We start from the raw sequence: 50,251 nt of genomic DNA on the forward strand, positions 1-50,251 counted from the left end.
GTGGTGCGGTCGCCACCAGGATCAGGCCGATGCCGTGCTTGCGGTAATCCTTCAGGATATTTTCAAACGCGGCCAACGCGGTCATGTCCAGCATGGGCACGGCGCTCATCTCCACGACCACCACCCGCACGCCCGGATCGAATTTGCGCAGCACATCCAGGGCCTTTTCCGCCGCGCCGAAGAACAGCGGCCCGCGAATCCCGTAGCAGCGCACGTGCTCGGGCATGTCCTGCAGGGCTTGATGGAAATGGCGCGGCAGTTCGGCGCTGTCGGTCAGTTCGCTCATGCGCTTGATGAACAGCCCGGCGGCCAGCAGCAGGCCGACGGCGACGGCCAATACCATGTCGAACAACACCGTCAGGCCCAGGCAGGTCAGTAGCACCAATACGTCGCTGCGCGGGGCGATGCGCAAGGTGTGCAGCACATGCCCGGCTTCGCTCATGTTCCACGCGACCATCACCAGCAGCGCCGCCAGCGCGGCCATGGGCAAGTAGCTGAACAGCGGTGCCAGCAGCACAATCGCTCCCAGCACCACCAGGCTGTGGATGATCGCCGCCAGGGGGGAAAACGCGCCGCTGCGCACGTTGGTGGCACTGCGGGCGATGGCTGCGGTGGCGGTGATGCCGCCGAACAGCGGTGCCACCAGGTTGCCAAGGCCCTGGCCCAGGAGCTCGGCGTTGGGGTCGTGCTTGCTGCCGGTCATGCCGTCCGCGACCACGGCACACAGCAGCGATTCGATTGCGCCGAGCATGGCGATGGCGAAGGCCGGGCCGAGCAGTTGGCGAAACAGGTCGTAGGACAGGTTCAGCGGATGTCCCTGGCCGTCCGGCAGGTTCCACGGCCAGTCGAAGCTGGGCAGGAACGGTGGGATGCCGGGGTGGCGGATACCGTCGACGACATAACTGAAGCGTTCGCCCAACGTCGCGATCGGCCAGCCACCGTGCTCCAGCGCCAGCCCCAGCAGCGCCCCCACCAGCAAGGCGACCAGGTGCCCGGGGATTCGCGGTACCCAGCGCGGCCAGATAATCAGCACCGCCAGGCAGGTGGCGCCGATGAGGCCGTCGCTGAGGTGGGCGCCGGGCAGGGCGACGATCAGCTCGCCCAGTTGCTCGATGTAATGGCGGGCCTGGCCGGCGGTGGTCAGCCCCAGCAGATCCTTGAGTTGCAGGGTGGCGATGACCACGCCGATCCCTGCGGTGAAACCGAGGATGACCGGGTACGGGATATATTGGATCAACCGTCCGGCGCGCATCAGCCCCAGCGTGATCAGGATCAGGCCGGCCAGCATCGTGCACAGTAACAGGCCACCCAGGCCATATTGCTGGGTGATCGGCAGCAGGATGACCACGAACGCCGCCGTCGGCCCGCTCACGTTGAAGCGCGAACCGCCCGTGAGCGCGATCAGCGGCGCGGCCACCAGCACGGTGTACAACCCATGTTGCGGGGGTACGCCGACGGCGATGGCCAGTGCCATGGCGAGGGGAATGGCGATGATGCCGACGGTGAGCCCGGCCACGAGATCGCCGCGCAGGCGCTCCACGGTGTAGCCGGCGCGCCAGGCTTGGCGCCAGGCGGCGAACAAGGGCGGAGCGGAGATAGACATGAGTACTCCTCGTGAGGAACGGGTGCCGACCCCTGTGGCGAGGGAGCTTGCTCCCGCTGGGTGGCGAAGCCGCCCTGGAATATTGCGAGCGCTACGCGCTGGTGCGCCAGCCCGGTCGAACGGGAGCAAGCTTGCTCGCCACAAAAGCGTCTCTGACGGGTGTCAGGGCTGATGGCCACTTGAGTATGCCGCGCCCGCTGCGCGGATGCATTGACCCGGATCGCTTATTTTTACCAGTCGTGCTCATGCTAGAGTGCCCGGCCAAGACCCCCGGAGCTTGTCATGCGTGTATCGATCCGCCGCTGCGCCACTTTGTTGTTGATCTCCAGCCTACCCCTGGCGGCCGTTGCCGCGCCGATGCACAGTCAGTTCCTGCCGCCCGATGACCAGGTGGCGCGCCAGGAGCAGCCTGAACAGCAGCAGTTGCTGCAGGTCACCGAGTATTCGGTGGTGCTGGGCAACCAGCGTCAGTCCAACCAGCAGCCGATACCGGTGACGTCGCCGTTGCTGGTGCGCCTCAAGGGCAAGCCCTTGAACAAGGGCGCGATCATCAACCAGGTGATCCTCAACTTCGACGGCGAAAGCAAAAGCCTGAAGAAGCCGACGTTCGACCAGGCGACCAAGACCCTGACCCTGTCTTATCCACCGGCCCAGTACCGGGTGGTTATCGACCTGTTGCGTAACCACACGGTGTACGTGCAGTTTCTCACTTACGCCAACGGTCATGTCTGGGCAGACCTGCACACCGGCGCCGAACGCTCGCGTTGAGCCCTGGGGGCCGCCGGGGGTACACTGCCTGCCCCGTGAACTGTGCGAGCTGGAGCCGGCAATGCGTAAAGACAAGAAACAAGTGATTGGCGATGAGATTGGTGACGAGCAGATCAAGCTGTTTCTCAATTTCGAACCGATCGATGCCACCTCGCCGTCGCTGCACAAATTGATCAAGGGCTACCGTGGCCTGCGGATCGACGATTTCGAGCGATTCCTGACGTTCTTCGTCGAAGCCGGCTACGACCTCAATGGCAAGGATGAGCGCGGCAACGATTTCGTGGCACTGGTTCGCGACCAGCGTAATGCCGAGGAATACATCGAGCTGGTCAACAAGGCACGTGGCTGATTGATCCTGGGCCTGCTTTGCAGGCCGGCGGGAGCAAGCTCCCTCGCCACGATAGCTTCCCCATGAAAAAACGCCCCGCTCTGGGAAAAGAGCGGGGCGTTTTTTAATGCCGTCGAATCAAGCGTAGTTTTGGGCTTCGTTGCTTTCTTCAACCAGCTCCAGCGCGACGTTGTTCTGCGCGTTGATCTTGCGATACAGCGCAGCGTCGGTTTCCAGCACTGTTTCCCGGGCCGGGAAGATTTCCGCGAGCTTGGCCGCCCACTCGCCCTTGGCCTTGCCTGGGAAGCAGCGTTCGATCAGCTCCAGCATGATCGACACGGTGACCGAAGCGCCTGGCGAAGCACCGAGCAGGGCGGCGAGGGTACCGTCCTTGGCAGCCACCAGTTCGGTGCCGAACTGCAGGATCCCACCTTTCTTCGGGTCTTTCTTGATGATCTGCACCCGTTGGCCGGCCACTTCCAAGCGCCAGTCCTCGGCTTTCGCTTCGGGGTAGAAGCGACGCAGGGAGTCCAGGCGTTGCTCCATGGACTGCATCACTTCGCTGATCAGGTATTTGGTCAGGTCCATGTTGTCCCGGGCCACGGCCAGCATCGGGCCGATGTTGCCGGCGCGTACCGACAGCGGCAGGTCCATGATCGAACCGTGCTTGAGGAACTTGGTGGTGAAGCCGGCGTATGGCCCGAACAGCAGGGATTTCTTGCCATCGACCACGCGGGTATCCAGATGCGGCACCGACATCGGTGGCGAACCCACTGCGGCCTGGCTGTAGACCTTGGCCTGGTGATGCTTGACCACTTCCGGGTTGTCGCAACGCAGCCACTGGCCGCTGACTGGGAAGCCGCCGAAGCCCTTGCTTTCCTCGATGCCCGAGGCTTGCAGCAGTGGCAACGCCGCGCCGCCGGCGCCCAGGAACACGAACTTGGCGTCGACGTCACGGCTGGCGCCGGAGTTGACGTCCTTGATGGTCACGGTCCAGCCATCACCCTTGCGCTTGAGGCCGGTGACGCGCTTGCAGTATTTGACCTGGGCGTCGGGGGCGCTGGTCAAGTGCTGGAGCAACTGGTTGGTCAATGCGCCGAAGTTGACGTCGGTGCCGTTCATGACGCGGGTGGCGGCGACGACTTCGTCGGCCGGACGGCCAGGCATCATCAGCGGCATCCACTCGGCCATCTTGGCTTTGTCTTCGGTGTATTCCATGTCGGCGAAAGCGTGATGCCGGTGCAGCAGTTCGAAGCGCTTCTTGAGGAACGAAACGCCTTTCTCGCCTTGCACGAAGCTCAGGTGCGGCACCGGGGCGATGAAGGACTTCGATGAGCCGAACGTGCCTTTCTTGGTCAGGTACGTCCAGAACTGCTTCGACACCTCGAACTGGGTGTTGATGTGCACGGCTTTCTTGATGTCGACACTGCCGTCGGCGGACTGGGGCGTGTAGTTCAGCTCGCACAGTCCGGCGTGACCGGTGCCGGCGTTGTTCCATGGGTTGGAGCTTTCCGCGGCCCCGGAGTCCATCAGCTCGACGACTTCCAGCGAAATCGCGGGGTCGAGTTCCTTGAGCAGTACGGCCAGGGTGGCACTCATGATGCCGGCCCCTACCAGAATTACATCGACTGCTTCGTTATGCGCCATTTAACGCGTCTCCAAAATCTGCAGCACCAAATTGTCGGCATAGCGGCCAGGAGTGGCGGGGCAGGTTGGTTGCGCCCCAGGTTATCCATGGCCAGGATCGCCATGTCCGAATCTTCGTCATTTTTCGCAACTACTGCGGATGCATGCAGCCTGGCCTCAAAAAGTGCTATGAACTCATTTAAGCGCCGGGCAGGCAATTCGACTTATGGCCGAGACATCCGTTCGTGCAACCAAATCCGTAGCGGACAGGCTTCAGGCGCCGGTTCTTGAGCGATATCCGGTCCTATGTCGTTGGGCTGTTTCAGACGCCAATGGTGCTTGTTCAGACGCAAAACTCTTCATTTGCTCGCCACACTCTCGTGAAGTTGTGAAAACCCGTTTTTTCACGCTCTTTTGAAGACGTGAACCTCAAAAAAGGGCTGTCCCAGCCTGGCACTGCGCCCGGTTTGGTTGCCCCCATGTAATACATGACAGGCAAAACGGGCAGACAGCTCAGTGACCGAGCGTAATGACAGCTCTGCAGATTCGTGAAAAGCGGTGTTTTTGCCCGGAAACAGCAAGCGCGCCAGCTTCACTCGATCTGTGTGGGCGGCTCTCTGTGGGCGTTGCGGGGTGCCAATACCAGCGCATCAGCGGTGTTGCGGGGCCCGATCAGGAGACGTCCTTATAATCGGGGGGAGATTGTATCGAAGAAACGCACGGAAATGGTCGTGTTTAATGACTTTTATTAGCTGTCCGGTCAGATGGTCAACAACACTCGATGGCGTGCGCGAGTGCGAAGCGGCTGCACGCGGGCGCTGGCGGGCAGTGGCTGGTGCAACCAGTTGAGGCGGATTTCTTCGATTTCCACCCAACCTTCGCCCATGGGCTGCAGGCTGCATTGCTTGAAGGCCTGGCAGTGACCGTTGCGGTCCAGCAGTGCGAAGGTGCGATGGTGAGGACGCGGGGTGAACAGCGAAATAAGGAAGCGCATGATCGGATACCGGGTCAGGGAGCTTGCGACAAGCCTGACAGCGGGCGATGACATACCGGTGTAAGGCGCGTGACAACGCGGTGACAGGAACCGGCCTTCCGGGCACGTGTCATACATCTCGATAATCATGCTAGTTCGCCGCCATGGCGCGCCGCTATACTGCGGGTATTGTCAGTGCCCGATTCTGGAGAGATAAGCATGTTGCAACGCCTGTTGTTCGGTTTGATCGCTGTGACCACTCTGACGCTCGTCGGCTGTGCCCATAGCCCGCAACAACTTAATCCCGAGCCTCGGCTCAACGCCCAACTGGCGCCTGTGGGTCATGGCCAGCCGGTGGTGGTGCGGGTGGTGGACGGTCGTCCGTCGCCGACCCTCGGCACCCGTGGTGGTCTGTACCCGGAAACCAGCGTGATCACGGTGCAGGGCGCGCAGATCCTGCCCAAGCTGCAAGCCCAGGCTGAAGCCGCGGTACGCCTGCTGGGCTTCACCCCGACGGCCAATGCGCTGAACGCACCGCAGTTGACCGTGACCCTGGCCGAGCTCAAGTACCAGTCGCCGAAGGAAGGCATGTACGTGACCGAAGCCACCATCGGCGCGACGTTCCGCTCCGACGTGCAGAACGCCAGCCGTCGCTACAGCGGCCGCTATGGTGCTTCGCTGGACCAGCGTTTCGGCATGGCGCCCAACCAGGACACCAATACCAAGCTGGTCAGCGACGTATTGAGTGATGCCCTGACTCGCCTGTTCAAGGACCCGACCATTGGTCAGGTGTTGGCTGAGTAAGTAGCAGACCCCTCATATTCCTGTGGGAGCGAGCCTGCTCGCGATAGCGGAGTGTCAGTCACCTCAATGCTGACTGAGCCGCCATCGCGAGCAGGCTCGCTCCCACAGTTTTTTTCGCGGACAAGAAACCCTCACGCCGCCTGGGAATACAGCGCCAGCACGCTGATCCCGGTCAGCAGGTCGGTCTCCGGCAGGTCCTCATGTGGATGGCCGCCCAAGGCGCAATACACCAGCCAATGCCGGTCCTGGACGTTGAAGGACAAACTGTCGACGAGGTTCTGTTGTTCGTCGCTCGGGCTGATGAGATAGAGACGATCCTGGTTTTCGGCGTGGAGCATGACGGGGTCCGTGCGGGTTCGAAGGGCGACAGGGTGGCCTAATCAGATGACGAAACCGTGACGTCAAGAGCAGCCCATAGCTCTGCCTGCCGCAACGAAGCTCTGTGGGAGCAAGGCTTGCCCGCGATAAAGGCGCCTCGGTCCTCGATAAACCGCATCAGCTTCATCGCGGGCAAGCCTTGCTCCCACAGGTCGGAAAAAATAGGGCAGGGGCGCAGGCTTTCGGTAGAATCCGCGCCCTGTTCATAGGTCACGGGCGTGCCCTGTCCATCTTTCGCCTGAGGTTCGTGATGTCGCTGCATCTGTTCTCGTTGTTCGCCACCCACCCCGCCAAACTGATCAACCTGCTTGCCTTGCTGTTTGCCTGCCCGGGTGGTTGGGTGCTAGCTGCCACGCGCCGTCGTGAACAACGGGCACGGGCCTGCCTTGAGGCGCGCAATCGCGAAGGCAATGAACGCTTCGAAGCGCTGCTGGACCTGGCCACTCAGCGGATGAACCGGTTTTTCTACCGGTTTGGCTTTGGCTGCCTGGCGCTGGCGTTGCTGGTGTCGTGGATCAGTACGCAGTTCTGATGAAGTAGCTGTGGCACAAGCAAGAAATGCCAGGCAAAGATGCTTTTGTGGCGAGGGAGCTTGCTCCCGCTGGGCCGGTCCGCGTTCGGGCGCAGCAGCCCCTTTCGAACGGTCAACCCAGATCCCTGGCTTAACCCCAAGCCTGTTTTGCGATTGCTGCGCACTGGTGCGCCAGCCCGGTCGAGCGGGAGCAAGCTCCCTCGCCACAGGAGCTCGTGTCCTCAGAGCTGTCGCTTAAAGCGCCAACCCCGCCTTGACCCGATACTGATTGCGCACCGGCGTCGCATATTGCAGCACCAGGAACGGACGGTGTTCCGCCGGGCAGGCATCCAGCCGGCGTTGCCATTCCTGCTTGGCCTTGGCCAACTCATCGGCACCAAACACCTCGGCCGCCGTCGGCACCTGCAGTTGCGGGTCGGCATCGGTCCATTGGGCGTAAGCCAGGTAATGCACCGGGAACAGGCGATAACCGCCGAGGATCTGCCGGTCCATTTCCTGGGCCAGTTGCTTGGTGTCTTCGAACAGCTCGGTAATCGGCGCGGCGAAGTTCACATGGACGCGACCCTTGTAGCCGGTGATGCCCGTGGCGATGCTCACGTCATCTTCGCCCGGAACCTTGGTGTAGGTGCCGGTGGTGGCGCGGATGTACAGCTCGCGGGCCTTGGCCTGGTCGCAGGGGTCGTATTCGTAGCTGATGGACACCGGCGTCAGGTTCAACGACTGGATGACCTCGCCGAACGGCTCGTCCTTGCGGCTCATGTGGAACATCTTGAGGATCGCCGATTCGGTACGGTCGTCGCCGTCCTTGGCGCGCCCTTCGGCCTGGGCGATCCAGATCGAGGCGCAATCGTTGCGGATCGAATGGTTGATGTACGCCGACAGCAATTGATACGCCGCCATTTTTTCCCGTCGCCCGGTGATGGAGCGGTGCACGATGAAGCTTTTGTTCAGGCGCATCAGGTCGCTGACAAACGGCTTTTGCAACAGGTTGTCGCCAATGGCGATGCGCGGCGTCGGCAGGCCGGCGTGGTACACGGCATAGTTGACGAAGGCCGGGTCCATCACGATGTCACGATGGTTGGCGATGAACAGGTAGGCACTGCCGGACTTGAACTGCTCCACCCCGGTGTAGGTCACGCCGTCGGTGGCGCGCTCGATGGTGTGGTCGACGTAGAACTCCACTTTGTCTTGCAAAGTGGCCACGGAGGTCACACCGGCAAACTCGCGCCGCAATCTTTGCGCTATAAGAGGTTTGAGCATCCAGCCGAACGCGCCGGCCAGGCGCGGGAAGCGGAAGTGGGTGAGGATATCTAGAAACGCCTTGTCGCCGAGCAGCCGGGCCAGCACCGCTGGGACTTCGCTGTCGTCGTAAGGTCGGATGGCATCGAATTCGCCCATCATGCTCTCTTGTAGGAAACGGCTAGGGTAAGTAAAGGTTGGATCAAAAAAACGACAGGGCACCGCCTGGAAAACACACCAGACAACAATAGCCCTGCAAATAGACCGGCGATTATACGCACAAGTCACCTGGGAGACCGCGATGCTGGAAACCGCTCTTTATGATTGTCCGTACTGTGGTGAGGAAATCGAGACGTCCGTTGACTTGTCGGGAGGGGACCAGATCTACATCGAGGATTGTCAGGTCTGCTGCAAGCCGGTGAGGTTCGTGTTGCAGGTCCATGGTGAGGAGTGGCATCTGGAAGTCTTTGGCGAAAACGACTGACGGGGGCGTCCATGCAAAGAATCTACGAGCTGGAAAGCCTCATGGAAGGCGAATTGCTGCAGGGCATGCTCGCCAGTGAGGGGGTCACGGCGTACCTGGTGGGGCGTGACCTGCTGGGCGCCGTCGGCGAATTGCCGATGCAGGGCCTGCTGGGGCTGGCGGTGGATGACGCCCAGGCGCAATACGCCCGAGAGCTGATCGCCGCCTACAATGCCGCGCTGCCGCTGCCGGGCGATGAGCCGGATAACTACAGCGGCACGCTGGTCTGTTAGGCTTTGCACGAATAGTGCCTGATCGCCGCTCGGCGACTTTTCGTACAAACCCAAGGCTGACGGCCGTTCGATCAAGAGTCATGTTGCCCCATGTGTGGACGTTATGCCCTGTTTCGCTGGAACCCCGCCTTTGCGGCCTTGCCCGGTTTTCCCGCCGACCAGAAGGCCCAGTGGAATATCTCGCCCAATGATTCGGTGCTGATGTTGCGCGCCGACGCCGAGGGCCAGCGCGAGCTGGCGCGGGCCCGTTGGGGCCTGACGCCGGCGTGGCTGACTGACCTGTCCCGCACCCCGGCCCATGCCCGGGCGGAGACCGTGGCCGAGCAGCCGATGTTCCGCGAAGCCCTGCGCCTGCGTCGCTGCCTGCTGCCGGCCAACGGTTTCTATGAATGGCGTGGCGGCACGCGCAAGCGTCCCTACTGGCTGACGCCGGCCGAGGGGTCGTCGCTGTTCTTTGCCGCGATCTGGGAAGCGTATCCGGTGCAGGAACAGGTGTGGCTGAGCACTGCGGTCATCACCCAGCCGGCGGCGGGCCAGCGCCGCCCGTTGATCCTGGACGAAGAAGGCCAGCGCCTGTGGCTCGATCCCGAGACACCCCTTCATGCCCTGCAAGGCCTGCTGGCCAGCGAACCGGCGTCACTGCGCGAGCGAGTCCTGGCCAACCTGGTCAATGATCCGAAACTCAATGGGCCGGAGTGCCTGACCCCGGCTTGAGTTCGCGGTGCCTGGGCTGGCCTCATCGCGGGCAAGCCCGCTCTCACATTGGAATGCTCGCGATGGGCCTTTGGATCAGACCCGGAACTGATTGATCAACCGCCGCTGCTGTTCCGCCAGTTTGGTCAGCCCGGCGCTGGCTGCGCTGGATTCGTCGGCGCCGCTGGCCACTTCGTTCGCCACTTGCCCGATGTTGATGACGTTGCGGTTGATGTCATCGGCCACCGCGCTCTGTTCCTCGGCGGCGCTGGCGATCTGGGTGTTCATGTCGTTGATCACCGACACGGCCTGGGTGATTGTCTCCAGGGCCTGGGCTGCTTTCGCGGCGTGCTGCACGCTTTCATCGGTGCGCTGCTGGCTGTCTTCCATCACCCGCACCACATCCCGCGTACCTTGCTGCAATTGCTGGATCATCGACTGGATTTCTTCCGTGGCCTGCTGGGTCTTCTGCGCCAGGTTGCGCACTTCGTCGGCGACCACGGCAAAGCCCCGGCCCTGTTCACCGGCCCGGGCCGCTTCGATGGCCGCATTGAGGGCCAGCAGGTTGGTCTGTTCGGCAATCCCGCGAATGGCAACGAGGATCGCATTGATGTTCTCGCTGTCCTTGGCCAGGGTTTGCACCACGCCCACGGCCCGGCCGATTTCCACGGCCAAGGTGCCGATAGAGGTCGAAGTGTCCTGCACAATCTGCATGCCCTGGCTGGCTGCCTGGTCGGCGTGGCTGGCGGCTTGGGCGGCCTGGGTTGCGTTGCGGGCCACGTCCTGGGCAGTGGCGGTCATTTCGTGCACGGCGGTGGCCACCTGATCGATCTCCACCATCTGTTTATGCACGCCCTGGTTGGTGCGGATCGCGATGTCGGCCGTGTGCTCCGAGGAGTCGCTGACACTCTGCACCGAGGTCACCACTTGGGTGATCATCCCCTGCAATTTGCTCAGGAAGGTGTTGAAACCCCTGGCAATCGCACCCAGTTCATCGGCGCGGTCGCTCACCAGGCGCCGGGTCAGGTCGCCTTCGCCCTGGGCGATGTCATCGAGCATCGCCACCATTTGCTTGAGCGGCCGGGCAATGCCATGGCCCACCAGCCAGATCACCAGCAGACCGATACCGGCAATTACCAGGCCCACCATGGCCATGCCGAAAATGTCGGCCTGGCGCTGTTGGTCCAGGTCCTTTTGCAAGGCTTGCAAGTCGGCCATCACCGCGCTCAGCGGCAATTGCAGCATCAGTGTCCAGCGGGCCTCGGTCTGGCCGATGCCGAACGGCAAGTAGAGGGCGATGTTGCCGTGGGCTTCATCGATGTCGTAGCGCGCCTCGCCGATGCCGAGTCGGGCCACGTCACCCAGCTTGCTGGCGTCGAGTACATCGCTGGCCTTTTCCCCGAGTTTGCCCGGGTCCTTGGTGTACGCCACCAGCCGGTTGTTGCTCGACAGCAAGGCCATCTCCCCGGCGCCGTTGTAGAGCTTGCTGTCGGCCGCCACGAGCATGTCCTGGATGAAATTCACCGACAGGTCGGCGCCGACGATGCCTTGGAACTTGCCATCGATCATGATCGGCTCGATGAACGAGGCGAGCATGGTCATGGTGTCGCCGACGCGATAGGGGGCCGGGTCGATCACGCAGGCTTTCTTGCTGTCCCGGGAGCACAGGTAGTACTCACTGGCGCGGATGCCGGTGGAGAGCCGTTTCTGGTCGGTCACGTCAGCGAGTTTTTCCAGGCCCAGGGTGCCGTCCTGGTTGCGAAACCACCACGGCAGGAAACGCCCGTTGGTTTCCATGCCGAGCACTTGGCTGTTCACGTAGCGGGCGTCGTCATGGTCGACGGCGTTCGGCTCCCAGGCGATGTAGGCGCCGAGGATCTTCGGGTTGCGCACCACGGTTTCGCGCAGCAGGCTGATCAGTTGCTCGCGAGGCACCTTCAACTGCGGGTTGCCGTCCGCGCCGTTCATGCCCATCAAGGCATTGCTGGTGGCCAGGCCGCGGGCGAGCAGCAGCGGCGCCTCCAGTTCCCGTTGGATCTGGCTGGCCTGGGTGCGGGCGAGGGCGTTGAGGCGTTGCTCAATGAGTTGCTCGAACTGCGCCTTGGCCCGCTGCTGCACCATCTCCTGGGTGCGGGCGCCAGCAAACAGCGCGTACAGCACCAGGGCTACCACCACGCTGAGGACGATGGCGCCGGCCAGGGCGGCCACGGAAAACTGGATCGATTTGAATTTCATAGAAGCTCCGGACGCGAAATGACGTCTGGAACCTGTATCGGCGTTTCGCAGGCCCGGCATGAGGCCCGGCTCGTCGGATGACTCTTTTGGCGATGTGAGTGTCGCAAATGGGCTGGGTGGGATCTGTCCGAAAAAACGGTAATCCCTCGTTGTGTATCTGGCGCCGATACAAATCAACGCCTAGGATACGCCGATGTTTCCAGGGAGCTTCTTTTTGTATGAAAAAGACATTGATGGTGAGTGCATTGAGCGCGGCTTTGCTGCTCGCCGGTTGCCAGTCGGTCAACACCACCAGCGGCGGAGCCGTGGGCGTGGAGCGCAAGCAGTACATGTTCAGCATGCTGTCGAGCGCGGAGGTCAACCAGATGTATGCCCAGTCTTATCAGAAGACCGTGGGCGAGGCGAACACCCAGGGTGTGCTGGACAAGAGCAGCAACGATGCCAAGCGCCTCCAGACGATTTCCGATCGACTGATCGCCCAGGCCCCGGTGTTCCGTCCGGATTCGGCGCAATGGAACTGGGAAGTGAACCTGATCAAGAGCGACGAGCTCAACGCCAACTGCGGTCCTGGCGGCAAGATCATTTTTTACACCGGATTGATGGACAAACTGAAGCTCACCGATGCCGAGATCGCCGCGATCGTGGGCCACGAAATCGCCCACGCCTTGCGTGAGCATGGCCGTGAAGCCATGTCCAAGGCCTATGGCATCGAAATGGCCAAGCAGGGCGCTGGCGCCTTGTTCGGCCTGGGCCAGGACAGCCTGGCGCTGGCCGACACCGTGGCCAACTACGGCATGACCTTGCCCAACAGCCGTGAAAACGAGAACGAAGCCGACCTGATCGGCCTCGAACTGGCCGCTCGTGCGGGCTACGACCCGAACGCCGCGATCACCCTGTGGAACAAGATGGCCAAGGCATCGGAAGGCGCACCACCGGAATTCATGAGCACCCACCCTTCATCGAGCAGTCGCATCGCTTCGTTGCAGGCGGCGATTCCGAAGGTGATGCCGCTGTATCAGCAGGCGCGCAAGTAAGGCTCGTTGTGGGAGCAAAGCTTGCTCGCGACAAGGGCGACGCCGATGTCAATCAGACCGCGTCATCGTTTATCGCGAGCAAGCTATGCTCCCACAGTTATCCCGGCTAAGGGTGTGGCACAGCCTCAAACCCAGCCACTGCTCTGCATCGCCTTGTACACCGCGACAACCGCCAGGACGAAAAACGCCGAGGCGGCCAGGCGGCGGATCAAGGTCAGGGGCAGTTTTTCGGCGGCGAAATTGCCCGCCAGTACCACCGGCACGTTGGCAATCAACATGCCCACCGTGGTGCCCAGGATCACCAACCACAACTGCGAGTACTGCGCGGCGAGCATCACCGTAGCGATCTGCGTCTTGTCGCCGATTTCCGCCAGGAAGAACGCAATCAGCGTGGTCAGGAACGGACCGAATCGGCGAGCCGTGGTGGTTTCTTCATCGTCCAGCTTGTCCGGGACCAGGGTCCACAGCGCCGTGGCGGCGAAACTTGCCGCGAGGATCCAGTGCAAGACCCCGTCCGAAAACAGATTGCCGACCCAGGCGCCCACCGCGCCGGCCGCTGCATGGTTAGCCAGGGTGGCGGCGACGATACCGGCGATGATCGGCCAGGGTTTGCGAAAGCGAGCTGCCAGGATGAGTGCGAGCAGTTGCGTCTTGTCGCCGATTTCGGCCAGGGCAACGATGGCGGTGGGTACGAGGAAAGAGTCCAGCATCAGGTGATTCCTAGAGGGGCGGGTCGACACGGCTATGACACGTACAGCCTTCCCGCCCCGGGTAAGGTGTGCGTGTCATAGGTCTTGTCAAACCCAGCGACCTTTTGGGGACGCTTGGGTCGCATGCGCCATGGTCTGTGGACCAAGTATGTTGACGCATGCCGGACGAGCAGGGCGCTCGTGGGAGACTACTCCCCTAGGACGGTGCGGATTCTGCCTAGGCAAATCCGATTGGGCAAGTGCTACTTCATGGAAAATTGCTTCAGCCGCGCCGGGCCTGGTAAATGCGAAAGCCCTGGCCCTCGGCCTTGATCGTGCACGGCCCCAGGTGCTCCTCGATCAATGGCTGGTACTTGAGGAAGCTGTTCGCCACCAGTCGTAGTTCGCCGCCATTTTTCAGATGTTTGCCGGCTTTTATCAACAAGTTCTCCGTGGCTTGGTAATCGGTGTGCACGCCGGTGTGGAAGGGCGGATTGCTCAGGATCGCATTCAACCCCATAGGGGCTGCGTCGATTCCGTCACCGGTCAACACCTCGGCTTCCAAACCGTTGGCGGCCAGGGTCAGGCGGCTGCTGGCGGCGGCAAAAGCGTCTACGTCCAGCAGCGTGAGCGTGTTGTGCGGGTAGCGCCGCTTGATTGCCGCCCCCAGCACACCGGCGCCGCAGCCAAAATCCAGCACGTGACCACTGGGCAGCTTGTCGAGGTGTTCCAGCAGTAACGCCGTGCCGCGATCCAGGCGACCGTGGCTGAACACGCCTGGCAAGCTGACCACCTTCAAGGGGCCTTCGGCCAGGGGCAGTTCGTAGGTCTGCGCCAGGCTTTGCAGGGGCTTGGCTTCGGGTGCGGTGGCGACGGTGACCTGCCAGAGCTGGCAATGCCGCGCGCTGTCGAGCTTGCGCGGTTTGCCGAGCGGGTTGAGCTGCTTGGACGCGCCTTCGATGCCGCTGCGCTTTTCGCCCACCAGGTACACTTCGCGGCCGGCCAGGCGCGCGGCTACGGCGTTGAGCAGGTAGTCGGTCAGGTCCTTGGCCTTGGGCAAGAACACCACGGCGCTGTCGAATTCGCGCTGCGGTGCGTCGACACCGAAGTGGCAGCGCCCGGGGAAGCGGGCCTCCAGCGCCGCCTGATCACCCGCGTGCCAGCACCAGCCATGGGCGTCGGGCAGGCGGCCGAGCAGGTCGTCGGCGGGCAGGCCGGCCAGCAAGACCGAACCCTGGAATAAGTCGGCCTGACGAAGCAGTACTTCACTGCGCGGGTCCATGGTCTGCTCCTTGAGAATGCGGGTAAAAAAAAGGGCGGCAGTTTATCAACTGACGACCCGGCGCGCTGTACCGTTGAAAAAGCCCTGGGCGTTTTCGCTCATTTGCCCGACGATCCGTTGCCGTGCTTCGCGACTGCCCCAAGCGTTGTGGGGCGTGACGATCAGGCGGGGGATGTCGGTGGCCAACAATGGGTTGCCGTGGGTGGGCGGTTCCACGCTCAGCACGTCGGTCGCGGCACCGCCCAGGTGACCGCTGCGCAGTGCGTCGGCCAGGGCCTGTTCGTCGATCAGGCCGCCGCGTGCCGTATTGACCACGAAGGCACCCGGCTTGAGCAGCGCCAATTCCCGGGCGCCGATGAAGTTGCGGGTGTGCTCGTTGAGCGGGCAATGCAAGGTCAGGGCATCGACTTGCGACAGCAATTCGTCCAGCGGCAAACGGTCCGGGCGAGCAGGGCGTCCGGGCACCTGGCCCAACAGCACGCGCATGCCAAAGGCCTCGGCCAATCGCCCGACGGCGCTGCCCAGTTCACCGTGGCCGAGCAAGCCGAGGGTCTTGCCTTCGAGTTCGACAATCGGATAGTCCAGCAGGCAGAACTGCGACGCCTGTTGCCAGCGACCTGCGCCCAGCGCTTTCTGGTAATCGGCCAGGCGTGTCGCCAGGTTCAGCAACAGCATGATCGTGTGCTGGGCCACCGACGGCGTGCCGTAGCCCTGGCAGTTGCACACAGTGATGCCGTGGTGGCGGGCGGCAGCCAGGTCGACGTTGTTAGTGCCGGTGGCGCTGATCAGGATTAGTTTCAGGTCGGGGTTGGCGGCCATGGCCTGCGCATCGATCACCACTTTGTTGGTGATCGCCACCGTGGCGCCCTTGAGCCGTTCGATCACTTGGTCCGGCGTGGTCCGGGCGAACAATTGCAGTTCGCTGAAGCAGTTGCGCAGCGGGCCCAGGTCCAGGTCGCCGAGGTCCAGGGAGGGGTGATCGAGGAAAACGGCGCGGGCGGTGTTCGTCATCAACTGTACCTTTTAACTCAAGAATCGAAGGCGTAATGTGGCGAGCCTATCAGATGAATTGCGGCCGTGGCGTCATATACCCTGTGGCGAGGGAGCTTGCTCCCGCTGGCCTGCAAAGCAGGCCCCGGTATATTGCATGCGACCGCTACGCAGTCGAGCGGGAGCAAGCTCCCTCGCCACAGAATTTCATCCAACAAAAGAGTGTCGCAAGGAGCCCCACCATGTACCTCACCGAGTTCCTCACCGTCGCCCTGATCCACCTGCTGGCCGTGGCCAGCCCCGGGCCGGATTTTGCCGTGGTGGTGCGTGAAAGCGTGACCCATGGCCGGCGCGCCGGCACCTGGACCGCGCTGGGGGTCGGTACGGCGATTTTCCTGCATGTTGGCTATTCGCTGCTGGGCATCGGCCTGATCGTGTCGCAATCGATCGTGCTGTTCAACGCCCTGAAGTGGGCCGCCGCTGCCTACCTGCTGTACATCGGCTTCAAGGCGTTGCGGGCGCAACCGGCCAAGTCGACCGAGGACAACCTCCACAAGGAGGCCGGCGAACGCACGGCTCGCGGCGCGTTCACGGCAGGCTTCGTCACCAACGGCCTGAACCCCAAGGCCACGCTGTTTTTCCTGTCGCTGTTCACTGTGGTCATCAATCCCCATACCCCGCTGGCGGTCCAGGCCGGCTACGGCGTGTACCTGGCGGCGGCGACGGCGGCCTGGTTCTGCCTGGTGGCGATGCTGTTCAGCCAGCAGCGGGTGCGTGCCGGTTTTGCCCGCATGGGTCACTGGTTCGACCGGACCATGGGCGCGGTGCTGGTGGCCATTGGCGTGAAACTGGCGTTTACCGAGATGCATTGACCGAGCCTGGTCAGGTCCCATGGATGGCCCAGGGCTAGTATTTACGCACTGATCAAATCATTCCTTTGGCTGATTTGATCGGTGTATAAGCGCTCTAGAGTGCTTACTTCCAGCCACGACCGTGCAGTCAGAAAAGGGATTCTTATGTTGCAGACTCGCGTTATTCCTCCCGCCGAAGGCGCTTATCAATACCCGTTGCTGATCAAGCGGCTGCTGATGTCCGGTACGCGTTACGAGAAAACCCGCGAGATCGTCTACCGCGACCAGTTGCGCTACAGCTACCCGACGTTGATCGAGCGGGTGGCGCGCCTGGCCAATGTGTTGACCGAGGCCGGGGTCAAGGCCGGTGATACCGTGGCGGTGATGGACTGGGACAGCCATCGCTACCTGGAATGCATGTTCGCCATCCCGATGATTGGCGCGGTGATCCACACCGTCAACGTGCGCCTTTCGCCAGAGCAGATCGTCTACACCATGAACCACGCCGACGACCGCTTCGTGCTGGTCAACAGCGAGTTCGTCGGGTTGTACCAGGCGATTGCCGGGCACCTGACGACGGTGCAGAAAACCTTGCTGCTGACCGACTTGCCGGAAAAAACCGCCGACCTGCCCGACCTGGTGGGCGAATACGAGCAACTGCTGGCCGCCGCCAGTCCTGTCTACGACTTCCAGGACTTCGACGAAAACTCCGTTGCCACCATGTTCTATACCACCGGCACCACGGGCAATCCCAAGGGCGTGTACTTCACCCATCGCCAACTGGTGCTGCACACCCTGGGCGAGGCGACGATCATGGGCGCCATCGACAGCGTGCGGCTGCTCGGCACCAACGACGTGTACATGCCGATCACGCCGATGTTCCACGTTCACGCCTGGGGCCTGCCCTACGTGGCGACCATGCTCGGGCTCAAGCAGGTCTACCCGGGCCGCTACGACCCGGAGTTCCTGGTCCAGTTGTGGCGCACCGAAAAAGTTTCCTTCTCCCACTGCGTGCCGACCATCCTGCAAATGCTCCTCAACGCCAAGGGCGCCCAGGGCACCGATTTCGCCGGTTGGAAAATCGTCATTGGCGGCAGCGCCCTGAACCGCAGCTTGTACGAAACGGCCAAGGCCCGGGGAATCCAGCTCACCGCAGCCTACGGCATGTCGGAGACCGGCCCGTTGGTGTCCTGCGCCCACCTCAACGAGGAGTTGATGGCCGGCAGCGAGGACGAACGCACCACCTACCGGATCAAGGCCGGTGTCCCTGGGCCCCTGGTGGAAGCGGCCATCGTCGATACCGAAGGCCGCTTCCTGCCGGCCGACGGCGAGACTCAGGGCGAGCTGGTGTTGCGTGCGCCCTGGCTCACCGAAGGTTATTTCCGCGAGCCGCAGAAGGGCGCCGAACTCTGGGCCGGTGGCTGGCTGCACACCGGCGACGTTGCCACGCTCGACAGCATGGGCTTCATCGATATCCGCGATCGCATCAAGGACGTCATCAAGACCGGTGGTGAATGGATCTCGTCCCTGGACCTGGAAGACCTCATTAGTCGTCATGCGGCGGTACGCGAGGTAGCAGTGGTCGGCATCCCCGATCCGCAGTGGGGCGAGCGGCCGTTTGCCTTGGTGATTGTTCGCGAAGGGCATCAGATCGGGGCGCGCGAGGTCAAGGAACACCTCAAGCCGTTCGTTGAGCTGGGGCACCTGAGCAAGTGGGCGATTCCGAACCAGATAGCCCTTGTTACAGAAATTCCCAAGACCAGCGTCGGCAAGCTCGACAAGAAGCGCATCCGCGTCGATATCACCGAATGGCAGAGCAACAACAGCACCTTCCTCTCGACCCTCTGAACACGCCTGCCGTGCCTGAAAAGGGCGCGGCAGAGCCATCGAGCCTGCATTTTTCTTGTCAAACCGCAGAAATCAGCCATCCTTGCCGGGCCGACATCCGTCGGCCTGACAAAAGGAATGTTCCAGAGTGGGCGCGGGCTGCAAATCACACTTTAGAGGGATCAAGCCGTACTACCTGCTGGCTATAGTCCGCGTCAGAAATTTCAAAAACGGTACGGTCGTACTAAACGACCGATACAGCTTTGGGCGTAGGGCGGGGGTATGCCATTCCAGCCGCTCAAAGTGTTCTTTGAACGTTCTGCCTGCCATAACAATAAAGCACATGGAGTAGCGTCGATGACCTCAGCAACCACCTTCTGGCGCCGGGCAAAATTGCCTCTGGCGGTCAGTCTCGCCTCTTCGCTCGCCGGCCCTGCATTCGGCGTCAGTTTCAACATCGGTGAAATCGAAGGCCAGTTCGATTCGTCCCTGTCGGTGGGGGCAAGCTGGTCCACCGCTAACCCGAACAAAGACCTGATCGGCGTCAACAACGGCGGCCGAGGCCTTTCACAGACCTCCGATGACGGTCACCTGAACTTCAAGCGCGGGGAAACCTTCTCGAAGATCTTCAAGGGCATCCACGACCTGGAGCTGAAATATGGCGATACCGGTGTGTTCGTGCGCGGCAAGTACTGGTACGACTTCGAGCTCAAGGACGAGGGGCGTGAGTTCAAGGACATCAGCGACAGCAACCGCAAGGAAGGCGCCAAGTCGTCCGGCGGGCAGATCCTCGACGCGTTCGTCTATCACAACTATTCCATTGCCGATCAGCCGGGCTCGGTCCGCCTGGGCAAGCAGGTTGTCAGCTGGGGTGAAAGCACGTTCATCCAGGGCGGCATCAACTCCATCAACCCCGTCGACGTGTCCGCGTTCCGTCGTCCGGGGGCCGAGATCAAGGAAGGCCTGATCCCGGTCAACATGTTCTACGTGTCCCAAAGCCTGACCGACAACCTGTCGGCCGAGGCCTTCTACCAGTTGGAGTGGGACCAGACGGTTGTGGATAACTGCGGGACGTTCTTCTCCCAGCCGGATGTGATTGCCGATGGGTGTTCGGATAATTTGCGGGTGTTGAATAAGCGTTCAACAATTCCTGGTGCTGCCTTGCCGGCCTTGGATACATTCGGCGTAGATGTCAATGAGGAAGGAGTATTGGTGCGCCGTGGTCCAGATCGCGATGCCCGTGACAGCGGCCAGTGGGGCGCGTCCCTGAAGTACATGTTCGAACCTCTGGACACCGAGTTTGGTGCCTACTTCATGAACTACCACAGTCGGGCGCCGATTTTCAGTGCAACCGGAGCACCATCCCAGTTCTACACCATGCCGTTGGGAGGGTTGGCGGGGCTGCGTCCGCTGATTGTGGCGGGTAACTCCAACTACTTCGTTGAATATCCTGAAGATATTCGTCTCTATGGCTTGAGTTTCTCCACGACATTACCCACCGGTACTGCGTGGAGTGGTGAGTTGAGTTATCGGCCGAACGCCCCGGTTCAGTTGAGTACCACCGATATCCTTTTCGCTGGTGTTCGACCAATCGTTGGGCCCGGGAATACTTTGCCTTTCGACAACGCTTCTCTGCTTGATGGCGTTCCGGGCCAGGATCTGCATGGTTACCGTCGCAAGGAAATCACTCAATTCCAAACTACCTTTACCCATTTTCTTGATCAGGTCATGGGCGCCAGTCGCTTGACCCTGGTGGGTGAAATTGGCGTGACACATGTGGGCGGCCTGGAAAGCAAATCGGACGTTCGCTACGGCCGTGACCCGGTATTCGGTCCGGGCGAGCTGCCCAATGGCTTCTGCAACACGCTCAACGCCTCGACGGCTGCAGGCGGCGGCCAGACTGCCGGCAACGTGAACAGCAACTGCAACAACGACGGCTTCACCACTGCCACCTCCTGGGGCTATCGCGCGCGCGCCATCTGGGAATACCCGGACGTCTTCGCAGGCGTGAACCTCAAGCCCAACGTGGCCTGGTCCCATGACGTCAAAGGCTACTCGCCTGGCCCCGGCGGCAACTTCGAAGAAGGCCGCAAGGCCGTCAGCCTCGGGTTGGATGCCGAGTACCAGAACACCTACAACGCGAGCCTGGCCTACACCAATTTCTTTGGTGGCGACTTCAGCACCGTGGACGATCGCGACTTCGTGGCGCTCAGTGTCGGCGTGAACTTCTAAGCACCGTATTTCAGGACGATACCTTATGAAAATAACCAAGAATCTGTTGCAGGTCGGCGTGCTGGGGATCTCCCTGCTGGCCGCCAGTGTCATGGCGGCAGTACCTGCCGCCGAGGCCGACAAGCTGGGCAAGAGCCTGACACCGATGGGCGCCGAGATGGCGGGCAACGCCAATGGCTCGATCTCGGCCTGGAAACCGATGGCCAAGAACGCGGGCAGTGTCGACAGCAAGGGTTTCCTGGCCGATCCATATGCCAGTGAGAAACCGCTGTTCACCATCACCGCGCAGAACGTCGACCAGTACAAGGACAAGCTCGCGCCGGGCCAGTACGCGATGTTCAAGCGTTACCCGGACACCTTCAAGATGCCGGTCTATCCGACCCATCGTGGTGCCACCGTGCCGGATGAGGTGTTCGCTTCCATCAAGAAAAACGCGGTCAACACCAAGTTGGTGTCCGGTGGCAACGGCCTGGAGAACTTCGAGACGGCCGTGCCGTTCCCGATCCCCCAGAATGGTGTGGAAGTGATCTGGAACCACATCACCCGCTACCGCGGTGGCAGCGTCACCCGCCTGGTGACCCAGGCCACGCCGCAACCCAACGGCTCGTACAGCCTGGTGTACTTCCGCGACCAGTTTGTGTTCCGCGACAAGATGAAGGATTTCGATCCGGCCAACCCCGGCAACATCCTGTTCTACTTCAAGCAGCAAGTGACCGCGCCGGCGCGCCTGGCCGGTGGCGTGCTGCTGGTGCACGAGACGCTCGACCAGGTGAAGGAACCGCGTTCGGCCTGGGTCTACAACGCCGGCCAGCGTCGTGTGCGTCGTGCACCGCAAGTGTCCTATGACGGCCCGGGTACCGCCGCCGATGGCTTGCGCACCTCCGATAACCTGGACATGTACAACGGCGCGCCAGACCGCTACGACTGGAAACTGGAAGGCAAGAAGGAACTGTACATCGCCGCCAACAGCCACAAGATCGATTCGCCACAACTCAAATACGCCGACATCCTCAAGGCCGGTCACATCAACCAGGACCTGGCGCGCTACGAGTTGCGGCGTGTCTGGCACGTGACCGCGACCCTGAAGGAAGGCCAGCGCCATATCTACGCCAAGCGTGACTTCTACATCGACGAAGACACCTGGCAAGCGGCGGTGATCGATCACTACGACGGCCGTGGCCAACTGTGGCGCGTCGCCGAGGCCCATGCCGAGAACTACTACGACAAGCAAGTGCCGTGGTACGCCCTGGAAACCCTCTATGACCTGCAGTCCGGCCGTTACCTGGCGCTGGGCATGAAGAACGAAGAGAAGTCAGCCTACGACTTCGGCTTCACCGCCTCCACCGCCGAATTCACCCCCAACGCATTGCGTCAGGACGGCATTCGCTAGACCGCTTTACCCGAGGCCGCATCCTCGAAGAAACGCCCCGACTGGTTCGGGGCGTTTTTTTGCGGGGCCACCATCACTGGACCTGTGGTAGGAGGGCACTGTGGGAGCAAGGCTTGCCCGCGATGCAGACGCCTAGATACTTGAAAAATCGAGTTGCCTGCATCGCGGGCAAGCCTTGCTCCCACAAAAACTGCGTTTGCTGCATCAGTCGGCTTGTAGCCTTTTTGTAGCCATTTGTAGCACTCCCTTCAATACCTCCCCGTTTACCGCTAGTCTGCGGACAACTGCTACGCCGTCACCTCGTATGTTCACAAGAGCCGGCCATGACTGATTTGTCCTCACTTCCGGATTCTGCCCGCGCAGCCATCGCGGTACAGGACGGGCGCTTCTATCGCCCGCCCTTGCCCGACGGCTACGTCTTGCGGCCGCGGTTGTGCGAGCGCCTGGGGGCGGGGCTCGGTGGTCGTTTGCTGTTGATCAGCGCACCGGCGGGGTTTGGCAAGAGCTCGCTCGCGGTGGAGTTTTGCCAGGGGCTGCCGGCCCAATGGCAGAGCCTGTGGCTGGGGCTCAGCGCCCGGGACAACGACCCGGGGCGCTTCCTGGAGCGCCTGCTTGAAGGGCTCCAGGCTTTCTTTCCGCAGTTGGGTCGTCGGGCGCTGGGGTTGTTGAAGATGCGCCAGCGTCATCAGCCCTTCGCTTTTGAAGAATGGCTCGATGGGCTGCTGGATGAATTGTCCACGCACCTATCGTCCCGCGCGCCCTTGTTGCTGGTGCTCGACGATTACCACCTGGCCCAGAGCCCGGTGCTGGATCGTTGCCTGCAATTTTTCCTCAATCACCTGCCCGAAGGATTACTGCTGCTGGTCACCAGCCGGCAGCGCCCGGACTGGCACCTGGCGCGCCTGCGCCTGTCGCGGCAATTGCTCGAACTGAGCGAACAGGACCTGCGCCTGACCCATGACGAGGCCGTGACCCTGCTTCGGCATCACAGCAGTGCGTTGCGCGGTGAAGCGTTGGAGAATCTGCTCCTGCGCAGCGAAGGCTGGGTGGCCGGGCTGCGTTTCTGGTTGCTGGCGGCATCCGAGGCCGGCGCCGAGGGCTTGCGGCCCCAGGCGCTGCATGGCGGGGAAGGGCTGATTCGCGATTATCTGCTTGAAGAGGTCATCGATTGCCTGCCTGCCGAAGTGCAGGCGTTTCTCTACGAAACCGCTCCCCAGGAACGTTTTTGCAGCGAGTTGTGCGATGCCGTGCGCGAAGCCCACGACAGTGCGGAAATCCTGCGCTACCTGGCGGCCCATCAGGTGTTCCTGGTGCCGTTGGATGAACACGGTCATTGGTATCGCTACCACCATCTGTTTTCCGATTTGTTGCGCAGTCGTCCCACTGCACCGGCCGCGGTGCCGGCTGCGACCCTGCACCTGCGGGCCTGTCGCTGGTTCAACGCCCAGGGCCTGATCGACGAGGCGGTGGAGCAGGCGTTGCGGGCCGGGCACCTGGACGTGGCGGCGAACCTGGTGCAGAACCTTTCGGAAGAGCAATTGCTGGCCGAGCAGAACGTCGGCATGTTGCTGCGCTGGAAGATGGACCTGCCCGACAGCCTGCTCATCAGCACGCCCCGGTTGATCGTGCTCTACAGCTGGGCGCTGGGGCTGGCCTGCCAACTGGACGCCGCCGAGGAGCTGGCCGCGCACCTGAGTCGTTTCCTGCCGGCGCCGTCGGCCACCGCACAGAGGTCCATGCTTGCCCAATGGCTGGCCCTGAGCGGGATCATCGCCCGTGGCCGCGGGGATCGCGAGGCCACGTTGCGCCATTGCGCCGAAGCCCTGGAAAGCCTGCCGGCAAAGCGTTACGGCCAACGGTTGGTGTGCCTGTCCACGCTCTCGAACCTGGCGATTGCCGACGGCGACCTGTGGCAAGCCAGGCGTTTGAACCGCGACTCCCTGGAGTTGGCGCAGCGGGTGGGCAATCCGCTGTTCGAGGCACTGGCCCATTACGATCGCGCCCGGGTGCTGCAGGCCCGTGGGGAGATCCTGCGGGCCCTGGACGAAGTGCGCCAGGGCTTGCAACGCTTGCATTCGCTATCGCCACAGCGGCTGTATGCGGTGCGGGCGCGGTTGATTCTCTACGAGGGTTTCCTGCTGACCTTGCGCATGCAGCCTCAGGCCGGGTTGATACGGTTGCAGGCCGGGCTCACCGAAGCGCGGGCCTGTCGCGATATCAGCGTGTTGATCGGCCATTGCGTGATCGCGCGGATCGAAGGCTACAACGGCGAATTTCCCCGGGCCTTTGCCGAACTGGCGGAAGCCGAACGACTGATGCACATCTGGGACGTACCGCCGATCTATTACCTGGCGATGATCACCCTGGTCAAATGCGAGCTCTGGCTGGCCCAGGGCCGCATCGAGCTGGCGGAGGCCTGGCTGGCGCGCCTGGGGCAGACCTACACCGGCGAGCGGGCTGCCGCGCCGCCGGAGTTCCATCCGCAATTGCCGTTGCATGTCGAGCTGCAACAAGCGGTGCTGGAGGCCATCCGGGGGCAACCGATGCAGGCCGAAGGACGGCTCAATGCGTTGCTTGAGCATGGGCAGCAAACCGGTCGGCAGATGCTCAGTGTGATGGCGCTCAACCAGAAAGTGGCCTTGCTGTTGAGTCTCGGGCGCGAGCCCGAAGCCCGCAACACCCTGGCCCAGGCGTTCGAGGCCGCTGCCGGCGGTGTGCTGCAACCTTTCGAAAGGCTGCTTGGCGAGCACCGTGAATGGCTGCGGGACCAGCTGCTGCAAGCACCGCCCACTCCCTTTCGTGAGCATCTGCTCGAACACGTCCCGTCGACCCAGGCCCCGCCTGCCGACGCTTCGGCACCGGTCGAAACCCTCAGCAGCCGCGAGCGGGCCGTGCTGCAGTTGATTGCCCAAGGGTGTTCGAACCAGGAAATCAGCGAGCAATTGTTCATCTCGCTGCACACCGTCAAGACCCACGCCAGCCATATCAACAGTAAACTTGGCGTGGAGCGCCGCACCCAGGCCGTGGCGCGGGCGAAGGTGCTGGGGTTGTTGGCGTGAGCAAAACTCCGTCTGTGCGAACCCTGTGGCGAGGGAGCTTGCTCCCGCTGGGGTGCGAAGCGCCCCCAAAACCTGGCATCGCGATATATCAGGTCAGGCATGGGGGCTGCTTCGCCCGAGGCGCCGGACTGTCCCAGCGGGAGCAAGCTCCCTCGCCACAATGGCTTTGACAAGGAACCCCCCGATGTTGCCGCAATACAAAACCATCCAATCCCCAGTGGGCCAACTGATCCTCGTTGCCCGAGGCCCCAAGCTGGCGGCCATCCTGTGGGAAAGCGAACGGCTCAACCGAGTGCGCCTGGGGCCTTTGGAAGAAGACCGCGAGCATCCGACCCTTCAGGAAACCGAACGCCAGCTCGGTGAGTATTTTGCCGGCCAACGCCGCCGTTTCGACCTGGAGTTGGACTTTGTCGGTACCGATTTCCAGGTCCGGGTCTGGCAGGCGCTGCTGACCATCCCCTTTGGTCAAACCCGCAGCTACCGCGACATCGCCATCCAGATCGGCCAACCGACCGCAACGCGTGCCGTGGGCGCCGCCAATGGGCGCAACCCCATCTCGATCATCGCCCCTTGCCACCGCGTCATCGGCACCTCCGGCAGCCTCACCGGTTTTGCCGGCGGGCTGGCGGCCAAGCAGTTCCTGCTCAGCCTCGAAGGCCAGCAGACTCTGCAACTGGCGTTCTGACCCCGAAACACACCGCCTCTCCTTGAAGAGTGTGAAAGCTCACCTCCTACAGTTTTCCGGGTTATCCACAGGCATCGTGTACACCCCAGAACCCTGTGGGAGCCTGCTCGCGATAGCGGTGGGTCAGTTGGTGGTGATGTTGAATGGGCCGCCGTCCGCAGCAAGCCCGCACGCATTGGTTCTTCAGGGTTTAGCGCTTCAGGTTTGTGGGGATTTTGGGGGGAGCATGCGCGTGGCGGGTTTCCCGTCGGCGTTGTGCTGATAGATCTGCGCCGGCTGCCCCTGCTCATTGAAGAACACCTGTCCGATCCCCGCGCTGTTCCACAATCGTTCGCCAGCCTCGGCGTGCTCCGGAGTGTGGGGGATGATGCGCATGCGTCGGCGCTTGGTGAACCAGTTCAGGGGCGAGCGTGGGGCGTAGAGCCAGCGGTTCAGGCGGTCGAACCACTCCAGCAGCGCGGGTGGGAATTCATTCTTGATGCCGCTGCTGGTGATCTGCCAGATGCGCGGACCGCCCTTGCGGTGTGGGATCAGCACCTCGTAGACGAAGGAATAATGCACATCGCCTGACAGCACCACGTAGTTACCGGGTGTACGCGAGTGTCGGAAAATATTCAGGATCACCTGGGCCGCGCCGCGATGGGCCATCCAGTTTTCCGCGTCCACCAGCAGCGGATACCCACACCAACTGAACACCCGCTGCACGGTCTCGATCAGCTTAACCCCGAAGATCGGTGCCGGTGAGACGATGATCGCCGAAGGGTGATCCAACAGTTCCTGTTGCAGCTCGCTCAGGGCTTCCCAGTCCAGCAGGCCGGACGGTTGCTTGAGGTTGTTCTCGCTGCGCCAGCGACGGGTGCGGGTGTCGAGCACCACCAGGGCCGGGGTGCTCGGCATCACGTAATGCCACTGCTGGAAACCCAGGAGCGTGTCGATCAAGCGGTCCTGTGGACCACTGTCGAGGTAGCGGTCGTGGGCGGTGTCGCTCAGTGCCACGGTTTGCCGGATGACATCGACAAAGGCGTCCGGGTTGTTGCCCCAGCCCTGGCAGAGCAGGTAGGCGATCAACGCGTTGCCGATGATGCGTTTGGAGAACGGATGCCCGTAGGCCGTTTCCTCCCACTGAGCAGACAGGTTCCAGTCATCGGTGATGTCGTGGTCGTCGAAAATCATCAGGCACGACAGGTGGGCAAACACCCGCGCGACGCCACCCAGCCCAGCCTTGAAACCGTCGATACGTTGCTGTTCCAAGTCGTAGCGCTGGCGCTGCTCGGCGGGTAAGGAGGGGGCGTGCGGGGCGATCAAGGTCCAGGGCACTGGCGACCATACCAACAGGTACATCGCCATGACTTCGGCGAAGGTCACCAGGTGATTGTCGGCGCTGCTGCTGGTGAAAATCGGTTTGCGCGCGCCACCGAAGAACCGCTCGCGCAGGGTTTCGTTGCTTTCCAATGCCGGTAACAAGTCGGCGCGGTGGTAATAACTGGCCGGGTGACGGTAGAGCTTGGCGCTGTCTTCCACCACCGCGCCCTCCAGGCGCTCCTCGAACAAGCCCAGGCGCTCGATCAACCCGTGAATCGCCCGCAACATGGGCCCGGCGACGTCGTCGGCATAGACCTGGTCGCCGCTCATCATCAGCAACGCCGGGCGTTGCGTCGAGTGCTGGGCCAACAAGTGGTCGACGCAGAGCAAACCGTCATTGGCCGGATAGTGGGGTTTGCGGCAGGAGCCGTGGACCAGTTGTTCGATGCGCGAGTGCAGCATGAAGTGTGGACGCTGTGCCTCGCCATACAGCAGGTACGGCGCCCACTCGGCGATGGGCGCGCCGTCCACCCGCAGGTCGTAATCGATCGCCACGTCCTGGGGCAGGGGACTGTCGAGGTGCACGTCGATCAGGTGCACGAACGCTTGCTGCCCCACCGGCACGACTGTGCAGCGATGTGCATCGAGCTCAAGATCGCCCACCCCGTCCAGCCACAAGGTCAACGCCAACGGTCGCGTCCCCACCAGCCACATCACCAGCCGTGTCGGCTCCAACCGCCGCAAGAGCGGACCGACCAGGACGGCGGGTAGGGTTGTGGTGAGATCGGGGGTGGACGACGGCATTCGTGGGTGAGGCTCAGGCTCAGGGAGGAGCGGGGATCATAGCGCACTGTGCCCGGTGGTTGTGGACGGTAGATTGCCGTTCTGTGGCGAGGGAGCTTGCTCCCGCTGGGGGGCGAAGCACCCCCAAAAACCTGACATCTCGGTGTGTCAGGTAAGGCGTTGGGGGCTGCTTCGCCCGAGGCGTTGGACCGTCCCGGCGGGAGCAAGCTCCCTCGCCACAGGGGCGTGTTGGGGGGGGCTCATTGAGGTTGGTTGGCAGCCTGTGCCGCCTTGATCAAGTCCGGTCCGATGATCGTTTCGAACTTCGCCCACACCGGTTTCATCTTGTCGCGCCAGGCGTCGCGTTCCTGTGGCGTGAGGCTGATGATCTCGGTGGTCTTGGCGTCAAGGACGCGCTGCTTGTCCTGCTGGTTCAACCGTTCTGCGGCCTGGTTGGCGTAGGCGGTGGACTCCACCACGATCTTGTCCAGCTCGGTGCGGATGTCCGGTGGCAAACCGTTCCAGAAATCGGTGGTGGTGATCAGCATGTAGTCCAGTACGCCGTGATCGGTTTCGGTGACGTACTTCTGCACCTCATTGAGCTTCTGGCTGTAGAAGTTCGAATAGGGATTTTCCGCACCGTTGACCACGCCTGTGCGCAACGCCTGGTACGCCACCGAGAAAATCATCGGCTGGGCCTTGGCGCCGACGGCCTTGAATTGTTCCTCCAGCACGGCGGAAGCCTGGATCCGGAAGGCCAGGCCCCGGGCGTCCTCGGGCTTGCGCAGGGGCTTGTTGGCCGACAACTGTTTCATGCCGTTGTGCCAATAGGCCAGGCCGGTGATGTTCTTGCTTTCCATGGACTTGAGCAGCTTCTGGCCCTCGGGGCTTTGCTGGAAACGGTCCACTGCGGCCATGTCGTTGAATAAAAACGGCAAGTCGAACAACTGCACGGTCTTGGTGTATTGCTCGAACTTGGCCAGCGACCGCGCAATGATCTGCACGTCCCCCAGCAGCAAGGCTTCCATTTCCTTGTCATCGCCGAACAACGTGGAGTTGGGGTAGACCTCCACCTTCACTTTGCCGGGCAGCCGTTCGTCCACGAGCTTCTTGAACATCAACGCGCCCTGACCTTTGGGGGCTTGTTCGGCGACGACATGGGAGAATTTGATCACGATGGGGTCGGCCGCCATGACGGTCCCCCACGTACCGAAGGCCAGAACACAGGCGAGCGCTCTGCACAGGGGTTTGAGCATTGCGAGTTTCCTTTGCATTGTTATAGGCGTGCGGGTGTCTCAAGAATGAAACACCTCCAGTCTAGGAGAAAAATCTCTGCCTGCCCCTGGGACCTCCGTCAGATGTGCTTCCGCTCGTCTGAGCAAGCTCGGCTCACACCGTTTTGCCGGGTGGTTCGGGTGTCGCATACACCTGCGGATCCCTGTGGGGGCAAAGCTTGCTCGCGACGGCGGCGGCACATCCAGCACCTCCTCAACAAGCTCACCCTCTTTTGGTCAGTGGTATCTTTTTTGTCATGTGGTATGACGACATTTCAAATGCTGGTCAGAAAAATAACCTCTCGTTCCGCAGCTTATCCCATATTCAAGCCTGATTTATGAAAATTCAGGGTTGACAGTCTGCTAAAAACGTCAGAATAATCCGCCACGTTGTATGACGACATACAAATAAACAATAACAACACAGGGTGTTTTTCCCTTATGAGAATCACAGGCGTTCACGTCGAAGTCTTTTCCACCCCGTCGCGCCGTGCACAGGACAGCGCCGGCCATGCTCATCCCGGCGACGAGGTCCTGATCAAGATGGCCTTGCTGCGCATTGGCTGCGACGATGGCAGCGAGGGGTATGCCTTCGGTCCGCCTGAGTTGATTCGTCCGCACATCATCGAGTCGTTCGTGCGCAAGGTGCTGATTGGTCGCGACCCGATGGATCGGGAAAGCATCTGGCAAGATCTCGCACACTGGCAGCGGGGCAGCGCCGGGCAGTTCACCGACCGGGCCCTGGCCCTGGTGGAACAAGCGCTGTGGGACCTCGCCGGGCGCACGCTCAAGTTACCGGTGCACAAGTTGATCGGCGGTTATCGCGACAAAGTCCCGGCGTACGGTTCGACGATGTGCGGCGATGATCTGCCCGGTGGGCTGTCCACGCCGGATGAGTACGGCCAGTTCGCCGAGAAACTGGTTCAGCGTGGCTACAAGGCCATCAAGCTGCATACCTGGATGCCTCCGATTGCCTTCGCGCCCAACCCGCAAATGGACATCCAGGCTTGTGCCGCCGTGCGTGAGGCGGTCGGGCCGGATATCGCCTTGATGCTCGACGGCTATCACTGGTACAGCCGCACGGACGCGCTGACCATCGGCAAGGCCTTGGAAAAACTGAATTTTGCCTGGTTCGAAGAGCCGATGATGGAGGACTCGGCGGAGTCCTACGCCTGGCTGGCCGCCAACCTGGACATCCCCGTGCTGGGCCCGGAAAGCATCGCCGGCAAGTTCCACAGCCGCGCCAGTTGGGTCACCCAGAAGTCCTGCGACATCTTGCGTGCTGGCGTGGCCGGGGTCGGTGGAATCGGGCCGTGCCTGAAGGTGGCGCACCTGGCCGAGTCGTTCGGCATGGATTGCGAAGTCCACGGTAACGGTGCGGCGAACCTGGCAGTGGTCGGGGCCATCAGCAATTGCCGCTGGTACGAGCGCGGCCTGCTGCACCCGTTCCTCGACTACGACGAAGTCCCGGCGCACCTCAACAGCATCGTCGACCCGATGGACGCCGACGGCTTTGTGCACCTGCCCGACCGACCGGGGTTGGGCGAAGACATCAACTTCGCGTATATCGAAGCCAACACCGTCTCTCGACACTGATCACGTTCCACGTTCCGGACTGAAGACAGGCCGGACGATGAAGTCTTTATAAATATAAGAAAGGACTGAACCATGAAACTCTGGCCCAAGCGCCTGACCAGGCTGCTGTGTGTCATCGTGGCCCTGTGCGCCGTGCAGGTGCCCGTCAGCCTGGCCCAAGGCGAAACGCCCCCCGACCAATTGGTGGTGGGCATGAGCATGATCAACCTGCTGTCCCTGGACCCCGCCGCGGCGACGGGGCTGGAGGTGGCGGAAGTCAACGCCAACGTCTACGACATGCTCCTGGAGCAAGATGCGGCGCAGCCGGACACGCTGGTACCGGCCCTGGCGAAAAGCTGGGAAATCAGCCCGGACCGCATGCGCCTGACCTTCCAATTGCGCGACAACGTACGCTTTCACTCCGGTGCGCCGCTGACCGCCCAGGACGTCGCCTGGTCGTTGCAACGGGTGGTCACCCTCAACCGCGCCCTGGCGTCCACCTGGAAAGCCTACGGTTTCAGCGCCGACAACGTCGCCCGGCTGATGCGTGCCGAAGGGCCGCACACCTTCGTGATGGAGTTGCCACGCAGCACTGACCCGATGCTGGTGCTCAACACCCTGGCGACCTCTCCTAGCGCCTTCATCATCGATCGCTCGGTCGCCTTGCAGCATCAGGTCGGCGACGATCAGGGCGCGGCCTGGCTGGCGACGCACACGGCGGGTTCCGGTGCGTTCAAGCTCGACATCTGGCGCGCCAACGACGTGATCCTGATGAGTCGTCATGACGACTATTGGCGCGGTGCCGCGAAGCTGCGCCGGGTGATCATGCGCAACATGACCGAGTCCCAGGCGCTGCGGCTGATGGTCGAGCGCGGTGACCTGGATGTCGCCCGAGGCATGGCCGCCACCGACATCAAGGCGCTGGGCCAGGTCGATGAGGTGCGCATCCAGAGCATCGCCCGTGGCACCTTGTACTACGTGGCGATGAGCATGCAGCAGCCATTGTTCCAGGACATCCGTGTGCGCCAGGCCATTCGCCTGCTGATCGACTACCAAGGCATCAATGACGTGGTGATGCCGCACTACGGTGTGATCAACCAACGGCCCTTGCAACTGGGCTTGTCGGCACGCCTGGACGACCCGGGTTATCGCCTGGACATCGCCGAAGCCAAGCGTCTGCTGGCAGCAGCGGGGTACGCCGAAGGTTTCAAAGTGAGCATCCGTTCACTGACCGATCCACCCTTCATCAACATCGCCACCAGCCTGCAAGCGACGCTGGCCCAGGCGGGCATCGAGGCGACGATCATCACCGGCACCGGTAACCAGATCTACGGCGCGATGCGCGATCGCCAGTTCGACATCATCGTCGGTCGCGGCGGCGGTGGGGCGGAGCGTCATCCGCATTCGAGCCTGCGCGCCCTGGTGTACAACCCGGACAACCGCACCGAGGCCAAGCTGAGCAACTTCCAGGGCTGGCGTACGTCGTTCTTCGACCCGCAACTCAACCAGTTGATCGAACAGGCCGAGCGCGAGCGTGACCCCGAGCGCCAGCGCCAGATCTATGCCCAGATCCAGACCCTCTACGACCAACGGGCCGGGGCCATCATGCCGGTCTCACAAATGGTGGACGAGGTGGTGATTCACGCCGACGTGCGCAACTACATCGGCCACACCGCCGCCACCACGCGTCTTCGGGACGTCTACAAGCAGCGCTGAAATCGACGGCCACGCGGCCAAGGCAGGAATGAACATGTCGACTGCATTCTTTTCAATCTGGACAACCCGGGCCGCTTCGGCGACCCGGCGCGGCGGTTCGGTGGCGGTGACGCTGCTGGGGTTGCTGCTGCTGACCTTTTTCATTGGACGGGTGATGCCCCTGGACCCGGTGCTGGCCATCGTCGGCCCGGACGCCGATGCCTCGGCCTATGCCCAGGTCTACAAGGAACTGGGCCTGGACAAGCCGTTGTGGACCCAGTTCGCGATCTACCTGGGCGACCTGCTCCACGGTGACTTCGGCATGGCCTTGCTGACCGGCAACCCTGTGATCACTGACATCGCCCGGGTCTTTCCGGCTACGTTGGAACTGGCGACCCTGGCCATTCTGTTCGGCGTGTTGGCGGGCCTGCCGCTGGGCGTCTATGCGGCGACGCATCAGGGACGTACCGGCGACCATATCGCACGGTTGATCACGTTGTTCGGTTACTCCACGCCGATTTTCTGGATCGGCATGATGGCCTTCCTGGTGTTCTACGCCTGGCTGGGTTGGGCTGGTGGTGTCGGGCGCATCGGCCTGGCCTACGACGGCCTGATCCCCAAGCACACCGGGCTGTTGTTGATCGACACCGCCTGGTCCGGCGAGTGGGAGGCCTTTCGCAGCGCACTGCGCCATATCCTGTTGCCGGCGGTGATCCTCAGCTTCAATTCGGTGGCCTACATCAGCCGCATGACTCGCAGCTTCATGCTCGAGCAACTGTCCCAGGAATACATCATCACCGCTCGCGTCAAGGGCTTGTCCCAACGGCGGATCGTCTGGGGCCATGCCTTCGGCAACATCCGCGTGCAACTGCTGACCATCGTCGCGCTGGCCTACGGCGGCCTGCTGGAAGGCGCCGTACTGATCGAAACGGTCTTCGCCTGGCCGGGTTTCGGCCAGTACCTCACCGGTAGTCTTTTGCTGGGCGACATGAACGCGGTCATGGCCTGCGTCCTGTTGATCGGCCTTATCTTCGTCACGCTGAACCTGATCAGCGACGCGCTGTACAAGATCTTCGACCCGAGGACTCGCTCATGAACCTGCCTCTTGCTTCCAGCGTGCACGGCACCGCTGCGCTACCGGCTTCCAGCACGGCGGCAATGGCGGCCAGTACCCTGCGCCTGCTGCGTTTTCTGCTGCGCAACCCGATGACGTTCGCCGGCCTGATCGTCATCTCGACACTGATGGTGGTCGCGGCGTTCGCGCCGTGGATCGCCGGCCACGATCCGCTGTTGCAGAACCTCGCCGGTGCGTTGCAGGCACCCAGCGGCACGCACTGGTTCGGCACTGACGAATACGGTCGTGATGTCTTCGCGCGGCTGGTCTACGGTGCGCGCGTCACGTTGTACATCGTCTTGCTGGTGACGGTGATTGTCGGGCCCATCGGCCTGTTGGTCGGCACGGTTTCCGGCTACTTCGGCGGTTGGGTGGACAGCCTGTTCATGCGCATCACCGACATCTTCATCTCGTTCCCCAGCCTGGTGTTGGCGCTGGCGTTCATCGCCGCCCTCGGCCCGGGCCTGGAGCATGCGGTGATCGCCATCGCGCTGACGGCCTGGCCGCCGATTGCCCGGCTCGCCCGCGCCGAAACCCTGCCGCTGCGCAACGCTGACTTCGTCGTCGCGGTGCAGCTCCAGGGCGCATCGAGCACCCGGATCATCCTGCGCCACATCATCCCGATGTGCCTGTCGTCGGTGATCATCCGCCTGACCATGAACATGGCGAGCATCATCCTCACCGCCGCGGCCCTGGGCTTTCTCGGCCTCGGCGCCCAGGCACCGCTGCCGGAGTGGGGCGCGATGATCTCCACCGGGCGGCGCTACATGCTCGAAAGCTGGTGGCTGGTGGCGGCGCCCGGTGCGGCGATCATGCTGGTCAGCCTGTCTTTCAACCTGTTGGGCGACGGCTTGCGCGACGTCCTCGACCCCCGCAGCCAATCCTGAGGAACAGCCCATGACTGAGATAAAACTTGCGGTACAGGACTTGTGCGTGGCGTTTCGCAACGCCGGTAAAACCTCGCTGGCGGTGCGCGACGTGTCGTTCACCCTTGGCCGGGAAAAACTCGCCATTGTCGGCGAATCCGGCTCGGGTAAATCCACGGTCGGCCGTAGCCTTTTACGTCTGCATCCGCCGACCGCGCGGGTCACCGCCAAGACCTTGCGCTTCGCCGACATCGACCTGCTGGCCGCCAGCGAAAAGCAGATCCAGGCGATTCGTGGCGCGCGCATGTCGATGATCATGCAAGACCCCAAGTACTCGCTGAACCCGGTGGTGCGGGTCGGCGAACAAATCGCCGAGGCGTACCTGGCCCATCACAAAGTGCCCCACCGCGAAGCCCGCGAACGGGCCCTGGACATGCTCGCCAAGGTGCACATCCGTGACCCTCGGCGGGTCTACGACCTGTACCCCCACGAGGTCTCGGGCGGTATGGGCCAGCGGATCATGATCGCCATGATGGTCATCACCAATCCCCAGGTGATCATCGCCGACGAACCCACCTCGGCGTTGGACGTATCGGTGCGCCGACAGGTGCTCAACGTGCTGGAGGAGTTGGTCAGCGAGCGCGACCTGGGGCTGATCTTCATCAGCCACGATCTGAACCTGGTCCGCCACTTCTGTGATCGGGTGCTGGTGATGTACGCCGGGCGCGTGGTCGAGTCGATTGCCGCCGCCGACCTGGACCAGGCCAGCCATCCCTATACCCGTGGCTTGCTGGCTGCCTTGCCGAGCCTGGATCACCCACGCGCCACGCTGCCGGTGTTGCAGCGCGACCCCCAATGGCTGAACGCCTGAGGACGCTGATATGAGCATGATTGAAATCGCCGGTCTGAACCTCAGTTTCGGCACGGGCGCGGCACTGAATGCTGTGCTGCACGATGTCGACCTGAGCGTCGCCGAAGGCGAGGCATTCGGTCTGGTGGGAGAGTCCGGCTCGGGCAAGACCACCGTGCTGCGCTGCCTGGCCGGGCAATACCAGCATTGGAGCGGACGCCTGCAAATCGCTGGGCAAGCCGTGACCCGACGGTTGCCGTTGAATCACTATCGCACGGTGCAGATGGTGTTCCAGGACCCCTATGCGTCCCTGCACCCGCGCTACACCATCGATGCTGCGCTGCAAGAGCCATTGCGCATTCACGGCATCGACGGGCGTGGGCAGAAAGTCAGCGAGATTTTGCGCAAGGTCGGCTTGAACGACAGTTTTCGCTTTCGTTTTCCCCATCAGTTGTCCGGTGGTCAGCGCCAACGGGTGGCGATTGCCCGCGCGCTGATCCTGCGCCCCCGTGTGTTGCTGCTGGACGAGCCAACCTCGGCGCTGGACGTCTCGGTGCAGGCCGAAATCCTCAACCTGCTGGCCGACTTGCGCCGCCAGGAAGGGCTGACCTACCTGATGGTCACCCATGATCTGGCGGTGGTGACACATCTGTGTGATCGGCTGGCGGTGATGCAGCAGGGCAGGGTGGTGGAGACGCTCGACAGCCAGCTTCTGGCAAGCGACGGCGCGACCCATGCGTACACCCGTTTGCTGGTGCAAGCGAGCCGCGACATACAGCGCGTACCCATCGCTGTGTGAGTGTGACCTGCGTTAAACCGTTGTACTTGTTCTAACCCGTAGCAGGCGTTGAACCCCAGGTATTCATGCCGCGTACGCGCTCGCCTGTGATTCAGCGTTTAACCCAACTTAACCAACAAGAATAAAAACATGAAAAAGATACGCGCAGTGGTTTCCCTCGTTTCGTTGTTCACTTCTATTGTTGCCCTGGCGGACACCGGTTATATCAACGTACGCCACCAATATGCGGAGCAATCGCGCATGCACGCCGACCGTGCCAAATTCGGTATGCGGCTGGACAACGGCGTTGGGTTGGAAGGTGAACTCAAATACAAGACCGCCGGGGATCGTGAGGATGTTGCCTTCGACAACACCGTGGGCAGCGGCCACGAATTCACCGTCAACTACCAGCACAAGCTCAACGACCGCTGGACGCTGACGCCCTCGTTCGCCATGGAAAGCGACGAGGAGTCCACCACTTACAAGACCGGCCTGCGCCTGGGCTACAAGATCACCAAGGAACTGAGCATCGCCGGTCGCTACCGTTACGACTCGTCCAAGCTCGACCGTGACAAGGTCGACCATGACGTACCGGACAACGGCCAGGACGACCAGAAAATCAATCGTTACGACGTGTACATCAACTACGCGAACCAGGGGCCGTGGGCTTATGAATATCAACTGACTTACTTCGATGCCAACTACATCCGTTATAACGGCGGCACCGATGACTATGAACAGAATGCCGTGGTCAAGTACAAGTGGGACAAGCGCTGGGCACCGTTCTTTGAAGTGGGTGATATCAAAGTCAACTCGGTCGACAGTGATCGCCAACTGCGTTTGCGGGTCGGCATTCAATACAACTTCTTCTGAGTTGTGGTAGCAGTGGTCGACAATGACTCCATGAACACTGGGATCAAAACTGTGGGAGCGAGCTCGCGATAGCGGTCTGCCTGGGGCGGTGATGTTGGATGTGCCGCCGTCATCGCGAGCAAGCTCGCTCCCACAGGGGGCGGGGTTATTCGTTGTAGAACGCCTGGCGCTGTTGTGTTTCACACAGGCGCATGCGGCTGTTACTCAGGTGCAGGTACATGGCCGCCCGCGCTGCATCGACATTGCCACTGGCGATGGCATCGAAGATCTGCTGGTGTTCGGCGTTGATCCCCTGCAAGTAGGCACTGCGGTCACTTTGCCCGGAATAAGCAGAGTTCATGCGGGTACGCGGGATCAGCTTCGTACCCAGGTGCTTCATGATGTCGATCAGGTAGTAATTGCCGGCCGCCTTGGCGATTTTCAGATGGAACTGGAAATCGGCATTGATGGTAGTGCCGGACTTTTCCGGCCCTTGCAGCAATGCCGCCAGTGCCTGGGCCAGTTCGGCCAGGGCTTCAGGCGTTGCGCGCTCGGCAGCCATGCCCGCGGCCTGGACTTCCAGGCTCAGGCGAAACTCCAGCAGGTTGAGCACATCAGGCAACGTGGCAATCGTCGCCGGCCCCAGGGTAAAACCCTCCGGCGCCGGCATGTCCAGGACAAACGTGCCGACCCCATGCCGCGTCTCCACCAGCCCTGCCGCTTGCAGGCGCGAAAGTGCTTCGCGCACCACCGAACGACTGACGCCTTCGGCTTCCATGATGTGCACTTCGGTGGGGAGCTTTTCGCCACACTTGAGAATGCCGTCGCGCATGCGCTGGGCAAAGCGGTCGACCAGTGTTTCGGCGAGGCGGCGCGGCTTGTTCAGTGGGGATAACGCTTGATCCGTCATCGGCGTGCTCTAGTGTGATCAGCGGGCATTATAGTGAGTTTCAGCGCAAGGTCGCGGCTATAATGCCGCGATCGTCTGGCTTTAATGGAAAGGTGCAATGGACCGTGTCACACCCGATCGCCGCCTGAGCATGACCCAGCAACTGGTGGTCGACCTGACGCAGCAGATACTCGCCGGCGAACTGCCCGCGGGCAGCAAACTGCCGACCGAACAGGTCATCATCAAGGACCGCGGCGTCAGTCGGACCGTTGTTCGTGAAGCCATGTCGCGGCTTCAGGCCGAAGGCTTGGTGGAGACCCGTCACGGCATTGGCACTTTCGTTGTCGACACTGCCCGCCCGGGAGAATTTCAGGGCAGCAAGCATGTCAAGGGCGGCGCTTACGACGCCCTGGCCGTCATCGAACTGCGCCTGAGCCTGGAAGTGGAAGCCGCCGGCATCGCCGCGCAACGGGCCACACCTGAACAGTTGCTGGTGATGCGCGAAGTACTCGACGTGGCCAATGCTCTTGACCCAACGGACGACGACAGTGCCCGGGTCGATTTCGAATTTCATCTGCAGATCGCCCAGTGCACGGGCAACAGTTTTTTCATCGACGCCATGGCCCATGTGGGCAATACGTTGATCGCGGTCGTGCAACAGGCCGGGGCGGCGGCAACGGGTGAAAAACGGGCGGTGGTGGCGCGTGAGCGGGAGCAGATCTACGCGGCGTTGGCGCGGCGTGATGCGGAAGCGGCGCGGGCGTCGATGCGCTTGCACTTGATCAATATGCTGCGGCGGGTTCGGGGTGTGGTTGAGTCGACGGCGCAATAACCTGCACCACAGACCCTGGGGGAGCGGGCCAGCTCGCGAAGAGAGCGGCCCATTCTCTTGCTAGTTACGCTTCCAGCACTCCGTAAACCGTGCGCACACACCGTAACGCTCATCCATCTGCGCCATCCGCTCCAGGTGATGACCTACCGCTTCGACCGTGACTCCGTTTCCGATCCGGAAGTATTCCACCATCATCGCGACATCCAGATCGACCTCGGCTTTCTCCGGCTTGGCATTGCTGGTTTTCGGCAATGCCCACTGTTCCAACTGCTCGTCCTTCACCTGCCGCAGGCGTGTCTGGTATTCGTCCTTGAAACGCTCCATTGAGTGCGCCTTGTTCTGCGCCATGTCATCGCCAAACGTCTTCAGGTTTTCCCGGTACAGCGTCCAGTAGTCGGCGGGCAGCTCGAAGCCGAGCTTGGCCTTGCGCTCGCTGATCAAGGTGTCCAGTTTCTCTGGCGAATAACTCTCGACTTTCTCCTTGGCCGGATCGGTTTTGACGGTGACGACCAGGCTTTTATCGATGACCCGGCTCATCAGCTCCAGGCGATGGGGCGTGTCCGGATAGGTCTTGGGGAACAGCGCATTGCGACCGGCACAGGCGGGAAAGTCTTTTTTCAGGAGCGGGATCGGGGTGCGCACGTCCTTGCCGTCGATTCGTTGCAGGCGCTGCAACTGAGTCAGGCAGAAGTTCTTTTCGGACTTGAACGTCACCTCGTACTCGGCATTGGCCTCGGGCGTAAAGTTGAAGCCCTTGCCACACACGGCGTAACCGCTGTTCATGTTGGTGCGCAGGTAGATCGGCTCACCGGGCTTGAGCTTGACCTCCAGATACCCCTTGGCATCCTTGGGTGCCGGAACGCTCATCCCCACCCGCCGCGCGGTATCGCTCAGCAACAGATTGTTGAGAATGCCCGTGGTTTGCCCATCGCAATGGGCGGCATCGAAATGATCCAGCGTGGCGTTGCTGGTATTGGCGACGAACCGCAACTTGGCGGCGTCCGGTTCGATGGCGTCGGGGTAACTGCCGTTGACGCTGCAACCGCCGAGCCATAACGACAGCGCGGACATGGCGAGTAACGGCAAAGAGCGACGAGGCAGGGCGAGCATGGGTCATCCTTGAGAAGGGGGATAAAGTCGACGAATGCTACTGAAATGCCACTACTGCGTCTACCGACGCCATTCAAGACGCCAACGCCGGCCCCTTCAACTCGATCTGGTTCCCATCCGGATCAAAGCAGTAGATCGACCAACCCTCACCCTCCGCACCGTAGCGCTTCTGCGCTTTCTCGACGCTCAGCCCGGCCGAGGTCAAATAGGCGAGGAGGGCTTGCTCGTCGAACGGCTCGATACGCAGGCAAAGATGATCGACGTTATGCCCTTGCTTACCCGCCGCCGGCCCACCCTGGCGCCCCAGCGGCCCGTCGACGGCCACCAGATCGATCATCGAAACCCCGGTGCTCAAATGAACCATGCCAAGATCGTCCCGACGCTTCTTGAGCTCGCAACCGAGCACCGACGTATAAAAAGCCAGGCTGCGCTCGATGTCTTTTACGCGCAGGACGATGTGGTCGATCCGTTGAATCGTGAAGTTCTTCATCGGGGCCTCCAGTGCTCAGTGCCGCATTGTTTATTGCCACAGGAATTCCACACGCTATCGAGGCTTCTGATACCGTGCAAAAAAACATGATCTGGAGAATGGCATAAGCATGAAGGCTCCACGAATTTTTATGATCCACGCGACCCCATTGGCGATCGAGCCCATCACGGCGGCTTTTGCCCGGCATTGGCCGCAGGCACGGATCATCAATCTGCTCGAAGACTCGCTGCCCCAGGATCGGGTGGAAGAGGGCGAGCTGACCGCGAGCATGAAGGCGCGCTTCCAGACACTTTCCCACTACGCAGTACAAAGCGCGGCGGATGCCATTCTGTTTACCTGCTCGGCGTTTGGCGATGCCATCGACCTGGTTAAAACCGAGATGGCCATTCCCGTGCTCAAGCCGAACGAAGCCATGATCGACCAAGCGCTGAGCCAGGCATCACGCATTGCTGTGCTGGCAACGTTCGAACCGACCATTACTTCGATGATGCCCGAATTCAAGCAAGCGGTAGAGCGCAGTGGTCGCGCGGTGGAAGTGGTGCCTTATTTCGTTCCGGGGGCATTGCAGGCGTTGAAAGACGGCAACCCGCAAGCCCACGATGCCGCCATCGTGGAAATGGCCGCCCGGGTCGAGGGCTGTGACCTGATTTGTTTCGCCCAGTTTTCGATGTCCAGTGCCGCCGAGCAGGCCCGGGCTCGTTCCGGTTTGTCGGTATTGACCACGCCCGACAGTGCAGTGCTGGCGCTGCGCAAGTTGCTCTAAACGGATGATTTCATTTCTTCCCTGGATGGATGATTTACCCAATGCCCAAGTTCAACGCTCACCTCGGTTTTCAATTCAATGAAGTGCCTTTCCTGCAACGCATCGAAGCCGCCGCTGCTGCGGGTTTCCGTGCGGTGGAATTCCCTTCGCCCTATGAGTTCGACGCCAGTCTTCTGGCCGATCATCTGACTCAACACAACCTGCCGTTGATCCAGTTTGCCGCACCGGCTGGCGTGACCAAAGGCATCGCCGCCTTGCACGGCAAGGACGGTGAGTTTCGCAGCGGGCTAATCCAGGCGGCTCGCTATGCGAAGGTGCTGGCCTGTTCCGATGTTCACATCATGTCGGGTGTGACGACACAGGAGGACGCCGCGCTTATCTATGAGAGCAACTTGGAGTACGCCGTCAAATACCTCGAAGACCAAGGGTTGCGGCCGCTGATTGAAGTCATTTGCGAGCAGGAAATGCCTGGCTACTACATGTCCGACTTCAGCAAGGCGCAACAGGTGTTGGAGACGTTCCCGAGTGTCGGGCTGATCCTCGACCTTTACCATGCCCAACGGCTGACCGGGGATGCGGCGGATGTCCTGGCGCGCTTCTATGATCGAACCGTCCATGTACAAATTGCCGACTGTCCGGGGCGTCATGAACCGGGAACGGGGAATATGGATTTTGCGGCCTTGTTCGCGGACCTGGAGCGGCGTGGGTACCCAGGGTGGATCGGCTGTGAATACCGTCCTACCGGCTCTACCGTGGCAGGTCTTGATTGGATCAAGCCGTTCAGCGCCTGACATATACATCCTTGTGGGGGCGAGCAAGCTCGCTCCCACAAAAAAGCGGCCAGGTCTGTGGGAAACTGGCCGCACGTCTATCCTAGGTAGTCTTGAACCAGGCGCGGAATCGGCAACCGATTACCCAGGGACGTCCACACCATGAAAAAACAAGAACAAGACAACCTCATCCAAACCCTGAAAACCCGCTTCGAACAAAACCCCAACCGTCACCCAGACATCCCCTGGTCCACTGTCCAGACCCGGCTGGAAGCCAAGCCCAATGCCCTGAAATCCCTCCAGGCCATGGAAACCACAGGCGGCGAGCCAGACGTGATCGGCCTCGACCCGAAAACCGGCGATGTCACCTTCTGCGATTGCGCCAAGGAAAGCCCAACCGGGCGCCGGAGCCTCTGCTACGACCGCGCTGCCCTGGACGCACGCAAGGAGAACAAGCCCAAGGGCAGTGCCGTCGAGATGGCCGAGTCGATGGGCGTGGCCCTGTTGACCGAAGAGCAATACCGATCGCTACAGACGCTCGGTGAGTTCGATGCCAAGACGTCCAGCTGGCTGGGCACACCGCCGGAACTTCGCGCGCTCGATGGGGCGATTTTTGGCGACTACCGTTATGGCCGGGTGTTCATCTACCACAATGGCGTGCAGTCGTATTACGCGGCGCGTGGGTTTCGCAGTTTGTTGTGCATTTGAGCTTGGTAGGTGCAGATGATTGAGTTTCAGCCAAACACCGACCCGTGGCGAGGGAGCTTGCTCCCGCTGGGGTGCGCAGCAGCCCCAAACCCATTCAGCACGGTGGCACCGGCAAAAAACAGTTGGCAGGGTTACGACTGCTGCGCAGCCGAGCGGGAGCAAGCTCCCTCGCCACAAGGGACTTGTGTGTTCGAAGAGCCGCGGTGGGGCACGCTCCTTCACTCAAACAGCAAAACCTCACACCCCTTGGCCTCAACCATCTCGCTAAACCCCGGCAACCGCGCCACGAACTCCGTCTCGAACGCCAGGTACCGATCCTGCGCCGCCAGGTAACGAATGTCCGGCTTGACCCGTGGAATGTCCTTGCTCGACAGCTTCAGCACCTCATGGCTGCGCTGATTCCAAAACCAGGCCAGGGTATGCGTGCCGAACGTATTGGAGCGGTACTGCCACACCCACCAATCGCCATGACTCCGGGACACGTGAAGCTCGCCATGAAAGGTGCGCAACGTGATGACCTGCTTGGGCTGCGTGACAAGCAGGCGCGTGTCCTGGCGCAGCTCGCTGCCAAAACCGTCCAGCGTCGCCTTGGTCGTGGCGCCCGTCGTGAAGTTGAAGCGCCACGCCAACAGCACCGTCTCCTGATAACCCGAATGCTCGACGTTCTGCCGCGCGCCTTCACTGAACAGCAGCACCTCGTCGTCCCCCAGGTAGGCGCTTGATGCACGCAGCCTGTGGCCTTCCACCGGCAGCGGCTGGGCGGCGATGGCCGGGTGCGGCGAGTCCAGGTTCCAGACCCAGCACCGTGGGCCGTTGTGCTGCATGAACAGCAAGCGGCGCGGGCCGATGGGCAGGATGGTCAGCTCATCGGCGTCCTCGAAAATCACCTCGCTGCTGTCCGCCGTGATCCGCCAGATCCGCGTCAGGTGTTCGGGTTCATAGAGACGCTGACGCTCGAAAATCTCCGAATCCACCACCACGCCAGGCGCTTCGAATTCCGGCCAGCGTTCCCCGGCAGGGCCGAAAGCCTGGATGTCATCGCCTTGGCGAACCTCGTATTGATAACGGTCATCCGTGCTGTAGGCGCCGCTTTCAACCTGGCGTCGCCACAGGCTGCGCTCGGCATCCGCGTCGATGAGTAACAGGTCCGCGCCATCCACACCGTCGGTCCGGTGTTCGAGCATGTCCTGCTCGGTGGGCGGCCACGGGTTGTAATCGACCAGAAAGCACAGCCACCGATCCTCGTCCTGTTCGGTGATGGCCGCCCAACCGTTGCGGTAGTTGTAGTCATGCACATAGGTGGGAGCGGGATAGTCGTGGACGTCCTGCAACCACTTCACCTTGGCGCGCTTGGGCTTGGGTTTGGACTTGTCCGGTTTGGGCGCGGCGGCCGGCTTCGGCGGCTCGATCAACGTCGCGGTGAACGGCAGTTCCTCGCGCAAGTTGTGCCAGTGCCTGGCAAACGCCTCGCGCTGATCGACCGCAACAATCACCGGCCGATAGTCATCGCCACCGGCGTCCAGGTTCCACAAATCAAAACCATCGCGCGCCAACACCACCGCCAGCGCGTCGAAGCAGACCTCGGGCATCTCATTGGACAACTCATCCAACAACGCCTCGAACCCCGGCCCGGTAAACGCGCTGATGTCGGGATAGTAATGCAGCAGCAGCCCAAGCAAGTCACTGCCCGGTGTTTTCCAATCGATATGAACCAGCGGATTGAATTGCGATTGCATCAGACATGTCTTCCCTGTGATTTCGCTGCTGCGCCATCTTAGCCGCACCCCACCGAACTTGAGCAATCCAATAAACCCGTGGCGAGGGAACTCGCTCCCGCTGGACTGCGCAGCAGTCCCAGCAATTCCCCCTAAAACCCAGACAAATAGCACACCGGCGAACTCCCCTCAGCCCGCTTCTCCACCTCATCCTCCAACCACTCAGCCAACACCACGGCATTGTTCTCGACCGTGGACTTCGCCGCATAAACCAACGTCAGCGTCCCCCCCTGCGCAACACCCACCAGCTTCCACCAATGCTCCGGCCGCGCCGCCAGCTCCTTGCGATAAGCCACCCGGAACTGCTCAAAAGAAACGTCCCCCGCCTTGAACGCCTTGCGTAACTCATGGGAAGGCGCCGCCTCCGGCAGCCACTCGGCAAGGGGCAGTTCGTCCTTGCGACAATTACGCGGCCACAACCGATCAACCAAAACCCGCACGCCGTCCTCGGCGCTCGCCGTTTCATAGGCGCGTTTGCACTGGATCATGATGGCCCGCCTGTCAAAGAGAAAACCCCGTCAGCATAGGCTGTCAGACGCTGGGCAACCAACACCCAGCAACCCACGTTGCCTTGCGCCTTTGCCTACAACTACGCCAGAATCCGCCGGCTTGTTCGCCTGGGGGTGCGTCGGTAGTTTGGGACCTGTCACTGCTCATCAGTGATCGGGTTTAGTCGCCCAGGGTGAAACAGGTTGTGCAAGGCGTCATCCAGTCGGGATTCCCATCCTGCACTCGATGGTGGCTGTGCGCAGGGCGTCCTCGGACGCGCCGGTTTCTTGTTTCCCCGGTCGACTAACCTGCGTACAGCTGCCTCCCCTCGTTTAGTCGCGAGCGGGTGATGGCTCCAACTACAGGAAGCAAGACGATGGTAAAAGAGACTCCGAACCCTCCCGCGGCAGACGAACCCACCTCCCGCGCCCAATCCGCCCGCAACAAGAAAATCGACGACGCCGCCACGCGGGCGTTGGATTTTTATCTCAAGCCCAAGCCTAAGAACGAAACGTCTGACAAGACTGACTCCATTTTCCGGATTGATCCGGGTGTGGATTCTGAGTGTTTGCTGGCGAGTCTCAGTGAGAATTTGGCTTCGGCGAATGCCATGATCAGTGATTTGGCGTTTGATCTGGATGGATCGCGACGGCGGGTTGCGTTGGGGATTTTGCAGGTGATCGAGGTGAGTGAGCTGTTGGCGAATCGGGCTTTGGATATTGTTGAGGTGAGGTAGCCGAGGCGTTCGGCCTATAACGGGAAAGGCCTGGCAGGGCTGGGCCTTTCTTGTTCGAAGAAGAACTGGCTAGCCAAACAAACCCCAGCTTTCCTCCCGGCGAAACGTCAAGAAATGGGAGGGAAAGCGTAGGAAAAATTCAAGCTGTTCGGTCGAGCGCCGATAGGCTTGCGGAAGATTTTACGCGAAGGAACGAGTATGTTTTACCCACGAGAAGCGGAAAAAGATCATCTGTACAACCGAATAGTGCTGCTGACTATTGCTTGCTGTCTCCTTCTGTTTTTGGCTTCGCTGGCAAAAAATTCAGGGACCATTTATGGGGCAATTCAATGGAGCGCTGTCGAAGTCAAAGGGACCGTGACGCAACTTGAAAGCATCCCGATGAATAAAAACGGCATCATCATTCATTACCGATATGCCGATAGCGATCAACAAGTCCATGAAGACGAATACCCGGACCAACGCTATAACGAACACGATCAGTACGAGGTAGGCGGAGAAATTCCGCTGCTCTACTCACGTTGGTTCCCCCAGATCAGCAGCATCGCCACCGAGCTCCACACGCATCGCTTCAGCTTTTTTGTCATGACTGGCGAGGTGTTGCTGACACTGGTGTTCTTTGGAATCTCTTTCATGACGTTCGGTCGCATTTATGGCATGAGGCAGGAAGACCGCTTCTATTGAATCGGTTGTCGGTCATGGCGCCCAGAGCTCTCATTCATCTAGGTAATCGGTCTTCCCCCCATGAAAAAGTTGATTTTCGCGTTGCTTTCGCTCGCCCTGCTTTCCGGGTGCGTAACCCAAGTGAGTATGGCCGCTCACTGGATGTCTTTCAGATAACCGCTGAGTACCGCCAGCGGTTCTGCAAGTTCATTCATCGTCCGGGCGGACCGTACTTCCAGTGCCAGACGATCCAACTCTCGCCCCAAAGCCGTATCCACGCCGCCAACGGCTCCCAGTGCCGAGTCCAGGCAGCGCTCTACCTTGGCCTGAATCCCAACCACATCCCCCCGCCGCACCAACAACCCAAAAACCTCCCGATCACACCCGCCCATCAACGGATCATCCCGCAGGATCGGGCTGTGGCCTTCCGTCTCGTAGGCCAGCTTGAGGGCGTAAAGGGCAACCGTTTCCAGCAGCAATTCCATGAGGTGAAATCCTTTGTGACGGGTGAGGAGGGTGGGGTGGAGTTGGGTTGAGGGGTTATGGCTTGGGATGTGTGCAACTTGGGGTGTCGGTGAGGGGGGCTGTTTGTGAGCGCTTTGCGCTCAAGCGAGAGCAAGCTCCCTCGCCACGGGTTCTTCTCTACCACGGGTTCTTCCTCGCCGCACAATAAGCTGACTGCTGCAATTATGATGGTCTGGGCTGATCGTTAAATGCAGAATTTTTTGCGAACACCTCGGCGATGAAATCCATGAATACAATGGCCCTTTTGGGGAGAAGCCGGTCGGCAACGTAAATGATTTGCACGGGGACAGCCGGAGCTGCGTAGTCCCTAAGCAGCACCCGCAGATTGCCATTTTTCAGTCCTTCCTCGTAAAGCCATTCGGGTCCCTGTGCAATCCCCAGCCCCTCGTTTACACACTCTCGTATGGCCTCAGGTGAGTTGACCCGAAGCCTGCCAGAAACGGGAACATCGATATCCCGAAAGCGCCATGTGGTGCCTGTCGACAGCAGGGTGTAGATCAGGCAATCGTGCGTTCTAAGATCATTGGGCGTCGTGGGAATTCCGCGTTTGGCCAGGTATCCCTTGCTGGCAACGCATACACGCTCGAACCAGCCTAGCGGCCGGGCACGCATTGCGCTGTCTTCCAGATGTCCGATGCGGATCGCCAGTTCAGCCCCTTCGTCGACCAGATTCACATAGCGATCACTGATCTGCAGGTCGAGCGTCAACTCTGGATAGCGCTCCAGAAATGTGGATACATGCGGCACCACGAATGCATGGGCTAGCGCGGTCGGGCAGGCGACTCGCAACAATCCGGACGGGGTGACGTTCTCCCTGAAGGACGACTCCGATTCTTCCACGGCATCGAGAATGCGCCGGGCATCTGCGTAATAGCGTTCTCCCTCGGGGGTGAGGGCAAGCTTTCGTGTGGATCGGTGAAGCAGCCTGGTTTGCAAATGATCTTCCAGCGCCGCCACATAGCGGCTGACGTTAGGCTGCCCCAGCCCCAGGTCACGGCCTGCAGCCGAGAAGCTTCCTGTCTCGACAGCACGAACAAAGCAGGTCATCAGCAGTAGTCGATCCATCTAGGCCTCTAATTCATGCAATACAAGCATGAAATGTATTCGAATAGGCCATCTTATCAATGCACGGGTATGAATACATAGTTTCCCTCTGGCAGGTCAGTACATCGACTGATTCTGAAAAACCGAAAAGGAAACTTACATGTCCCGATTGCAAGGCAAACGCACTCTCATCACTGGCGGCACCAGCGGCATTGGCCTGGAAACGGCTAAGCAGTTCCTCGCCGAAGGCGCGCGCGTGATCGTTACCGGAGTCAATCCGGAGTCCATCGCAAAAGCCCAGGCGGAACTGGGAAGCGAAGTATTGGTGCTGCGTGCTGACTCAGCCAGCATCGATGCACAGAAGGAACTGGCGCAGGCCGTTCAAACTCACTATGGCCAACTCGATGTTGCCTTTCTCAATGCCGGCGTATCCGTTTGGCTGCCGATCGAAGAGTGGACGGAGGAAATGTTCGATCGCTCCTTCGACATCAACGTCAAGGGGCCGTACTTTCTGATCCAGGCATTGCTACCCGTCTTCGCGAACCCTGCGTCGGTGGTTCTCAATACTTCGGTTAGTGCACACCTCGGCGACGCGCGTTCATCAGTTTATGGCGCGACCAAGGCCGCGTTCCTGAACATGTCGAAGACGTTGTCGAGCGAACTGCTTCCACGTGGCATTCGTGTCAATGCGGTCAGCCCCGGTCCGATCGATACGCCGCTTTATGACAAGCTCGGTATTCCCGATGCCTACCGCGAACAGGTCAACCAGGATATCGCTGCGACCATTCCGTTCGGCCGGTTTGGTACGCCCGAGGAAGTGGCCAAGGCCGTGTTGTACCTGGCGTCTGACGAGTCGCGATGGACGGTTGGCTCGGAACTCATCGTCGACGGTGGCCGCTCGCTTTAGCTGCCAACGATATGCGAAGGAACGTCTTCTGCGCTTTTACGCAAAACTGATTGCCACTCAGGCTTGCTTGAAGTCACGGACGTAGCTTCTCTACGGCCCGCTCCCACTCGTGGCGGCGGGTTTTGATTCTTCAGTGGGTCTATTCCAATGTCACAGTCACAGTTCACACTCGTCAGCCATCCGTTATGCCCATTCGTTCAGCGAGTGGCCATCGTGTTACTCGAAAAAGGTATTACCTTTCAGCGTATCGATGTCGATCTTCGCGACAGGCCAGACTGGTTTCTGGCGATATCGCCAAGCGGTAAGGTTCCGCTGCTCAAGGTTCCAGACGGCAATGAAGGCGAGTCCGTTCTATTTGAGAGCATCGTCATCTGCGAGTACTTGGAGGAGATCTATCCGGAACCTGCGCTGCATCCCGTGAATGCGTTGATCCGAGCACAACACCGTGCATGGATCGAATTCGCCTCTGCCGCACTGGCGGATGCATGGGGATTTTTGAACGCTACCGACCCGCAGACAGCCCTTGGCAAATCTGCTGCATTGAGAGGAAAGCTGGAGCGATTCGACATTGAAATATCGGAAGGCCCTTACTTCGCCGGCGAGAGGCTCAGCATGGTCGACATCGCCATGGCTCCAGTTTTTCGCTACTTCGACATACTTGGATTCGAGCCCAATCATCAGTTGTTCGATGGACTCAATCGAGTGGCTGATTGGCGCCGTGCGCTGGCCAGCCGCTCCAGCATTCAGGCGGCAGTTGCAGAGGACTATGCCATCAGGTTCCGTAACCACTTGCAGAAAGCAAGAGCACTCTTGGCTACTGCATCGGAAACGCACCCCCTCTGAATGCCGATGCGATCACGCCGCCGCTCGCTTGGCCTGCAGGCGCGCTGGCAAGGCATAGTCAAAAAGAGACTGGCTGGCAAGGGACGGGGATGGAGCCCAGCGTGGCAGCGGCCTGGTCCAGTTGGCCATTTTCATACGGGCGCGAGGCTGTTTCGATCAGGGTGGTTGCACCCCCAGCATCTGAGCATGATCTGTTGCTGCACTTCATGCAGGGCAGAAAACGGCCAAAAAGCGGTCAGTTAGCGTCTACGAAATAAGCGGCTATTCAGTGACGACGTGATCCAGATGCTCTGGTGCTTTGTACGGAGCTTGGAAGTTTTTAGAGTGGCAACCGACGCTCTTTGGTAAGGAAAAAGAATTTCTAGATTGGGGTTGACGACTAATTTTAATGCTGTATTATTCGCCTCCCGCTAGCGAGCAGCTTGATGTTGATCTTGGCTTAAGCGGCTGATTTTTTTGATAAAATCAGAGCTTTTAAGGGTTTTATTTGTGGGGTGATGCATGTAAGATGCGCGCCTCGGTTGAGACGAAAGACTCAGCCAACCGCTCTTTAACAACTGAATCAAGCAATTCGTGTGGGTGCTTGTGGAGTCAGACTGCTAGTCAACAGATTATCAGCATCACAAGTTACTCCGCGAGAAATC

General features: G+C 61.1%; 48 protein-coding genes, 1 pseudogene and 1 riboswitch (1 of these 50 cut by a window edge). Of the genes and pseudogenes, 30 read left to right on the plus strand and 19 right to left on the minus strand.

The window, feature by feature from the left end:
- Nucleotides 1-1,603: the 5' portion of a C4-dicarboxylic acid transporter DauA gene (dauA, locus tag ACODSJ_RS14425; RefSeq protein ID WP_489102363.1), read on the minus strand. It extends 140 nt beyond the left edge of the window; 1,603 of the gene's 1,743 nt are visible here — the first part of the coding sequence; the start codon lies at nt 1,601-1,603; its stop codon lies beyond the left edge, outside the window.
- A gap of 282 nt (nt 1,604-1,885) precedes the next feature.
- On the opposite strand from dauA, the gene ACODSJ_RS14430 reads away from it, so the two are divergent.
- Nucleotides 1,886-2,371 carry a hypothetical protein gene (locus ACODSJ_RS14430; protein WP_489102364.1) on the plus strand — a complete coding sequence of 162 codons (486 nt, stop codon included), beginning with the start codon at nt 1,886-1,888 and terminating at the stop codon, nt 2,369-2,371.
- Between the two features lie 61 nt (nt 2,372-2,432).
- A complete protein-coding gene (locus ACODSJ_RS14435) occupies nt 2,433-2,720 on the plus strand; it encodes a PA4642 family protein (RefSeq protein WP_489102365.1) in 288 nt (95 codons plus the stop codon).
- A gap of 117 nt (nt 2,721-2,837) precedes the next feature.
- Here the strand turns inward: ACODSJ_RS14435 and mqo are convergent, their stop codons facing one another.
- Nucleotides 2,838-4,346 carry a malate dehydrogenase (quinone) gene (gene mqo / locus ACODSJ_RS14440; RefSeq protein ID WP_489102366.1) on the minus strand — a complete coding sequence of 503 codons (1,509 nt, stop codon included), beginning with the start codon at nt 4,344-4,346 and terminating at the stop codon, nt 2,838-2,840.
- Between the two features lie 739 nt (nt 4,347-5,085).
- Nucleotides 5,086-5,319 (minus strand): hypothetical protein, encoded by a 234-nt coding sequence (locus ACODSJ_RS14445; protein WP_489102367.1) that lies wholly within the window; start codon nt 5,317-5,319, stop codon nt 5,086-5,088.
- Between the two features lie 198 nt (nt 5,320-5,517).
- Here ACODSJ_RS14445 and ACODSJ_RS14450 point away from each other — a divergent pair, with 198 nt between their 5' ends.
- Nucleotides 5,518-6,102 (plus strand): YajG family lipoprotein, encoded by a 585-nt coding sequence (locus ACODSJ_RS14450; protein ID WP_489102368.1) that lies wholly within the window; start codon nt 5,518-5,520, stop codon nt 6,100-6,102.
- Between the two features lie 131 nt (nt 6,103-6,233).
- On the opposite strand, the gene ACODSJ_RS14455 is transcribed toward ACODSJ_RS14450, so the two are convergent.
- The gene (locus ACODSJ_RS14455) at nt 6,234-6,440 is read right to left on the minus strand and encodes a hypothetical protein (RefSeq protein WP_489102369.1); all 207 of its coding nucleotides are present in this window, start codon (nt 6,438-6,440) and stop codon (nt 6,234-6,236) included.
- A 290-nt stretch (nt 6,441-6,730) separates the two neighbouring features.
- Here ACODSJ_RS14455 and ACODSJ_RS14460 point away from each other — a divergent pair, with 290 nt between their 5' ends.
- On the plus strand, nt 6,731-7,012 hold the full coding sequence (locus ACODSJ_RS14460) for a hypothetical protein (RefSeq protein WP_489102370.1): 282 nt from the start codon (nt 6,731-6,733) through the stop codon (nt 7,010-7,012).
- Nucleotides 7,013-7,246: 234 nt separating this feature from the next.
- Here the strand turns inward: ACODSJ_RS14460 and ACODSJ_RS14465 are convergent, their stop codons facing one another.
- Nucleotides 7,247-8,413, minus strand: coding sequence for a 1-acyl-sn-glycerol-3-phosphate acyltransferase (locus ACODSJ_RS14465; protein ID WP_489102371.1), 1,167 nt, complete (start codon nt 8,411-8,413; stop codon nt 7,247-7,249).
- Nucleotides 8,414-8,552: 139 nt separating this feature from the next.
- On the opposite strand from ACODSJ_RS14465, the gene ACODSJ_RS14470 reads away from it, so the two are divergent.
- The 3 genes from ACODSJ_RS14470 to ACODSJ_RS14480 all read left to right on the plus strand — a co-directional run bounded on the left by ACODSJ_RS14470 (nt 8,553) and on the right by ACODSJ_RS14480 (nt 9,721).
- Complete coding sequence (locus ACODSJ_RS14470) at nt 8,553-8,735, plus strand: CPXCG motif-containing cysteine-rich protein (RefSeq protein ID WP_489102372.1); 183 nt, start codon at nt 8,553-8,555, stop codon at nt 8,733-8,735.
- A gap of 11 nt (nt 8,736-8,746) precedes the next feature.
- Nucleotides 8,747-9,007 (plus strand): putative signal transducing protein, encoded by a 261-nt coding sequence (locus ACODSJ_RS14475; RefSeq protein WP_489102373.1) that lies wholly within the window; start codon nt 8,747-8,749, stop codon nt 9,005-9,007.
- 90 nt (nt 9,008-9,097) lie between these two features.
- On the plus strand, nt 9,098-9,721 hold the full coding sequence (locus ACODSJ_RS14480) for an SOS response-associated peptidase (protein WP_489102374.1): 624 nt from the start codon (nt 9,098-9,100) through the stop codon (nt 9,719-9,721).
- Nucleotides 9,722-9,796: 75 nt separating this feature from the next.
- Here ACODSJ_RS14480 and ACODSJ_RS14485 read toward each other — a convergent pair whose 3' ends face one another.
- Nucleotides 9,797-11,935, minus strand: a complete 2,139-nt coding sequence (locus tag ACODSJ_RS14485) for a methyl-accepting chemotaxis protein (RefSeq protein ID WP_489102375.1) — start codon at nt 11,933-11,935, stop codon at nt 9,797-9,799.
- A gap of 218 nt (nt 11,936-12,153) precedes the next feature.
- On the opposite strand from ACODSJ_RS14485, the gene ACODSJ_RS14490 reads away from it, so the two are divergent.
- Nucleotides 12,154-12,969: a M48 family metallopeptidase gene (locus ACODSJ_RS14490; RefSeq protein ID WP_489102376.1), complete on the plus strand. Its 816-nt coding sequence runs from the start codon at nt 12,154-12,156 to the stop codon at nt 12,967-12,969.
- A gap of 125 nt (nt 12,970-13,094) precedes the next feature.
- On the opposite strand, the gene ACODSJ_RS14495 is transcribed toward ACODSJ_RS14490, so the two are convergent.
- The 3 genes from ACODSJ_RS14495 to ACODSJ_RS14505 form a co-directional block, all read right to left on the minus strand.
- The gene (locus ACODSJ_RS14495) at nt 13,095-13,679 is read right to left on the minus strand and encodes a TMEM165/GDT1 family protein (protein ID WP_489102377.1); all 585 of its coding nucleotides are present in this window, start codon (nt 13,677-13,679) and stop codon (nt 13,095-13,097) included.
- 89 nt (nt 13,680-13,768) lie between these two features.
- Nucleotides 13,769-13,888, minus strand: a riboswitch (yybP-ykoY riboswitch).
- A 53-nt stretch (nt 13,889-13,941) separates the two neighbouring features.
- Nucleotides 13,942-14,940 carry a methyltransferase gene (locus tag ACODSJ_RS14500; RefSeq protein WP_489102378.1) on the minus strand — a complete coding sequence of 333 codons (999 nt, stop codon included), beginning with the start codon at nt 14,938-14,940 and terminating at the stop codon, nt 13,942-13,944.
- Nucleotides 14,941-14,985: 45 nt separating this feature from the next.
- Nucleotides 14,986-15,951, minus strand: a complete 966-nt coding sequence (locus ACODSJ_RS14505; protein ID WP_489102379.1) for a 2-hydroxyacid dehydrogenase — start codon at nt 15,949-15,951, stop codon at nt 14,986-14,988.
- Between the two features lie 221 nt (nt 15,952-16,172).
- Here ACODSJ_RS14505 and ACODSJ_RS14510 point away from each other — a divergent pair, with 221 nt between their 5' ends.
- From ACODSJ_RS14510 to ACODSJ_RS14535, 6 genes are all read left to right on the plus strand, one after another.
- A complete protein-coding gene (locus tag ACODSJ_RS14510) occupies nt 16,173-16,802 on the plus strand; it encodes a LysE family translocator (protein WP_489102380.1) in 630 nt (209 codons plus the stop codon).
- 144 nt (nt 16,803-16,946) lie between these two features.
- Nucleotides 16,947-18,629, plus strand: a complete 1,683-nt coding sequence (locus ACODSJ_RS14515) for a fatty acid--CoA ligase (RefSeq protein WP_489102381.1) — start codon at nt 16,947-16,949, stop codon at nt 18,627-18,629.
- 336 nt (nt 18,630-18,965) lie between these two features.
- On the plus strand, nt 18,966-20,840 hold the full coding sequence (locus ACODSJ_RS14520) for a DUF1302 domain-containing protein (protein WP_489102382.1): 1,875 nt from the start codon (nt 18,966-18,968) through the stop codon (nt 20,838-20,840).
- A 25-nt stretch (nt 20,841-20,865) separates the two neighbouring features.
- Complete coding sequence (locus ACODSJ_RS14525; RefSeq protein ID WP_489102383.1) at nt 20,866-22,230, plus strand: DUF1329 domain-containing protein; 1,365 nt, start codon at nt 20,866-20,868, stop codon at nt 22,228-22,230.
- A 323-nt stretch (nt 22,231-22,553) separates the two neighbouring features.
- Nucleotides 22,554-25,289: a winged helix-turn-helix domain-containing protein gene (locus ACODSJ_RS14530; RefSeq protein WP_489102384.1), complete on the plus strand. Its 2,736-nt coding sequence runs from the start codon at nt 22,554-22,556 to the stop codon at nt 25,287-25,289.
- Between the two features lie 184 nt (nt 25,290-25,473).
- Nucleotides 25,474-25,974 carry a methylated-DNA--[protein]-cysteine S-methyltransferase gene (locus ACODSJ_RS14535; RefSeq protein WP_489102385.1) on the plus strand — a complete coding sequence of 167 codons (501 nt, stop codon included), beginning with the start codon at nt 25,474-25,476 and terminating at the stop codon, nt 25,972-25,974.
- Between the two features lie 198 nt (nt 25,975-26,172).
- Here the strand turns inward: ACODSJ_RS14535 and ACODSJ_RS14540 are convergent, their stop codons facing one another.
- The gene (locus ACODSJ_RS14540) at nt 26,173-28,080 is read right to left on the minus strand and encodes an alkaline phosphatase D family protein (protein ID WP_489102386.1); all 1,908 of its coding nucleotides are present in this window, start codon (nt 28,078-28,080) and stop codon (nt 26,173-26,175) included.
- 239 nt (nt 28,081-28,319) lie between these two features.
- A complete protein-coding gene (locus tag ACODSJ_RS14545; protein ID WP_489102387.1) occupies nt 28,320-29,315 on the minus strand; it encodes a TRAP transporter substrate-binding protein in 996 nt (331 codons plus the stop codon).
- A 459-nt stretch (nt 29,316-29,774) separates the two neighbouring features.
- Here ACODSJ_RS14545 and ACODSJ_RS14550 point away from each other — a divergent pair, with 459 nt between their 5' ends.
- The 7 genes from ACODSJ_RS14550 to ACODSJ_RS14580 all read left to right on the plus strand — a co-directional run bounded on the left by ACODSJ_RS14550 (nt 29,775) and on the right by ACODSJ_RS14580 (nt 37,084).
- Nucleotides 29,775-30,929, plus strand: coding sequence for a mandelate racemase family protein (locus ACODSJ_RS14550; protein WP_489102388.1), 1,155 nt, complete (start codon nt 29,775-29,777; stop codon nt 30,927-30,929).
- 72 nt (nt 30,930-31,001) lie between these two features.
- Entirely contained in the window at nt 31,002-32,624 is a 1,623-nt protein-coding gene (locus ACODSJ_RS14555; RefSeq protein ID WP_489102389.1) for an ABC transporter substrate-binding protein, read from the plus strand.
- Between the two features lie 34 nt (nt 32,625-32,658).
- Nucleotides 32,659-33,699 carry an ABC transporter permease gene (locus ACODSJ_RS14560; protein ID WP_489102390.1) on the plus strand — a complete coding sequence of 347 codons (1,041 nt, stop codon included), beginning with the start codon at nt 32,659-32,661 and terminating at the stop codon, nt 33,697-33,699.
- The gene (locus ACODSJ_RS14565; protein ID WP_489102391.1) at nt 33,696-34,604 is read left to right on the plus strand and encodes an ABC transporter permease; all 909 of its coding nucleotides are present in this window, start codon (nt 33,696-33,698) and stop codon (nt 34,602-34,604) included. The genes ACODSJ_RS14560 and ACODSJ_RS14565 overlap by 4 nt, the downstream gene beginning before the upstream one ends.
- Before the next feature lie 10 nt (nt 34,605-34,614).
- Nucleotides 34,615-35,454 (plus strand): ABC transporter ATP-binding protein, encoded by an 840-nt coding sequence (locus ACODSJ_RS14570; RefSeq protein ID WP_489102392.1) that lies wholly within the window; start codon nt 34,615-34,617, stop codon nt 35,452-35,454.
- Nucleotides 35,455-35,464: 10 nt separating this feature from the next.
- Nucleotides 35,465-36,232, plus strand: coding sequence for an ABC transporter ATP-binding protein (locus ACODSJ_RS14575; RefSeq protein WP_489102393.1), 768 nt, complete (start codon nt 35,465-35,467; stop codon nt 36,230-36,232).
- Nucleotides 36,233-36,361: 129 nt separating this feature from the next.
- Entirely contained in the window at nt 36,362-37,084 is a 723-nt protein-coding gene (locus ACODSJ_RS14580) for an oligogalacturonate-specific porin KdgM family protein (RefSeq protein ID WP_489102394.1), read from the plus strand.
- 145 nt (nt 37,085-37,229) lie between these two features.
- On the opposite strand, the gene ACODSJ_RS14585 is transcribed toward ACODSJ_RS14580, so the two are convergent.
- Nucleotides 37,230-37,973 carry a FadR/GntR family transcriptional regulator gene (locus tag ACODSJ_RS14585; protein WP_489102395.1) on the minus strand — a complete coding sequence of 248 codons (744 nt, stop codon included), beginning with the start codon at nt 37,971-37,973 and terminating at the stop codon, nt 37,230-37,232.
- A 97-nt stretch (nt 37,974-38,070) separates the two neighbouring features.
- Here ACODSJ_RS14585 and ACODSJ_RS14590 point away from each other — a divergent pair, with 97 nt between their 5' ends.
- Nucleotides 38,071-38,784: a FadR/GntR family transcriptional regulator gene (locus ACODSJ_RS14590; RefSeq protein ID WP_489102396.1), complete on the plus strand. Its 714-nt coding sequence runs from the start codon at nt 38,071-38,073 to the stop codon at nt 38,782-38,784.
- A 60-nt stretch (nt 38,785-38,844) separates the two neighbouring features.
- Here ACODSJ_RS14590 and ACODSJ_RS14595 read toward each other — a convergent pair whose 3' ends face one another.
- Both ACODSJ_RS14595 and ACODSJ_RS14600 read right to left on the minus strand, forming a co-directional pair.
- Complete coding sequence (locus ACODSJ_RS14595; protein WP_489102397.1) at nt 38,845-39,894, minus strand: hypothetical protein; 1,050 nt, start codon at nt 39,892-39,894, stop codon at nt 38,845-38,847.
- A 73-nt stretch (nt 39,895-39,967) separates the two neighbouring features.
- Nucleotides 39,968-40,384 (minus strand): VOC family protein, encoded by a 417-nt coding sequence (locus ACODSJ_RS14600; protein WP_489102398.1) that lies wholly within the window; start codon nt 40,382-40,384, stop codon nt 39,968-39,970.
- 109 nt (nt 40,385-40,493) lie between these two features.
- Between ACODSJ_RS14600 and ACODSJ_RS14605 the strand changes: the two genes are divergently transcribed.
- From ACODSJ_RS14605 to ACODSJ_RS14615, 3 genes are all read left to right on the plus strand, one after another.
- Nucleotides 40,494-41,147 (plus strand): arylsulfatase, encoded by a 654-nt coding sequence (locus ACODSJ_RS14605; protein WP_489102399.1) that lies wholly within the window; start codon nt 40,494-40,496, stop codon nt 41,145-41,147.
- Between the two features lie 41 nt (nt 41,148-41,188).
- A complete protein-coding gene (locus ACODSJ_RS14610) occupies nt 41,189-41,938 on the plus strand; it encodes a hydroxypyruvate isomerase family protein (RefSeq protein ID WP_489102400.1) in 750 nt (249 codons plus the stop codon).
- A gap of 141 nt (nt 41,939-42,079) precedes the next feature.
- A complete protein-coding gene (locus ACODSJ_RS14615; RefSeq protein WP_489102401.1) occupies nt 42,080-42,625 on the plus strand; it encodes a DUF4256 domain-containing protein in 546 nt (181 codons plus the stop codon).
- 218 nt (nt 42,626-42,843) lie between these two features.
- Here ACODSJ_RS14615 and ACODSJ_RS14620 read toward each other — a convergent pair whose 3' ends face one another.
- Together ACODSJ_RS14620 and ACODSJ_RS14625 are read right to left on the minus strand one after the other, a co-directional pair.
- Complete coding sequence (locus ACODSJ_RS14620; protein WP_489102402.1) at nt 42,844-44,361, minus strand: hypothetical protein; 1,518 nt, start codon at nt 44,359-44,361, stop codon at nt 42,844-42,846.
- A gap of 131 nt (nt 44,362-44,492) precedes the next feature.
- Entirely contained in the window at nt 44,493-44,888 is a 396-nt protein-coding gene (locus ACODSJ_RS14625; protein ID WP_489102403.1) for a DUF488 domain-containing protein, read from the minus strand.
- A gap of 377 nt (nt 44,889-45,265) precedes the next feature.
- Between ACODSJ_RS14625 and ACODSJ_RS14630 the strand changes: the two genes are divergently transcribed.
- The 3 genes from ACODSJ_RS14630 to ACODSJ_RS14640 all read left to right on the plus strand — a co-directional run bounded on the left by ACODSJ_RS14630 (nt 45,266) and on the right by ACODSJ_RS14640 (nt 46,465).
- Nucleotides 45,266-45,625, plus strand: coding sequence for a DUF6124 family protein (locus ACODSJ_RS14630; RefSeq protein WP_489102404.1), 360 nt, complete (start codon nt 45,266-45,268; stop codon nt 45,623-45,625).
- A 198-nt stretch (nt 45,626-45,823) separates the two neighbouring features.
- Nucleotides 45,824-46,309 (plus strand): hypothetical protein, encoded by a 486-nt coding sequence (locus ACODSJ_RS14635; protein WP_489102405.1) that lies wholly within the window; start codon nt 45,824-45,826, stop codon nt 46,307-46,309.
- Between the two features lie 60 nt (nt 46,310-46,369).
- The gene (locus ACODSJ_RS14640; protein WP_489102406.1) at nt 46,370-46,465 is read left to right on the plus strand and encodes a lipoprotein; all 96 of its coding nucleotides are present in this window, start codon (nt 46,370-46,372) and stop codon (nt 46,463-46,465) included.
- Here the strand turns inward: ACODSJ_RS14640 and ACODSJ_RS14645 are convergent.
- Nucleotides 46,444-46,773 (minus strand): hypothetical protein, encoded by a 330-nt coding sequence (locus ACODSJ_RS14645; RefSeq protein WP_489102407.1) that lies wholly within the window; start codon nt 46,771-46,773, stop codon nt 46,444-46,446. The genes ACODSJ_RS14640 and ACODSJ_RS14645 overlap by 22 nt on opposite strands.
- Before the next feature lie 202 nt (nt 46,774-46,975).
- The gene (locus tag ACODSJ_RS14650; RefSeq protein WP_489102408.1) at nt 46,976-47,878 is read right to left on the minus strand and encodes a LysR family transcriptional regulator; all 903 of its coding nucleotides are present in this window, start codon (nt 47,876-47,878) and stop codon (nt 46,976-46,978) included.
- Between the two features lie 139 nt (nt 47,879-48,017).
- Here ACODSJ_RS14650 and ACODSJ_RS14655 point away from each other — a divergent pair, with 139 nt between their 5' ends.
- Together ACODSJ_RS14655 and ACODSJ_RS14660 are read left to right on the plus strand one after the other, a co-directional pair.
- A complete protein-coding gene (locus tag ACODSJ_RS14655) occupies nt 48,018-48,764 on the plus strand; it encodes an SDR family oxidoreductase (protein ID WP_258702333.1) in 747 nt (248 codons plus the stop codon).
- 147 nt (nt 48,765-48,911) lie between these two features.
- Nucleotides 48,912-49,607, plus strand: a complete 696-nt coding sequence (locus ACODSJ_RS14660; protein ID WP_489102409.1) for a glutathione S-transferase family protein — start codon at nt 48,912-48,914, stop codon at nt 49,605-49,607.
- Nucleotides 49,608-49,704: 97 nt separating this feature from the next.
- Here ACODSJ_RS14660 and ACODSJ_RS14665 read toward each other — a convergent pair.
- Nucleotides 49,705-49,776, minus strand: a pseudogene (locus ACODSJ_RS14665) (tetratricopeptide repeat protein); the annotation flags it as partial.
- Between the last annotated feature and the right edge of the window lie 475 nt (nt 49,777-50,251).

This window comes from Pseudomonas sp. FG6, assembly GCF_057809015.1.

What these genes read in the sequence shown, in the direction of transcription:
- ACODSJ_RS14430 (WP_489102364.1), top strand. Translation starts at nt 1,886, where the DNA reads ATGCGTGTATCGATCCGCCGCTGCGCCACTTTGTTGTTGATCTCCAGC.
- ACODSJ_RS14435 (WP_489102365.1), top strand. Translation starts at nt 2,433, where the DNA reads ATGCGTAAAGACAAGAAACAAGTGATTGGCGATGAGATTGGTGACGAG.
- mqo (WP_489102366.1), bottom strand. Translation starts at nt 4,346, where the DNA reads ATGGCGCATAACGAAGCAGTCGATGTAATTCTGGTAGGGGCCGGCATC.
- ACODSJ_RS14445 (WP_489102367.1), bottom strand. Translation starts at nt 5,319, where the DNA reads ATGCGCTTCCTTATTTCGCTGTTCACCCCGCGTCCTCACCATCGCACC.
- ACODSJ_RS14450 (WP_489102368.1), top strand. Translation starts at nt 5,518, where the DNA reads ATGTTGCAACGCCTGTTGTTCGGTTTGATCGCTGTGACCACTCTGACG.
- ACODSJ_RS14455 (WP_489102369.1), bottom strand. Translation starts at nt 6,440, where the DNA reads ATGCTCCACGCCGAAAACCAGGATCGTCTCTATCTCATCAGCCCGAGC.
- ACODSJ_RS14460 (WP_489102370.1), top strand. Translation starts at nt 6,731, where the DNA reads ATGTCGCTGCATCTGTTCTCGTTGTTCGCCACCCACCCCGCCAAACTG.
- ACODSJ_RS14465 (WP_489102371.1), bottom strand. Translation starts at nt 8,413, where the DNA reads ATGATGGGCGAATTCGATGCCATCCGACCTTACGACGACAGCGAAGTC.
- ACODSJ_RS14470 (WP_489102372.1), top strand. Translation starts at nt 8,553, where the DNA reads ATGCTGGAAACCGCTCTTTATGATTGTCCGTACTGTGGTGAGGAAATC.
- ACODSJ_RS14475 (WP_489102373.1), top strand. Translation starts at nt 8,747, where the DNA reads ATGCAAAGAATCTACGAGCTGGAAAGCCTCATGGAAGGCGAATTGCTG.
- ACODSJ_RS14480 (WP_489102374.1), top strand. Translation starts at nt 9,098, where the DNA reads ATGTGTGGACGTTATGCCCTGTTTCGCTGGAACCCCGCCTTTGCGGCC.
- ACODSJ_RS14485 (WP_489102375.1), bottom strand. Translation starts at nt 11,935, where the DNA reads ATGAAATTCAAATCGATCCAGTTTTCCGTGGCCGCCCTGGCCGGCGCC.
- ACODSJ_RS14490 (WP_489102376.1), top strand. Translation starts at nt 12,154, where the DNA reads ATGAAAAAGACATTGATGGTGAGTGCATTGAGCGCGGCTTTGCTGCTC.
- ACODSJ_RS14495 (WP_489102377.1), bottom strand. Translation starts at nt 13,679, where the DNA reads ATGCTGGACTCTTTCCTCGTACCCACCGCCATCGTTGCCCTGGCCGAA.
- ACODSJ_RS14500 (WP_489102378.1), bottom strand. Translation starts at nt 14,940, where the DNA reads ATGGACCCGCGCAGTGAAGTACTGCTTCGTCAGGCCGACTTATTCCAG.
- ACODSJ_RS14505 (WP_489102379.1), bottom strand. Translation starts at nt 15,951, where the DNA reads ATGACGAACACCGCCCGCGCCGTTTTCCTCGATCACCCCTCCCTGGAC.
- ACODSJ_RS14510 (WP_489102380.1), top strand. Translation starts at nt 16,173, where the DNA reads ATGTACCTCACCGAGTTCCTCACCGTCGCCCTGATCCACCTGCTGGCC.
- ACODSJ_RS14515 (WP_489102381.1), top strand. Translation starts at nt 16,947, where the DNA reads ATGTTGCAGACTCGCGTTATTCCTCCCGCCGAAGGCGCTTATCAATAC.
- ACODSJ_RS14520 (WP_489102382.1), top strand. Translation starts at nt 18,966, where the DNA reads ATGACCTCAGCAACCACCTTCTGGCGCCGGGCAAAATTGCCTCTGGCG.
- ACODSJ_RS14525 (WP_489102383.1), top strand. Translation starts at nt 20,866, where the DNA reads ATGAAAATAACCAAGAATCTGTTGCAGGTCGGCGTGCTGGGGATCTCC.
- ACODSJ_RS14530 (WP_489102384.1), top strand. Translation starts at nt 22,554, where the DNA reads ATGACTGATTTGTCCTCACTTCCGGATTCTGCCCGCGCAGCCATCGCG.
- ACODSJ_RS14535 (WP_489102385.1), top strand. Translation starts at nt 25,474, where the DNA reads ATGTTGCCGCAATACAAAACCATCCAATCCCCAGTGGGCCAACTGATC.
- ACODSJ_RS14540 (WP_489102386.1), bottom strand. Translation starts at nt 28,080, where the DNA reads ATGCCGTCGTCCACCCCCGATCTCACCACAACCCTACCCGCCGTCCTG.
- ACODSJ_RS14545 (WP_489102387.1), bottom strand. Translation starts at nt 29,315, where the DNA reads ATGCTCAAACCCCTGTGCAGAGCGCTCGCCTGTGTTCTGGCCTTCGGT.
- ACODSJ_RS14550 (WP_489102388.1), top strand. Translation starts at nt 29,775, where the DNA reads ATGAGAATCACAGGCGTTCACGTCGAAGTCTTTTCCACCCCGTCGCGC.
- ACODSJ_RS14555 (WP_489102389.1), top strand. Translation starts at nt 31,002, where the DNA reads ATGAAACTCTGGCCCAAGCGCCTGACCAGGCTGCTGTGTGTCATCGTG.
- ACODSJ_RS14560 (WP_489102390.1), top strand. Translation starts at nt 32,659, where the DNA reads ATGTCGACTGCATTCTTTTCAATCTGGACAACCCGGGCCGCTTCGGCG.
- ACODSJ_RS14565 (WP_489102391.1), top strand. Translation starts at nt 33,696, where the DNA reads ATGAACCTGCCTCTTGCTTCCAGCGTGCACGGCACCGCTGCGCTACCG.
- ACODSJ_RS14570 (WP_489102392.1), top strand. Translation starts at nt 34,615, where the DNA reads ATGACTGAGATAAAACTTGCGGTACAGGACTTGTGCGTGGCGTTTCGC.
- ACODSJ_RS14575 (WP_489102393.1), top strand. Translation starts at nt 35,465, where the DNA reads ATGAGCATGATTGAAATCGCCGGTCTGAACCTCAGTTTCGGCACGGGC.
- ACODSJ_RS14580 (WP_489102394.1), top strand. Translation starts at nt 36,362, where the DNA reads ATGAAAAAGATACGCGCAGTGGTTTCCCTCGTTTCGTTGTTCACTTCT.
- ACODSJ_RS14585 (WP_489102395.1), bottom strand. Translation starts at nt 37,973, where the DNA reads ATGACGGATCAAGCGTTATCCCCACTGAACAAGCCGCGCCGCCTCGCC.
- ACODSJ_RS14590 (WP_489102396.1), top strand. Translation starts at nt 38,071, where the DNA reads ATGGACCGTGTCACACCCGATCGCCGCCTGAGCATGACCCAGCAACTG.
- ACODSJ_RS14595 (WP_489102397.1), bottom strand. Translation starts at nt 39,894, where the DNA reads ATGCTCGCCCTGCCTCGTCGCTCTTTGCCGTTACTCGCCATGTCCGCG.
- ACODSJ_RS14600 (WP_489102398.1), bottom strand. Translation starts at nt 40,384, where the DNA reads ATGAAGAACTTCACGATTCAACGGATCGACCACATCGTCCTGCGCGTA.
- ACODSJ_RS14605 (WP_489102399.1), top strand. Translation starts at nt 40,494, where the DNA reads ATGAAGGCTCCACGAATTTTTATGATCCACGCGACCCCATTGGCGATC.
- ACODSJ_RS14610 (WP_489102400.1), top strand. Translation starts at nt 41,189, where the DNA reads ATGCCCAAGTTCAACGCTCACCTCGGTTTTCAATTCAATGAAGTGCCT.
- ACODSJ_RS14615 (WP_489102401.1), top strand. Translation starts at nt 42,080, where the DNA reads ATGAAAAAACAAGAACAAGACAACCTCATCCAAACCCTGAAAACCCGC.
- ACODSJ_RS14620 (WP_489102402.1), bottom strand. Translation starts at nt 44,361, where the DNA reads ATGCAATCGCAATTCAATCCGCTGGTTCATATCGATTGGAAAACACCG.
- ACODSJ_RS14625 (WP_489102403.1), bottom strand. Translation starts at nt 44,888, where the DNA reads ATGATCCAGTGCAAACGCGCCTATGAAACGGCGAGCGCCGAGGACGGC.
- ACODSJ_RS14630 (WP_489102404.1), top strand. Translation starts at nt 45,266, where the DNA reads ATGGTAAAAGAGACTCCGAACCCTCCCGCGGCAGACGAACCCACCTCC.
- ACODSJ_RS14635 (WP_489102405.1), top strand. Translation starts at nt 45,824, where the DNA reads ATGTTTTACCCACGAGAAGCGGAAAAAGATCATCTGTACAACCGAATA.
- ACODSJ_RS14640 (WP_489102406.1), top strand. Translation starts at nt 46,370, where the DNA reads ATGAAAAAGTTGATTTTCGCGTTGCTTTCGCTCGCCCTGCTTTCCGGG.
- ACODSJ_RS14645 (WP_489102407.1), bottom strand. Translation starts at nt 46,773, where the DNA reads ATGGAATTGCTGCTGGAAACGGTTGCCCTTTACGCCCTCAAGCTGGCC.
- ACODSJ_RS14650 (WP_489102408.1), bottom strand. Translation starts at nt 47,878, where the DNA reads ATGGATCGACTACTGCTGATGACCTGCTTTGTTCGTGCTGTCGAGACA.
- ACODSJ_RS14655 (WP_258702333.1), top strand. Translation starts at nt 48,018, where the DNA reads ATGTCCCGATTGCAAGGCAAACGCACTCTCATCACTGGCGGCACCAGC.
- ACODSJ_RS14660 (WP_489102409.1), top strand. Translation starts at nt 48,912, where the DNA reads ATGTCACAGTCACAGTTCACACTCGTCAGCCATCCGTTATGCCCATTC.